Below are 56284 nucleotides of genomic sequence, written 5' to 3'. Positions count from 1 at the left end.
GCACGTGCACGTCCGCGAGCACGGAGGCATCGTCGACGGTCGCTGGCCGGGTTCGCACGGCGTCAGTCTGGCAAAGCGCCGGTGGCAACCCGCCACGACCGGGACGATCGGGACATCACGCCGTTTCCAGGTCGAGATAGAAGATCGACCCATGCGGTGCGCCCGGGAGATATCCGGCATCGCCCCCGTTCGCACGCGCGAGACCTCGGACGATGTAGAGCCCGAGCCCGGTTCCGGGCTTGCTGGCCGCGGTCCGGCGGGCCCGGCTGAATTGCGAGAAGAGCTGGTCCCGGAACCCTTCCGGCACGCCGTCCCCGGCGTCGCGGACCCCGACCCGGACCGTGTTTTCAGCCGTACGGGTGACCTCGACCGCGACCGCGCCGCCGCCGTACTTGGCCGCGTTGGTCAGATAATTGACCAGCATCTGCTGCAGGTGGCCCCGGTTGACGAGGACGGAGACGGACGCGTCGCCGTGCACCGGCACCGCGCCGGCCGCGGCCAGGTCGGTCGCGGCCGCGATCGCGGCGGCGAGCGGGACCGGTTCGCGGTCCGCGTGCAGCCGCCCGGCGTCCAGCGCCACCTGGGTCAGCACCTCGCGGACCAGCGTGTCCAGCCGGGTCGCCTGCCGCCCGATCAGCTGCAGCTCCACGGAGGGCTCGTCGGCCATCTCCACGGTCGCCAGGATGGACATCAGCGGCGTGGCGATCTCGTGGCCGAGCATGCCGATCAGGTCGAGCTTCAGCGCGTTCGCGGCCTCCACCTCGGACAGCGCGGCGGTGCGCTCGGCCAGCAGCCGGTTGATCTCCGCGTAGTCGTCGGCGTGCCGCAGCCCGCCGCTCAGGCTGTGCCCGAGCAGTTCCAGGTGCTGGGTGTCGCCCTCGTCGAACGCGCCGGTCCGGGAGCTGGTCAACTTCAGCACGCCGATCACGTGGTCCTCGGAGAGCAGCGGGGTGATCAGCATCGAGCCGATCCCGATGCGCCGGCACGCGTCCCGGTCCACCCGCTCGTCGTCGGCCGGGTCGTCGCAGCGCATGGTGGCCGCCTCGCGGACCGCGTGCCCGCTCAGCGACGTGTGGACGGACAGCCGCAGTCCGGCGAACGGCGTCATCGAGCCGGAGACCGCGGTGTAGACCATCTCGTCACCGTCGAGCATCTCCACGGCGGCGCCGTCCGCCTGCGGGAACATCTCCAGTGCCCGGTCCGCGACCAGCCGCAGCGTCGCGGTGCGGTCCGCGGCCGCCTCGATCACCTCGCGCTGCACCGCGATCGTCTGCCGCAGCCGCGCGGCCAGCAGCGCGTTGTGCGACTCGGCCGCGCGTTCCGCGGTGACGTCCCGGGCCGCGACGACCGCACCGGAGACCGCACCGGTCGCGTCGCGCAACTGCCGGGCGGCGCAGACCAGGCGCTGGTCGCCGACCACCACCTCCGCGTCCACCACGACCTCGCCGCGCAGCGCGCGGATCAGCGGCAGCTCGTCGTAGGACATCGGCCGGCCGTCCGGGTGGCACGGGCCGAGCCGGGCGAAGAGCTGCTCCATCGGTACGGTGGGCGCGACCTGCGCGTGCAGCTGCCGGGCCGCCGGGTTGACCGTGGTGATCACCGCGTCCGCGTCGCAGGCGACGACGCCGTCGGAGAGGCTGTCCAGCACCGTGGCGAGGAACATCCGTTCGCGGCGCAGCCGTTCCTCGGCCGCGACCCGGTCGCTGATGTCGTGCAGGAACGCGTGGAACCACCAGACGCCCTCGACCTGGTTCGGCCAGATGACCACCTCGACCGTGACCACGTGGCCATCACGGTGCAGCGCGGGCAGTGCGAGCCGTTCCCCGGCGACCCGGGCCTCGCCGGTGGCCATGTACCGCCGCATGCCGCCGGCGTGCGCGTCGCGCAGCGGCTCCGGGATGATCGTGTCGGCCAGCACCCGGCCGATCACCTCGGCCGCGTGCCAGCCGAGCAGGCGTTCCGCGGCCGGGTTCCAGGCGCGGATGCGGCCGTCGGAGTCCATCGAGACGAACGCCTCGGTGGTGGTCTCCAGCACCCGGCGCAGCCCGATCGCCTCGGCGATCTCGTCGGCGCGCACGAGGTCCGCGGAGAGCACGGACATGTCGGAGAGCACGGGCAGGTCGGCCAGCGCGGCCACCTCCGGGTCCGGCACCGGTGCCGATCGAGGCCGGGACACCACGGGCCTACCACCTCCCGTGCGCACAACGGGTCATGAGATTTTACGAAAAACACGACAAAGCAACGCTAACGCGCGGGAGGCGGTTCGCGGGTCGATTCGGGAAAAGCGGGTAAGCAACCCCCGGCCCGTGCGACCGGGCGTGAAACGTGTTTACTTTTTGGAGCTTCCCGAAAAACAACGGCACCGGAGGGTACGAACTCGATGTTCGCGTCATGGGGTTCACTCATGCACCGCCTGCGCTGGACCACGGTGATCGTGGTCGTGGCCGCCTCCATCGCCTCCGGCGTGTGGGGCCTCGGCGTCTTCGGTCAGCTCTCCGAGGGCGGCTACATCGATCCCGGCAGCGAGTCGGCGCAGGCCGCCGAGGTCGCCGAGGAGGCGCTCGGCGCGCAGGGCGGCGACGTGATCGTCATCTACACGCCGGACGGCGGGAACGTCGACGACCCGGCCGCGGCCCGAGCGATCACCGCGGATCTGGCGGCCCTGCCGGCCGACCGGGTCGAGTCCGCCACCTCCTACTGGCAGCTCGCGGCCGCCGCGCAGGCCGCCGCCGGGCAGCCGCAGGGCCAGCAGCCGGCCGACCCGCAGGCCGCCGCGCGGGCCGCCCAGGCCGCCGCGCAGGCCGCGCAGTTCGTCACGCCCGACAAGCGCAGCGCGATCGCGCTGGTCACGCTGGCCGGCGCGGACGAGACCGAGAAGCTGGAGAACTACCGCGAGATCAAGGACGACTTCACGGTCGACGGCGTCGAGACGAAGGTCGGCGGCGCGGCCGCGCTCCAGCACTCCACGTCCGAGCGTTCCAAGTCGGACCTGACGCTGGCCGAGGGCGTGTCGCTCCCGGTCGTACTCGTGCTGCTGGTCCTGATCTTCGGTTCGCTGGTCGCGGCCGCGCTGCCGGTGCTGGTCGGCGGCCTGGCCGTGCTCGGCGCGCTCGGCGTGCTGCACGTGATCGCGCTGACCACCGAGGTCAACTCGTTCGCGGTGAACGTGGCCAGCCTGCTCGGCCTGGGCATGGCGATCGACTACGGCCTGTTCATGGTGGGCCGGTTCCGGGAGGAGCTGGCCGCCGGGCGCAGCACCGCCGCCGCGGTGCGGAACACGGTGGCCACCGCCGGCCGGACCGTCGCGTTCTCCGCCACGCTGCTGATCATCGCGCTGGCCGGCCTGATGCTGTTCCCGCAGGGCTTCCTCAAGTCGCTGTCCTACGGCGGCATGTCCGCGGTGGCGCTGGCCGCGTTCACCTCGCTCACGCTGCTGCCGGCCATGCTCGGCCTGCTCGGCCCGCGCGTGGACAAGCTCGCGCTGCCGCGCCGCAAGAAGCAGATCGAGGGTGAGAAGCCGGTCGTCGGTACGGGATGGGAGCGCCTGGCCCGGTTCGTGATGAAGCGGCCGGTGCTGGTCGCGCTGCCGATCCTGGCGCTGCTGGTCTTCCTGGCCGTCCCGATCAAGGATGTGCGGTTCGGCGAGATCGACGAGCGCGTGCTGCCGTCCGGCGACCCGGCCCGCGAGGCCCTCGCGGAGCTGAAGGCGGAGTTCCCGGCGATGAGCGGCACCGGCGTCCAGGTCGTGCTCCGCGGCGCGGACGCGGCGGCCGCGCAGCCGTTCGCGGCCGAGGTGGCGAACGTGCCCGGCATCGGCGAGGCCACGGTCAGCGGTTCGCAGAACGGCGTCACCGAGATCACCGCGGCGCTGGAGTCCGAGGACGCGCTCGGCACGGCGTCCACCGACGCGGTCGAGCGGATCCGCGCGCTGGACGCACCGGCCGGCGCGGAGGTGCTGGTCGGCGGCTTCACCGCGCGGAACGTGGACAGCATCGACGCGACCTACGCGCAGCTGCCGCGGATGGTGCTGCTGCTGGCCGGCGCCACGCTGGTGCTGATGTTCCTGGCGTTCGGTTCGATGCTGCTGCCGGTCAAGGCGGTGGTGATGAGCGCGCTCAGCCTCACCGCCACGTTCGGCGTGCTGGTCTTCGTGTTCCAGGAGGGGCACGGCGCCGGCCTGCTCGACGTGACCCCGGCACCGCTGGAGATCGGCATCGTGGTGCTGATGGCCGCGGTGGTGTTCGGCCTCTCCACCGACTACGAGGTGTTCCTGCTGTCCCGGATGGTGGAGGCGCGCACCAGGGGCGCGTCCACGGCCGACGCGGTGGTCACCGGCATCGTCCGCACCGGCCGGGTGATCAGCGCGGCCGCGATCCTGCTGGTCGTGGTGACCGGCGCGTTCGCGCTCTCCTCGCTGACCATGATGCGGTTCATCGGCGTCGGCATGATCCTGGCGCTGGTGCTGGACGCGACCGTGGTCCGCATGCTGCTGGTCCCGGCCGTGATCCGGCTGATGGGTGACGCCGCCTGGTGGGCGCCGGGGCCGCTGCGCCGGCTGCAGGAGCGGGCCGGGCTGGCCGAGACGGACGAGATCGAGGAGGAGGGCGAGGGCGCCGGGCTGGTCCGGACGGGTGCCTGACGCCCCGCTCGCGGAGCGCCGCGACCACGAGGTCGGTCCGGCGGTCCCCGACCTCTTCGCGGAGAGCCGCCACCGCTGGGTGGTGGCTCTCCCGGAGACGCACGTAGCCGGGAATCCCGGCGTGGCCGACACCGCGGACGGCGAGATCCGCGTCCCGTGGGCCACCCCGCCGGACCCGGCCGTGCTGGCCGGCATCGCGCGGCTGGACCTGCGCCCGAGCGACGCGCAGCTGCGCAACGGCGTGCCGCCGCCCTACCTGGGCGCGCTGCCGCACCTCCGCACGCTGGCCGTGCCGGCGCCGCTGCTGGCCGCCGCGCTGACCGTGGTCACGCCGCCGATGCTCGTGATCACCCCCGGCCCGGCCACGCCCACCACCCGCGCGGGCGGCCGGGGAACCCACGCGCCGGTCGCGCTGCCGGACGGCGCGCGGGGCCTGCTGCACCTGGAGCCGCCGGCGCTGCCCGCGCTCGTCTCGGCCGCGCCGGGCCTGCGCTTCCTGTCCACGCAGTTGCGGCCGGGCGTGGACACGCTGATCGCGGGCCTGGCCGAGCTGCGGCACCTGGAACTGATCCGGCTCGCCGACCTGCCGCCGATCCCGGCGCCGATCGAGGCGCTCGCGCTCGGTGGGGTGCGGCGCGGCTTCCCGGCCGGCCGGCTGCGGACGCTGGAGACGGTGACCACGCTGCGGCTCAACGGCGTGCACACGGAGCTCGACTGCGCCGAGATCGCCGCGATGCCGGGGCTGCGGGAGCTGACCGTGCTCAGCAGCAAGCGCCTGACGAACGTGACCGCGCTGCTCGGCGCGCCCCGGCTGCGGTCGCTCACCATGGTCAACTGCGGGCGGGCGCTGCGCGGCCCGATGGACCGGTTCCGTGCGCACGGCTTCGACCGGCTGGATGTTGACTACGCGTGAGTAACCGCTCACAGCCGCTCACGGCGGCGCACCCGGGGCCGATGGTAGGCCGTGATCACCCAGTTCCGCCGGCTCCTGCTGGTCGGCGGTCCCCTGTTGATCGGCGTGTGGTTCCTGCTGCCCGCCGGTCTCGAGCGCAACGCGCTCTACGTCGGTGTCGGCGCGCTCAGCGTCGCCGCGAACGCGGTCGCGGCCCGGCACTGGCGCTCCTGGCCGTGGGCGCTGTTCGCGGCCGGCCAGGCCTGCGCCGTCGTCGGTGACCTGCTCTGGATCTACTACGAGAACATCGCGTTCATCGACCCGTTCCCGTCCCCCGCGGACGGCTTCTACCTGGCCGAGTACCCGCTGCTGACCGCGGCCCTGCTGCTGCTCTCCCGGCGGCACCGCACCGCGGACGACCACCTCGCCCGGCTGGACAGCACGATGCTGGTGGCCGGGCTGGCGCTGCCGTACTGGGTGCTGCTGATCGCGCCGGCGCTGCAGAGCGGCGACTCCACGCTCGGCACGCTGATCGCGCTCGGCTACCCGCTCGGCGACGTGCTGCTGCTCGGCGGCGTGGTCCGGCTGCTGGTCGTCTCCGGCGCCCGCAACCCCTCGTTCCGGCTGGTCACCGCGGCCGTGCTGACGCTGCTGATCGCGGACGTGACGTTCACGTTCGCGGAGGACACCACGCTGGGCACGATGGCGTTCCTCGCCTCCTACCTGCTCTGGGGCGTGGGCGCGCTGCTGCCGTCGGCCGGCACGATCGGCGACCCGGCGCCCCGTCCACAGGTGCTCACCCGCCTCCGGCTGGCCGCGCTCACCGGCGCGGTGCTGCTCTCCCCCGGCATCCTGATCGTGCAGTTGGTCGCCGGGCTGGAACCGAGCACGTGGGCGGTCGCGCTCACCTCCGCCGCGCTCTTCGTGCTGGTGGTGACGCGGATGGCGGGCATGGTCCGGCGGCTGGAGGAGCAGGCCGGACAGCTCGCGGACCAGGCCCGCCTCCTCGACGAGCTGGCGCGCACGGACTCGCTGACCGGGCTGCCGAACCGGCGCACGCTCGACGCCCAGCTGGTCCGGGACATGGCCGCGACCCGGGCCGGTCACCGCCCGCTCCCGGTGGCGATCCTCGACCTGGACCACTTCAAGCACTACAACGACACGCGCGGGCACCAGGCCGGCGACGACCTGCTGGCCGGGGCCGGGATGTCCTGGAGCCTGCTGCTGCGGGACGGTGACACCCTGGCGCGCTACGGCGGCGAGGAGTTCGTGCTGCTGATGCCGGGCCGCACCGAGGACGACGCGGCCCGGCTGCTGGACCGGCTGCGGATCGCCACGCCGGACCTCCAGTCGTTCTCCGCCGGACTGGCGCTCTGGGACGGCACGGAACCGCCGGACGAGCTGCTGCGCCGCGCGGACCGGGCGCTCTACGCGGCCAAGGAGGCGGGCCGGGGCCGGGTGGTGCGGGCGGCGGAGATCGGCGCATCCGGTTGAATGAGCGGGTGTCCCTCACCGATGTGACCCGCGAGCTGCTCGTCCGCTACCTCGACACGTGGGCGCCGGGCGCGCTGCACGGCGCGCGGCGGGCCACCTTCGCGCTGGTGTCGCGCGCACCGTCGAGCGTGCCCGCGGCGGAGGCGGCGCTGCGCGTGTTCGCGGAGTTCGCGGACCGGCTGCGCGGCCGGCAGCTGACCATGATCGTGGCGGCGCCGGACGCGGACGCGGTCCGGGAGCGGCTGGCGGCGGTGCAGGCGGAGCTGCGGACCCCGGCCGCGCTCACCGTCCACACGCTCCCGGACGCGGCGCTGCTGCCGGCCGGGCTGACGGCGGCGCGGGCCGCGGGCGCGCCGCTGCTGGTCGCGCTGGACGGCGACGCGGACGACGCGACGCTGCGCGCGGTCCGGGCCGGCAAGCCGGGCGAGCTGCTGACCGTCTCGGCGGACGGGCGCGACCTGCGGGACGCCGGGTTCGGTCTGGACGCGGCCGTGGAGCTGGTGGACGACGCCGGGCGGGCGGTGCTGGTCTGCCTGGGCACGCCGTCGGCGAAGAGCCTCGAGGCGTTCAAGAACGAGCTGTGGGCGGTGGACGAGTACGCCGGGGTCCGGCTGCGTGACCCGCACGACCCGGACCGGCGGCTGCTGGACATCTCGCTCACACCGAACCCGGCACCGCTGCGTCGCGAGCTGCTGGACCACCTGGCCGCGCAGGGCCCGCGCACGGTGACGGAGCTGAAGCACTTCACCATGACCGGTACGGTCTACCGCCCGGCGGACACGGTCCGCGCGCTCCACGGGCTGCTGGACTCCGCGGCCGTGACCCGCGATCCGGAGCACGGCCGGCTCGGCGGCGACGTGGTGATCGCCCGGTCCCGGACGGCCGTCGGGTGATCTCCGCCGGGCCGTCGCGCGGGTGCGCCGTACCCTCGCGGGAATTTGATCTTGGTGGTTGAATCCCGGCCCGCAAGATCGGACCATGCGTGGCCGGACCGATCGTGGTGTGGCAAGGTGTGACGGTGGCGCTTATCCCCGTGGGAGAAACCGGACCCCGCCTGCATCGCGCCGCCCGGCTCGAGGACGCGGTGCACGAGGTCGTCGAGCGGCGGCTGGTGAAGCGCGGCTGGGAGCCGAGCATCATCGCGTATGCGGGTTACGGCACGACCGAGTGGGTGCGGGTGATGGCGCGCGTGCTGCTCAGCCGTCCGGCACCGAAGACCGGCTGGCTGGCCCGGCGCGCCTCCTCCTCGAAGCCGAAGAGCGTGCGCGGCTGGCGCAGCTTCGCCACGGTGAGCCAGATGAACGCGCCGGTGACGATCACGGCCGGCGGGGTGCGGCACGAGGCGGTCGGCGACCGCGGCGGCTTCGTGGACGCGGTGGTCCCGGCGAGCCTGCAACCCGGCTGGCAGACCGTCACGATCCAGAGCGGCGACGGCGAGCCGGTCGAGGCGCCGGTGCAGATCATCGACCCGGCCGTCACGTTCGGCATCGTCTCCGACATCGACGACACGGTCATGGTGACCGCGCTGCCCCGGCCGATGCTGGCCGCGTGGAACACGTTCGTGCTGGACGAGCACGCCCGCGCGTCCGTGCCCGGCATGGCCGTGCTCTACGAGCGGCTGCGCACCGCGCACCCGGGCGCGCCGGTGTTCTACCTGTCCACCGGCGCGTGGAACGTGGCGCCCGCGCTCAACCGGTTCCTCCGCCGGCACCTCTACCCGGTCGGGCCGCTGCTGCTCACCGACTGGGGGCCGACCAAGGACCGCTGGTTCCGCAGCGGCCCGGAGCACAAGCGGCTGACGCTGGAGCGGCTGTCCCAGGAGTTCCCGCGCGTGCGCTGGCTGCTGATCGGCGACGACGGTCAGCACGACCAGGAGATCTACGCGGAGTTCGCGTCGAAGCACCCGGACAACGTGGCCGCGGTCGCGATCCGGCGGCTCTCTCCCGCGCAGGCGGTGCTGGCCGGCACGCTGCCGTCGCTGCCGGAGTCGGACACGTCGGTGGTGTCCGCCCGGTTCGGCCGCAAGTGGCTCGGCGCGCCGGACGGCGCCGGGCTGTCGCAGCTGCTCACCGAGGCTGACCTGCTGTAATTTCTCCCTTATGCACCATAAGGGGAGTCCGGCCGATGTGATCCCGCTGCAGTACCACGCGCAGATGCTGCTCGACGACCGGCGGATGGGCGCGTTCCGGACCGCCATCGGGCGCGTGGTCGGGCCGGGCATGCGCGTGCTGGAGCTGGGCGCCGGGACCGGGGTGCTGGCCCACTTCGCGGTCCGGGCCGGTGCGGCGTCGGTGATCGCGGTGGAGCGCGAGCTGAGCGTCTACCAGGCGGCGTCGCGGGCGCTGGCGGCGCACGGGGACGACGTGACGGTGGTGCACGCGGACGCGCGCGCGTTCACGCCGCCGCCGGTGGTGGACGTGGTCGTCTGCGAGATGCTGCACGTGGGGTTGCTGCGCGAGCGGCAGGTCGAGGTGATCGGCGCGTTCCTGGACTCCTACGCCGGTCCGCCGCCGGTGTTCCTGCCGTGCGCCACCATCCAGGCCGTGCAGCCGGTGTCCCAGGACTTCACGTTCTACGGGTACACCGTGGCGGCGCCGCTGTTCCAGGATCCGTCGGCCGCGCAGCCGCGGACCGTGGAGCTGGCCGCGCCCACGATCTTCCAGAGCTTCTTCTACGGCGCCGGCTCACTGCCGTCGATCTGCGCGGCCGACGTGCGGTTCACCGTCGCCCGGGACGGCGTCCTCAACGCGGTGCGGATGATCACGAAAAATCTGCTCACCGAGGAGCCGTCACCGGTGGAGTGGCTGATGAACTACCTGGTCGTGCCGCTGCCGGCGGCGACCACGGTCACCGCGGGCGACACCGTGCGTATCCGGTTCGCCTACCGTCCGGGTGACGAGATCCCCGAGTTGATGTCCACCCTGCACGCCGAGGTGCTGTCCCCCGCGCGGTCGGGCTAGGTTGGGGCCGGTAAGCATTCGTAACGCGAACGGAGCCGTTCCATGAGCAAGCCGCAGGTCGCCCCGCACGACGGACCGCCGCCGGCGGACCTGATCGTCGAGGACATCACCGTCGGCGACGGCGAAGAGGTCACGCCCGGCCGGCACGCCGTCGTGCACTACGTCGGCATCGCCCACTCCAACGGCCGGCAGTTCGACGCGTCGTGGGACCGGGGCGACACGTTCTCGTTCCCGGTCGGTGGCGGCCGGGTCATCGGCGGCTGGGACCGCGGTGTCGTGGGCATGAAGGTCGGCGGCCGGCGCCGGCTGGTCATCCCGCCGCACCTCGGTTACGGCGCGCAGGGCGCGGGCGGCGGTCTGATCGCCCCGAACGAGACGCTGATCTTCGTCGTCGACCTGGTCGACGTCAAGTAGGCACACCCGCACCATGATCGGGGCGTTCCGGCGACACCGGGACGCCCCGGTCATGAGGGCACCCGCTGCCCGCCGCTGACCACGCGGTCCATCGCGGCCGGCTCCAGCGGGCGCGCGAAGTGGTAGCCCTGACCGGTGACACAGCCGAGCAGCAGCAGCTCGCGGACCTGCGCCTCGGTCTCCACCCCCTCCGCGACCAGGCTCAGCCGCAGGATCTGGCTCAACCGGATCACCGCCTCGGTCACCGCGGACCCCGCCGGCTCGCCGTTCAGCTCGCCGACGAAGCTGCGGTCCAGCTTCAGCACGTCGACCGGCAGCCGGGTCAGGTAGCGCAGCGACGAGTAGCCGGTGCCGAAGTCGTCGATCGCGATCCGGATCCCGTGCGCGCGCAACAGTTCCAGCACCGAGATGTCGGTGCGCTCGGTGACCAGCGCGCTCTCGGTCAGCTCCAGCACCAGGTGACGCGGCGGCAGCCCGGCCCGGTCCAGCTCCGCGACCACGCGCTCGGCCAGCCCCGGCTCGCGCAACTGGTGCGCGCTGAGGTTCACGGTCACGTAGAACTCCGGCATCGTGGCCCGCCACGCCGCCGCGTGCGTGGCCGCCTCGCGCAGCACGAACATGCCGAGCTCACCGATCAGCCCGGTCTTCTCGGCCAGCGGCACGAACACGTCCGGGAAGACGTTCCGGCCCGGCCACCGGACCAGCGCCTCCGCGCCGACCATCCGGCCGTCCGCGAGGTTCACGATCGGCTGGTAGACCACGGCCATCCGGCCGCCGCGGATCGCGTTCGTCAGCTCGTCCGCGAGCAGGCCCTCGGCCAGGTCCTCCGCGGTCTGCGCGTACAGCTCCCAGCCGTGCGAGTGGCGGCGCTTCGCCGCGTACATCGCGGAGTCGGCGTGTGCCAGCACCTCGGCCGGGACCAGGCCGGGTTCGGTCAGCGCGATGCCGACGCTCATCCGGATGCCCTGCACCGCGTCGCCGATCCGCACCTCCCGCGCGCTCGCCAGGATGCGCTCCGCGACCATCACGGCCTCCTCCGGCGCGGTGATCCCGGAGAGGACCACGGCGAACTCGTCGCCGCCCAGCCGGGCCGCCAGGTCCGCCCTGCGCAGCGACCGCCGCAGCACGCCGGCCAGCTCGATCAGCACCTGGTCGCCGGTCTCGTGACCGTACCCGTCGTTGATCTGCTTGAAGCCGTCCAGGTCGCAGAGCAGCACGGCCGCGTCGCCGGCGTCCACGGCCTCGTCCAGCGCGTCGCGCAGCCGGACCCGGTTGGCCAGCCCGGTCAGGCTGTCCGTGGTCGCCAGGCGCTGGTTCTCGCGCAGCGACGACCACTGCCGCAGCGCGACCGCGCCGGTCATCACGATCACGCCGAGCACCAGCCCGGCCCAGGGGAACAGATCGCCGTGCCGCAGCGCGGCCACCAGCAGGCCGTAGCCCATGCCGAGCGCGAGGAAGGGCAGCTGAGCGGAGCCGGGTACGCCACGCGGCCACCGGGCCGGACCGGCGTCCCGGCCGAGGAGCCCGGCCCGGATCTGCTGTCCGGCCGCGAGCGCCATCAGGAACATGCCGGTCAGCATCCACCCGCCCAACCCGAGCTGCTGATGCTCGTTCTGGTACGGGTGCACGCCGTTGCGCACCGTCAGGTACGACATGTAGACATCGCACGCGAGATAGACCGTGAGCCCGGCGAGCAGCGTGGCCAGCGGATGCCGCAGGCTGCGCACCGCACCGCGCAGCAGCACCGCGCAGACGCCGAACACCACGAGCAGATCCTCCAGCGGGAAGATCAGCGTGGCCGAGGTCCAGGCGTCCAGGCGCACCGGCCGGCTCAGCGCCGGGCCGATGATGAAGTACCAGGTGAGCATGAAGCCGCCGCCGGCCACCGTGGCCATGTCCAGCGCGAACTTCAGCCGTTCCCGCCCGGTCATCGGCCGCGCCGGGAAGAGCAGCACCGCGGCGAACAGCGCCGGGCCCTGCGCGATCGTGCCGGCCACCGTGCCCCACCACAGCACGCCGGCCGCGCGCGACCCGCCGGTGACCGCGGCCGCCAGGCCGACACCGGCGGACAGCCAGAGCAGCCAGGACAGCAGGATCAGCAACCAGGGTCTTCGCCGGCCGCGGTCCACGTGCCGGTCCAGCGCGGCCCACGCGGTGAGCACGATGCCGACCGCCTGCATGCCGAGGAACGTGCCGGTGACCACCGGCCCGGCCGGCACGTCGGTCAGGGCGACCGTGAGCATGCCGGCCAGGCCGCCCAGGTAGGCCAGCACGGGCAGCAGGACCGGCCACATCGCTCGGCGCAGCACATTCCTCTCGATCGGCTGCGATCGTCCGGAACTTAGCCGACCGCGACGGGTTCCTTCCGGTCCGCGAGTTCGGCGCTCCCGGCGCTCCCCTCGGTCTCCTCGATCGCCTCGCCCGCCTCGGTCTCCGCGCTCTCCTCGCCGTCCTCGCCGTCCGCACCGCGCGGGCCGGTGAGGCCGTAGAGCAGCAGGCCGGTGAGCATGTCGACGATCTCCTCCTCGGTGGCCTTCGGCGCGAACTCGCCGGCGGTGAGCAGCGCGTAGCCGAACATCGACAGCATCGCGCCCATCGCGGCCGCGACCATCTCCGGCGAGCCGGGCAGCGGGTGGCCCTTCTCGGCCAGCGCCTCCAGGTGGGCGCGCAGCAGGTCGGTGTCCTCCAGCAGCGTCCGCCAGCCGCGGCCGGCCGCCAGGTTGTCGGTCATCGCGGACTGCATCAGCGCCACCGCCACCGGCAGGTGGTCGCGGAGCACGATCCAGGCGGTGCCGATGTGCGCGCGCAGCTGCGCCCGGTCGGTCAGGTCGTGCTCCTCCGGGTGCGCCTCCTCCGCGATCGTCGCGTCCGCGTGCGCGTTCATGTCCGCGACCAGCGCCTGGAGCAGCTCCTCCTTGCTGGCGAAGTGGTCGTAGAACGACCCGGTGGCCCGCCCGGCCGTGGTCGTGATGTCGGTGATCTTCGTGTTCAGGTATCCCTGCTCCGCGAAGAGCTGCCGCGCCGCCGCCTTCAACGCCGCCTCGGTCTCCGCCGCCTTGATCTGCCGCACGCCCACGGGCCCCGCTCCTTAGCCTCGGTCTTCCTGACCAGGATGAGACCAGCTACGGCGAACAGCAATTCGCCGAAGCGGCGTTTCCGCAGGTCAGCGCTCCAAGGTCGGCGCCTCGCCGCGCTGTCGGCGACGGGCGGCACCTCGGGCCGCCGCGGCCTCAGGCGAAGTGGACGGTGCCGAACTCGCCGCTGGAGCCACCGGCGGACCGGCGGTGCGCGCCGCCGGCGATCCGGCCGGGGAGCTGACGGCCGAGCGCCGTGCCGTCCAGCAACCGGGCCACCAGGTACGGGTCGTAGCCGGCGAAGTAGCCCAGCAGCCAGTCGCCGTACCCGGGAAGGTCGTAGTAGGGCTGCTGGCCGCCGGGCCCGATCACGGACCGGACGGCCGCGGACCGGCCCGCCGAGATGCGGGTGTAGTCGGCCTCGCACACCGGGATCCGGCGCGGCACGCCGCCGGACGGCGCCCACGTCACCTCGGCCGCGGCGGGCCCGTGCGCGGGATCGCACAGGCACGGCGGCGCGTCCACCGGCGCCGGGCGGCCGCTGCCGAGCGCGGCCGCGCGCACCAGGTGCCGCCCGGCCGAGGCGAGCGCGCCGGTCGCGGCGCGCAGGTGCTCGCGGCCTTCCGGCACGGTGCGCCACAGGTGCGCCTCCGTGGTGGCCTCGCGCAGCTTGTCCGCGACCCGGTCCAGCTCGGCCTTGACGCCGAGGTCGACCACGCCGGTCCGGGCCGCGCTGAGCCGCGCGTTCAGCGCGGTCACGTCGGCCTCGAGGATCGTGCCGAGCATGGCACCGGCGGCCACGTTCTCGTCGGCGAGCAGGCCGGCGCCCGCGTACTCCGGGGTCTCGGTCGTGGCGGCCACGGCCCGGGCCGCCGCCAGCAGCGCGCGCTCGCGTCGCACGGCCCGCAGGGTCACCAGTGAGATGACCATGAAGGCACATGAGGCGAGGGCGAGCACCAGGGCCACCCAGACGTACATCGGCACCCCTGAGTTCTACTGGTACCTGGATGATCCGACAGTCAGGTATCGGACTTTCGTACGAGCAATACCAGGGATCTGCACAAATGGGAATCCCATCCGGCCCGTAAATCCGTGGCCCGGCGACGGTACCGACCTGTACACATACCACCGTGATGGTCAAGTACCCCCGCACCCCGCACCTGGTGGGCTCGCGCCTCCAGCCGGGCGACGAGGACCTGTCGCAGACGCCGTTCGCGGCGCTGCGCGGGCGGCACCTGGTCGTCGAGGAGAAACTCGACGGTGCGAACGCGGCGATCAGCTTCACCGCGGACGGGTCGCTCCGGTTGCAGTCACGCGGGCACTACCTGACCGGCGGCCCGCGCGAGCGCCAGTTCGCGCCGCTGAAGTCCTGGGCGGCCACGGTCGCGCCGGTGCTGTGGCCGATCCTGACCGACCGGTTCGTGCTGTACGGCGAGTGGCTCTACGCCAAAGCACACCGTCTTCTACGACGCGCTCCCGCACTGGTTCTGCGAGTTCGACGTCCTGGACCGGGCCACCGGCGCGTTCCTGGACACCCCGTCCCGGCACGCGATGCTGGCCGGGACGCCGGTGGTCAGCGTGCCGGTGCTCCGGTCCGGCACGTTCCCCTCGCCGGCCGCGCTGACCGGCCTGATCGGACCCTCCACGGTACGGACCCCCGCCTGGCGCGACTCGCTGCGCGCGGCCGCCGCCGAGGCCGGTGTCGACGCCGGCCGGGTGCTGGCCGAGACCGACCCCGGCGACGACATGGAGGGCCTCTACGTCAAGGACGAGCGGGACGGCCGGGTGGCCGCCCGCTACAAGTGGGTGCGGGCCGGATTCGCGCAGGCCGTGCTGGACTCCGGCTCGCACTGGGCGGACCGGCCCATCGTGGCGAACCGGCTCGCCGACCCGGCGGTGATGCATGCGGTCTGACTGGACGGTGTTCGCCACGCTGTGCCCGGCCGGTCCGGCGTGGACGGTGCCGTGGCCGCGGATCGTCGCGGAGTTCGACTGGATCCGGCGCCTCGAGGGCGTGCCGCAGGACCCGGTGCACCACGGCGAGGGCGACGTGCTCACCCACACGTTCCTGGCCGTGACCGCGCTGGCCGCGCAGCCGGAGTGGCGGGCGCTGCCGGCGGACGAACGGGTGCGGCTGTTCGCGGCCGTGCTGCTGCACGACGTGGCCAAGCCGGACTGCACCCGGCGCTCCGACGACGGGCGGATCACCGCGCACGGTCACTCCCGGCGCGGCGACCTGGCCGCGCGCCGGATCCTGTGGGAGCTGGGCGCGCCACGGGACTGGCGGGAGCACGTGGCCGCGCTGGTCCGGCACCACCAGGTGCCGTTCTGGGCGCTGGAACGGCCGGACCTGGAGCAGATCGTGCTGCGGGCCGGCCTGGTGACGCGCAACCGCGACCTGGCGATGCTGGCCACCGCGGACATCACCGGCCGGATCTGCGGCGACCTGGACCAGGTGCTGGAGAACATCGCGCTGTTCCGCGAGTACTGCGCGGACCTCGGCGTGCTGGACACGCCGTGGCCGTTCGCGTCCGACCACGCGCGGTTCGCCTACTTCCGCACGCCCGGCCGTGACCCGCGATACGCCGCCCACGACGACACGCGCCTCACCATGACCGTCCTGTCCGGGCTGCCCGGCGTCGGCAAGGACACCTGGGTGACCGCGCACGCGCGGGACCGGCCGGTGGTCGGCCTGGACGCGATCCGCGCCCGGCTCGGCGTGTCCCCGTCGGACGGCCAGCGCGCGGTGGCCGCGGCCGCGCACGAGGAGGCCCGCGTGCACCTGCGCGCCCGGCGCGACTTCGTCTGGAACGCCACCAACGTCTCCCGCCAGCAGCGCGACCTGTGCATCGGTCTCGGCGCCGCCTACCACGCCCGGATCGAGATCGTCGCGCTGGAGGCACCGCGCGACGTGGTGCACCGCCGGAACGCCGGCCGGCCGGCCCCGGTCCCCGCGGCGGTCATCGACCGCCTGGTCGGCAAGTGGGAGGCACCGGACCCCACCGAGGCGCACTCGGTGATCACGGCCTGACCCCGTTCGCCCGGCCGGTCGAGAGCGGACACCGCGGCCCGGTAGGGGCCACGGCCCGGTCCGCCGGGCGCGGTGACCGTCGCGTGGACGGCCGCCGCGCCCGGCGGCGCGGTCGGTGCCGGATCAGCCCCGCGGCACCACCGGGACGTTCTCGGCGGCGCGCCGCTCGGCCGCGCCCGGGAGCCCGGTGGTGGCGATCGTCTGCGGCGCCGTGGGTGCCGTGACGGTGGCGCCGGTGGCGGGCAGCGTGAGCGTGCTGCGGCCGACGTCGACCGTGACCGTGGCGTTCCGGTCGTCGGTCACCGTGAACTGCGGGTCGGACTGGCCGATCACCAGGCCGAGCACGTGCCCGGCCGCGACCGTCACGTCATAGGTGTTCAGCGGCACGGTCACGTCGTACCACCGGCCCGGCTCCAGCGGCGTGGTGAAGCGCAGCGACCGGTGATGCGCCGCGTCCGCCCAGCCGCGGGTCAGCACCGCGTGGTCCGCGGTCACCGTCACCTCCGCCGTGTCCAGATAGCAGGCGTCGTCGGTCGCGGACGCCGCACCCCAGCAGGACTCGGTGGCCAGGTTGACCACGCCCTCGGAACGGAAGTGGTCGACGCGGGTGGCGGTGCCGTAGTCGACGAGCCGCGCGGACAGCGCCGTGGTCGGCTTGTCCACCTGGATCCGCAGCGTCACGGACGGCTCACCGGAGATCCGCAGCGGCGCGGTCAGCGGCGCCGACAGGAACGCCAGCCGGCCCGGCACGACCGTGGACGGGTTCGCCACCAGCGCGTCCTCCCGCAGCGACTCGTCCGTGAACGTCTTCGTCACGCCGCGTCCCTTGGCGCCGGCGCCGAGCGTGCCGTCGCCGAGCGGCAGCGCGCGCTCCCGGACGCCGCGGGCCGGCCAGTCGCGCTCGTCCTGCCACACGCCGGGTGCGGTCTCCAGCGTGGCGCGCGGCTCCCGGTCGATGCCGTTGCGCAGGCCCTGGAGCTCGTGGTCGAACCAGCGGTGCAGCGTGCGCACCCACTCGGCCCGGCGCACGTCGAACGGGTCCTCGTGGCCGGCCTGGAACAGCCACAGCTTGCGCTCGACACCGTGCTTCGCCAGCGCGTCCCACCACAGCCCGAACTGGCCGGTCGCGACGTTCTTGTCGTTGACGCCGTGCACGACGAACACGCTGGCCCGCACGGTGCGGGCGGCGGTGCGGTAGTCGCGCTCCGACCAGTAGGCGGTGAAGTCACCGGTGGTCTCGCCGCTGGCCGCCCGCATCGCGGCCAGCTCGTCCGCGCAGGCCTCGGCCGGCCGGCCGTTCACATAGGAGTGCAGGTAGCGCACGTACTCCCGGGTGCGCAGGATGCCGTGGTAGCGCTGGTAGTCGTACCAGCTGGAGATCGCGCCGATCGGGACGATCGTCTCCAGGCCGCGCACGCCGGTCGCGGCGACACCGTTCGCCACGGAACCGTCCCAGGACTTGCCGATCATGCCGACCTTGCCGGTGGTCCAGGACGCGGTGACCCGCGCACCGGCCGCGTCGAACGCCGTACCGCGGCCGTTCAGCCAGTCGATCACGGCCTTCGCGCCGGCCACCTCGGCCGGGCCGCCGACGTCGTCGCAGCCGGTGGAGCGCGCGGTGCCGGACAGGTCGACGCCGACGAACGCGTAACCGCGGGGTACGAAGTAGTTGTCGTAGTAGAGCGGCATCAGCGAGACCGTGCCGTCCGCCGCGTACTCCTTCAGCTCGGACTCGTTGCCGCGGCCGCAGCAGGCGTAGTAGGGCGACGCCTCCATCACCACGGGAATCCGGGTCCGTGCCTCACGTGGACGGACGATGTCGGCCGCGATCCGGTCCCGGGTCCCGTCGCCGTCGGAGTCGAGCGGCGACTCCACCCACACGGTCTCGCGAATCGCGGTCGCGTAGTCGTACACCGGGATCGTCTCGGTGCCGCGCACGTGCCGGGGGCCGCCGGCGGACGCGGGCGACACCGCGCCGAGCACGGCGGCGAGCGCCGCCACCAGGACCACCGCGGATCTGCGTAACATGCGTTCTCCCTGTTCGAGGGGTTGAGCTACGAGCATGTTAGTGCGTGTAAATACTCCGCTACGTAAATTCTTCGACCCGGTGGACCACGCGCTCCAGCAGCCCGTCGCGGTAGACGTCGCGCAGGCCGAGCGGCTTCAGGTGCACGTATCCGATGTGGCAGTCGCACGCCGCGTTCGGGCAGGACCGCGGCCGGAGCGCGGCCCGCCACGAACCGTCGTAGAGGTTCCCGATCGCCGCGGGTACGAAGTGGCAGCGCCGCACCGTCCCGTCGCCGAGCACGGAGATCGCGGTCTCGCCCGCGTGGCAGGGCAGGCCGCGGGACGGGTGCGGGCGCACGCTGTCGCCGAAGCGCGGGTCGAGCGCGGTCCACGCCGCCTCCTCGGCCGCGGGGTAGACGTGCCCGTCCGCCGCGTTCACCCAGAGGTAGACGCGCGGCGGCAGCAGCGCGCGCAGCGCCCGCGCCTCGTCGAGGTGCTCCGGCAGGCCGACGATCCCGACCGAGTAGCGGACACCGAGCGCGTCCAGCTCGCGGCACCGCGCCAGGAAGCGGTCGCGACGCACCTGCCGGGGGTGGTACGTGGTCCACAGTGCCGCGGTGTCCCGGTCCGCGTCCGCGAGCCAGCCGGTGCGGGCGGCCAGGTTGGTCTGGATCGCGACCCGGTCCACGTGCGGCAGGTGCGACAGCCGGATGATCGTCTCCCGGTACCAGCTCCGGGTCAGCCCCTCGCCCCACGGGGTGAACAGCACGGACAGCCGCCGGTCGGTGGTCGCGGCCACCCAGTCCGCGAACCGGTGCAGCGCGGCCCGGTCCGCGCGCAGCAGCGCCGGCGGGTCGACCCGCTTCGCGAACGGGCAGTACGGACAGTCGTAGTTGCAGCTGGCCAGCGGCCCACGGTAGAGCACGTAGAGCGGCGCATCCGCCTCCGGGGCCGGGCGCAGCGGCAGCAGCCGGCGGTCACCGGCCGGCCCGCTCACCGCAGCGCGAACCCGTCCATCGCCGCGCGCACCTCCCCGGACACCAGCCACGGCCCGATCGCGTCCGACCGGGCCAGCCCGGCCGCGGTCAGCCGGTCCCGGGACGGCTCCAGCCAGCCGCGCTCCACCAGCGCCGCCAGCTGCGGGAAGTCGTCCGTGTGCGCGGTGCCGAACCGCGCCCGGTAGTCCGCCGCCGGCACCCCCTCGGCCCGCAGCAGCGACTTCAGCAACCACCGCCGCCGCTGCTCGGACGCGTCGAGCCGGTAGCCGAACTCTGCGAACCGGAAGTCGTCGTCCGGCCGGGAGAGGTAGTCGTCCAGCACCGCGCGCACCTCGCCGACCGTGACCGCGTAGTCGAACGAGTAGTGCAGCGACGTCGTGTACGACCGGGCGCCGCACCCGAGCCCGACCATGCCGTCGTCCTGGCAGCAGTAGTCCGGCCCGTCGTCGGCCGGCACGTCCGCCCGCCGGAACTGGCGCATCGACAGCTGGACGTAGCCCGCACCGGTCAGCACCTCCACCGCCTGCCGGTAGAGCGCCATCCGCTGCCCGTCCCAGTCCGCCCGCGTCCGGGCCCGCCGGCCGAGCCCGGTCAGCGGCCGCACGTACAGCGGATACAGGTACAGCTCCTCCGGCCGCCAGGCCAGCGCCGCGTCCAGGCTCTGCCGCCAGGTCCGCGCGGTCTGCCCGTCGATGCCGTAGATCAGGTCGACGTTCAGCACCGGGATCGCCGCGGCCCGGATCGCACCGAGCGCGGCCTCCACCTCCGCGCGGCGCTGCGGCCGGCCGGCCGCCCGGGCCTCCGCGTCCAGGAAGCTCTGCACGCCGATGCTGACCCGCGTGGTCCCGTGCCCGGCCAGCACGGCCAGCCGGTCCGGCGTGGCGGTCGCGGGCGAGGTCTCCACCGAGAGCGGCACCCCGGCCCACCCGCCGACGATCTCGAACAGCTCGGTCAGCTCCGGCGCGGTCAGGTAGGTGGGTGTCCCGCCGCCGATCGCCAGGCGCGCGACCCGGGCGTCCGGCGCGAGCGCGTCCCGCACCGCCCGCGCCTGCGCACGCAGCCGCCCGAGATAGGCGGTCACCTGCTCCGCCGCCGGGTTGGACCGGGTGAACAGGTTGCAGAAGCCGCAGCGCATCTCGCAGAACGGCACGTGCACGTACCCGAAGAGCGCGTCCTGCCGCTCACCGGCCCACACGTCGGCCAGCGCCGGCCGCGGGTCGAGCCGCCGGTACGCGGTCTTGTGCGGGTACGCGTACAGATAGCCCTGGTACGGCGACTCGGTCACAGCGTGAACTCCCCGTACGGCACGGTCCACACGGCCTCGTGCGCGACCCGGTGCCCGACGTGGCCGTCCTCGCCGTACAGCGTGCCGTGGTCGGAGCAAATGATCACCTTGCACGGGCGCCCGCGCCCACCGGCCAGCGCGAAGACCCGTTCCAGTGCCCGGTCCGCGTACTCCAGCGCGGCCGCGTGGCTGTCCACCGTGTCGGCCGCCGCGCCCGGCAGATAGTGCCGGTTCGGCTGGTGCACGGCCGCCACGTTGACGAACGTGAACAGCGGCCGCGACACCGGCAGCCCGGCGATGATCTCGGCGAGCCGGTCCGCCTGCGCGTCCACGCAGCCGGGCGCGGTGACGCCGAACGACGGCTCCCAGTGCGCCTCCGCGAACAGGCCGGGCAGCACCCGGCCGAGCGGCGCACCCGGGTTGAAGAAGCCGACGCCGCCCAGGCAGACCGTGTGATACCCGGCGTCGGCGAGCGCGCCCGGCAGGTCGGCCGCGTCGAACACCCAGGTGTCCGGCCCGGTCGTCTCGCTGCCCGCGAACCGGGCCGCGAACGGCCGCTCGTGCCGCCCCGGCGTGACCGGCGTGGGCAGGAAACCGGCGAAGAACGCGTGATGCGCCGCGTAGGTGAAACTGGCCGGGGTGTGCCGCCGCTCCCAGCCGCCCGGCAGCCGGGCGGCCAGCACCGGGGTGCGCCCGCCGGCGTGCAGCCGCGCCGCGACGTCGAACCGCAACGTGTCCAGCGTGACCAGGAGCAGGTCGTGGCCCGGGATCAGCTCGCGCACAGCGCCGCCCGCACCTGCGCGGTGTAGGTGTCCTCGCCGCGGTGCAGCACACCGGGCAGCAGGTCGCCGAACGCGTTGACCTCGGCCACCGCGTGCCGCCGCCAGGCCGCGTGGATCATCAGATCGACACCGGCCATCAGCGTACGCGGGAACGCCGCACCCACCCGGGCGCACGTCTCCATCGCCGCGTCCCACACCCGCGCGCCGGCCCGCGCCCGGACCTCCGCCACGTCGCCGCGCGCGTTGCCGAGGTGCAGGTTCGTCAGCGGAGACCGGCTGGCCCGCACCACGACGTGCCGGGCCTCGCCGGCGATCACGACCACGCGCAGGTCGACCGTGCGCCCGCCCAGGCCGGCCTTGGGAAACCACCGCTCCACGTGCAGCCCGTCCCCGGCCAGCGTGTCGACGATCGCGGCGACGTCCGCCTCCCGGTCGTACCGCCGGAGGGTCAGGTTGTTGAAGAGGCGCCCGCCGGGGCCGCGCTCGACGCTGGTCACGGCCGCGACCCGGCCGGGCGCGGCGGTGAGCGCGAGCACGCCGGACGCGGACGAGCCGTGCGACGGCTTCACGAAGACCCGGGCCCAGCCGGCCGCCCGCATCGCCGCCCGCAGCTCGGCGTAGCCGGAGACGGCCGCCAGCGCCTCGGGCACCGGCACGCCGTGCTCCCGCAGCAGCGCGTGGCACCGCGGCTTGTCGCTCATGGTGAGGATGTCGTCCGGCGCGCTGAGCAGCGTGCCGCCGCCGGCCTCGACCCGGCGCAGCGCCGCGCCCAGCCCGGCGTGCGCGGCCGCCGTCCCGGTGATCTCGCCGTGCGCGGCCGCCCGGACCGCGCCGCGCAGCAGCCGGCCGACCTCGGCGTCCTCGCCCGGCGAGTCGACCCGCACGCGCTCGCCCGGCCCCGGGACCGGCCCGCCGGTGAGCACGTCGCGCCACGCGTAGACGCGCGGCGGTGGCAGCCCCGCGGCGGTGACCGCCGCGGCGAACGACGTGACCCGCCGGTTGGCCGGGTTGCCCAGCACGGCGAACCCGCTCACTCCGAGACCTCGACGTAGCGCCCCCAGTCGCCGCGCGGCTCCTGCCGGTCGGTGACGTCGACGCGCACGCCGGGCAGCGCGTCGAGCAGCCGCTGCGCCACCTGCGGGCTCATGAAGTGATGGTGCAGGTCCAGCTCCTCCAGGTGGGCCGGGGCGGCGCCGAGCAGCGACTCCGCGCCCTCGTCGCCGAGCGTGCCGAGCGACAGGTCGAGCACGCGCAGCCGGCCGAGCAGCGGGGACTCCACGACCGCGGCCGCGATCGCGTCCTGCATCTCGCTGTTGCGCAGGCCCAGCGCGGTCAGCCGGGGCCAGCGGGAGTCGGCCTCGGCGAGCACCGGCCGCAGATCCTCCAGGACGACGTCACCGCCGTAGGACTCGACGCCGAGCCACAGGTTCAGGCGCTCCAGCGCGGACAGCTCCAGCGCGAGCACCGACCGCAGCAGCCGGGCCGGGAGCCCGCCGGACTGGATCTCCAGATCGCGCAGCGCGGCGTGCCGCACGGCCTCGGTGATCTCCAGGCCCTCGGTGCCGCGCACGACCAGCCGCTCCAGCGCGGGATAGGCCGTCAGCAGCGGCGCGATGTCCTGATGCCGGATCCAGGAGATCTCGCACTCCTCGAACGTCAGATCACCGAGGAACAGCGACCGCAGCCGGGGCATGCGCGGGGCGAGCCGGACGAACAGGTCGATCGGCGGCGCCACCTCGTACGCACCGCCCCACTGGCCGATCACCAGCGCGACCGGCCCGCCGTCGCCGGCCCGCGACAGCATCGCCTCCATCGCGGCCTCGAACTCGGCCGGCGCGACGTCGTAGTCCTCGATCTCGACGCGCCAGGCCACCGCGCCCGGATCGTCCGGCGGCACGTCACCGGCGGACGGCACCACCGGCAACCCGGCGAACGTGGTCACGTGCGAGTTGATGGTCATAGCGCTCCAGCCGCCGGTCCGGTCCTGCGATCGAACGGACGGTAGCAGCGCCGGCCGACACTTTTCCGCCGGTTGCGCCGGATCGACCGGTTCTCAGGCGGGACGCAGTCCGAGCACCGGGCGCGGCGCGGCGAACCGGCGGCGCACGACCGGACGCCACGAGGCCACCCGGCCCAGCGCCGCGACCGACGCGCGGGTGCGCCGCCAGCGCGGGCGCGGCACCGCCACGCTCGCCCACACCACCTTGCCGTCCGGCGCCAGCAGCACGCCGCACCGCGACGCCGAGCGCGCCACCAGGTCCAGCCCCCGGCCCCGGATCGGCAGCCCCGGCTCGGGCTCGTTGCCGCCGAACCGCGGCAGCCGCGTCGACCGGTCCGCGACCGCGATCCGCAGCTGCCCGCGGTAGTGGCTGACCGTCACGTCGAGCGCGGTGCCGGCGTGCTGCACCGCGTTCGAGACCAGCTCGGACACGATCAGCTCACCCGCCGCCACGACGTCCACGCCGATCGCGCGACGCTCGCAGAACGACCGGACCAGCGCCCGCGCGGCCGACGCGCCGGACATCTCCGGATCCATCCGCACGTGCGCCCGCGCCGGGTGCCTGCGCCGGGCGGGGAGCGCGGTCAGCGCCGCCGTCAGCGTCGGGAACATCCGCACCCGGCCCTTCAGCACCCGGCGGACCGCCACGTTCGGCGCGGACACCACCATCGTTATCCCCGGCCGCCGCGCGTTGCAGAACAGCACGGCCGCGTTCAGCAGCGACGCGAGCCGCTTCGACCGCCCGGCCCGGGCACAGTCCACGATCACGAACGGCGGGTGGTGCGCGGTGCACCGCACCAGCGCCCGCCGCAGCCGCTCCGCCGACAGCAGGTCCGCCCGCTCCCCCAGCGCCACCACCAGCGCGCCACTCTCCACATGCGCCCGAACGCTGCCAACCACCGCGGCCCACCTCCCGACTACCAGGCTCAGCGGTCCTTCAGTGCCCCCGCACCGGCCTCCTTACTCTCGTCCGCTGTTATGAAACTTTCAGGTTTCGCCCACGCAGCTCACACAGCGACCGCACGATTGCCGAATGTCACCAACCGGCCCGACATATGCGATATACCGGGGCCGTAAGGCACGGCACGTTGTCAACCTTCCGGGGGCGGAGTACGTAAGGATGAAACGACGGACAACGGCTACACGGGTAGGTCGAGCTGATGAGTGAAACGGTCACGGGCACGTCGCAGTGGCAGGCGCTGCAGGCGCACGCGGAGAAGGTCCGCCAGTCGCATCTGCGCGACCTCTTCGCCGGCGACCCCGGTCGCGGGCAGCGGCTGACCGGCCAGGCGGCGGACCTCTACGTCGATTACAGCAAGAACCTCGTCACCGACGAGACGCTCGACCTGCTGCGTGATCTCGCGCGGCAGCAGGACCTGACAGGCAAGATCGCGGCGATGTTCCGCGGCGACCACATCAACACCTCCGAGGACCGGGCGGTGCTGCACACCGCGCTGCGGCTGCCGCGCGACGCGCAGCTGACCGTGGACGGCCAGGACGTGGTCGCGGACGTGCACGCCACGCTGGACCGGATGGCCGCCTTCGCGGAGAAGGTGCGCGGCGGCGAGTGGCGCGGCGCCACCGGTGAGAAGATCACCACGATCGTCAACATCGGCATCGGCGGCTCCGACCTCGGCCCGGTGATGGCGTACGAGGCGCTCGGCGACTACCGGGACGCCGGCATCACGGCCCGGTTCGTGTCCAACATCGACCCGACCGACCTGGCGGTGAAGACGCAGGACCTGGACCCGGCGTCCACGCTGTTCGTGGTGGTGTCGAAGACGTTCGGCACGCAGGAGACGCTGACCAACGCGCGCGAGGCCCGCACCTGGCTGCTCGGCAAGCTGGGCGTGGACGACAGCGCGGTCGCGAAGCACTTCGTCGCGGTGTCCACGAACGAGAAGCGGGTCGTCGACTTCGGCATCGACCCGGCCAACATGTTCGGCTTCTGGGACTGGGTGGGTGGGCGGTACTCGCTGCCGTCCGCGGTCGGCCTGTCCGTGATGATCGCGGTCGGCCCGGACCACTACCGGGACATGCTGGCCGGCTACCACGCGGTGGACGAGCACTTCCGGACCGCGCCGCTGGAGCAGAACGTCCCGGCGACGCTGGGTCTGCTCAACGTCTGGTACAACAACTTCCTCGGCGTCCAGACGCACGCGGTCCTGCCGTACTCGCAGTACCTGCACCGGTTCGCCGCCTACCTCCAGCAGCTGACCATGGAGTCCCTCGGCAAGTCGGTCACCAGGGACGGCACCGAGGTCGGCTTCCAGACCGGTGAGATCTTCTGGGGCGAGCCGGGCACGAACGGCCAGCACGCGTTCTACCAGCTGATCCACCAGGGCACGAAGATGATCCCGGCGGACTTCATCGGCTTCAGCGTGCCGAACCACGACACCGCCGAGATGCACGACCTGTTCATGTCGAACTTCCTGGCCCAGACCGCGGCGCTGGCGTTCGGCCGGACCCGGGAGCAGGTCGAGGCGGAGGGCGTGGACCCGGCCGTGGTGCCGCACAAGATCATGCCGGGGAACCACCCGACCACCACGATCCTCGGCGAGAAGCTGACGCCGTCGACGCTCGGTCAGCTGGTCGCGCTCTACGAGCACATCGTGTTCACCGAGGGCGCGATCTGGGACATCAACCCGTTCGACCAGTGGGGCGTCGAGCTCGGCAAGGTGATGGCCAACCAGCTCGCGCCGTTGCTGACCCAGGAGACGACGCCGGCCGGCGACCAGGACTCGTCGACGAACGCGCTGATCGCCCGCTACCGCGCCCAGCGCGGCCGGGCATAACCGACATCCACGATCCGGCGGGGGTACGCCGTACCCCCGCCGGGTCCGGTCAGACCCGGCGGGTGCGCCGGATGACCACGATCGCGAACGCCACCGCCACCGCGCCGCCGGCCGCGTAGAGCAGCGGGTGCTCGACCCGCACCAGCCCCGGCTGCGCCTCCGCCACGCCCGGCCCCATGCCCAGCCAGGGCAGCGCGACCAGCAGCGCCAGCGCCCCCAGCCCGAGCAGCGCGAAGCCGGCGAGTTTCGCGGCGCGGCGCCGACCGTGCCGCACCGGTCCGGCGACGGGCACGACGAGCCCGGGAGCCGTACGAGGGTCGCGGGTGGCGTGCTGCGGAACGGTCATGATCGGCCTCCGGTCATTCGACGCTTGACGCTAGAACGACCGGCGCCGGGATCCGGTTCACATATATTTCCGGCCGGTGTCCGGCAGCCGCCGGCCGCGCTCACGTGCTGTGCCGGCGAACCACCAATAGAGTTACGGCTATGGCCCGGTCGCCCCGCAGGATGTCGCTCGCCGCCGCGCTGGCGGTGGAGGTGGCGTTGCTGGCCGGCGCGCTGACCGTGGCCGGTGCGGCCGGCGCCCGGCACGACGGCGACCGCGAGCCGATCGCGCGCGCCCCCGCGACTGTCGTGATCCCGACAGGACCGGGCCGGTACGTCTTCGACTGCGGCACGAACGCCGAGGCGCACCGCAACACCGCGAACGTCGTGGTCACCCCGGGCGTCCCGGGCCCGGAGCACCACGTGCACGACTACGTCGGCAATCGCTCGACCGACGTCGACTCCACCGACGCCACCCTGCTGCGCGGCACCACGACCTGCACGAACGGCGACCTGTCCACCTTTTACTGGCCGGTGCTGCGGGCCGGCGGCGAGCACTCCGAGATCCTCCGGCCCACGTCGGTGCGGATGGCGTACCTGGCCGCCGCGACCGGCCCGGTGGTGGCGGCGCCGCGCGGGCTGCGCGCGATGACCGGCGACGCGCGGGCCGCGACCACCGGCACGTCCGGCATCCGCGCCTGGACCTGCGAGGGCGCGGAGGACCGGCGGACCGACCGCTATCCCCGCTGCCCGGCCGGCCGGGAGGTGCGGCGCGTCCTCGAGTTCCCGAGCTGCTGGGACGGCGTGCGGACGGACAGCGCCGGGCACCGCCGGCACCTGGGCTTCCCGGGGGCGGACGGCGCCTGCCCGCCCGGCACGTTCGCCGTCCCCCGGTTGCGGGTCACGGTCGGCTACCGTGTGTCCGGCGATTTCACCGTGGACGCGTTCCCGGAACAGCACCGCAGCCCGCGCACCGACCACGGCATCATGATCAATCTGGCTCCCGAGCCGCTGATGGCCGAGATCGTCGCGTGCCTGAACGAGAACCGTTCCTGCCCCGCCACCGCCCCGGCCACCCACCCCCGGCCGGACTGAAGTCCGCTTTTCCTGTGAACCGTTCCCGGAGGACCGTCGTAGCTCGCGGTGGTGCGGGCCGACGGGTCCTCACCACCACCGACACCTTCTAAGGGGCGACGCGATGGCGATTCTACGGCCGCGCAAACGCCGGACGTCGAGCGACGAGGCGTTGATCAGGTCGTTGTACGAGGAGCACGGCGGTGCCCTGATCGCCTACGCCACGCGATTGACCGGGGACCGGACCGCCGCGGAGGACGTGCTCCAGGAGACGCTGTTGCGCGCCTGGCGGCACGCACACGAATTGTCCGAGTCGACCGGCTCCATCCGGGGCTGGCTCTTCACGGTCGCCCGCAACATCATCACGGACCGCGCGCGGGCCCGGTCGGTCCGGCCGACCGAGGTGGCCGAGTCGCCGGTGACCGTGCCGGTCTCCCGCGACCACTCCGACCAGGTCGTCGACTCGATCGTCGCGCTGGACGCGCTGGAGACGCTCTCCGAGGAGCACCGCAGCGTGCTCGTGGAGATCTACTTCCGGGGACGGACCGTCACCGAGACGGCGGAACATCTGGGAATCCCTCCCGGTACCGTGAAGTCCCGATCACACAACGCCATGAAGTCGCTCCGCGAGCACGTCATAGGCAGAAGAGCACAGGCGCCCGGCACGTCCGTCGCGCGAGTGGCGGAGGTGACCCGATGAGTGCCGAGGTCGAGCACAGCCAGCTGATCGGAGCGTACGTCTTGAACACGCTCGAACCCGCTGAGCGCAGCGAAGTGGACGCCCACGTGGCGACGTGCGACACGTGCCGGGCCGAGCTCGCGGAGCTCGAGGCGATGAAGGAGGCGCTCGGCGAGGTCCCGCCGGAGGCGCTGCTGCACGGTCCGCCGGACGCGGACCTGGTGCTCGCGCGCACGCTCCGGCAGATCCGCGCGGAGGCGTCCAGCGGCGTCCGCTGGCAGCGCGGACTGATGTCCGGGGCCGCCGTGCTGGTCCTGGTCGCGGCCGTGAGCGGCGGCGTCCTGCTCGGCCGCGGCACCGGCGACCCGGGCGTGACGTCACCGCCGGCCGCGCAGAGCGCACCGGCCGGCACGCGCGTGCAGTCCGGCGTCGACCCGGCCACGAACGTGCGGATGACCGCCACGGTCACGCCCGCGGCCGGCTGGGTCCGGGTGAACGCGGCCGTCGCCGGCATCCCGCCGGGCGAGGACTGCCGGCTGATCGTGGTCTCCGCGGACGGCAACCGGCAGATCGCGGGCGGCTGGATCGTCTCCGAGGCGGCCGAGACCGGCGGCACGAACCTGGACGGCAGCGCCTCGATCGACCCGGCCCGGGTGACCGCGATCGAGGTCGTCAACACGGCCGGCCGCACGTTCATCAGCCTGCCGATCTGACCGGCCCGATCCGACCGGCCCGATCCGACCGGCCCGATCCGACCGGCCCGATCCGACCGGCTAGATCCGACCGGCCCGATCCGACCGGCTAGATCCGACCGTGACCGGGTGCCGGGCGCGTCGTCACCGCGACGTGCCCGGCGCCCGGGTCACCGGCGGGCGGCGCGGGAGCCGATGTCCGGGGGCAGCGGGCAGTCGCCGCAGGTGCCGGCGCCGAGGCGGTAGTAGAGACAGCAACTGCGCCGGGTGTACGCGTCGCGCGGGCCGACGACGCCGGCCGAGTCGAGCGGCACGGTGGCGAGCACCGCGTCCCGGATCCGGCGGCAGTCCGCGGGCGGCGCGACGCGGGACAGCTGGCGCATGGTGCCCACGATCCCGGACGCGACGTTCCCCCACAGGAGTCCGTGCGCGGCCGGGGCCACCACCCGTACCCTCGCAATGATCGTCGAGAGGTGCGCGACCAGCGCGGCGCCGCAGGCGGCCTCGAGACCCGCACCGCGGGTTCCGGCGGGCGCGTCGAGCGACAGCCGGAAGCCGGCGCCGGGCGCGTAGGCGCAGCTCACGGCGGTCAGGTCGAGCAGGATGCCGGCGCGGGTGAGCAGCGCCAGCACCGGGCCGACCAGGCGGGCGGAGTAGCCGAGGACGGTCAGCGACGCCGCGACCCGGGGCTCGTCCGTGCGTGCCCACGCGCCCACCGCCGCGACCGCGTCCTCGATCGGCAGCGCGCCCGGCAGCGGCCCGAGACCGATGCCGAAGAACGGGTTGCCGGCGGAGACGCGGGCCACCTCGGCCCCGATCTCGTCCGCCCCGAGCACGCCGGAACCCTAGCAAGGCACACGGGTGGGGTCGAAGCCCTCAGGTCGGCGTCACCGCGCGCGATGGTGCGATCACAGTCGAAGCGCTTCGCGGGGGTTCAGCACATGGGTACAGGGCAGCGGTCGGTGCGCCGCGCCGCCCTCGGCGATCCACTTCTCGTCGGCCTGATCGTGTTCTCCGTCCTCGGGACGCTGTGGTACGCGGTCCCGCTCGCGGACCTGGACGGGGCACTGCGGCTGTTCTGGCCGGCGCAGGTCGTGCTGGACCTGACCATCTGCCTCACCTCGTGGCAGATCTGGCGGATGGCCGGCGCGGAGCCCGCCACCCGCCGGTTCTGGCGGTCGATGGCACACGCCACCGCGCTCTTCGTGGTCGGCGACTCCTACCAGGCCTTCCTCGCGGCCGGCGCGACCACCCCGGCCGAGGCGATCACCGGCGGCGCGGTGCAGCTGGCGTTCCTGGCCGCGGGCGTCTGCCTGCCGCTGTGGACCATGATCACCCACCCGATCGGCGCGGTGACCCGCGGCGAACGGCTCCGGTTCTGGCTCGACGCGATCATCATCCTGGCCGCGGTCGGCGCGTTCATCTGGGTCTACTCGGTGAGCGCCGCGAACGACGGCGGGCTGCCCCGGCTGGTGCTGACCGTGGCCGGCGCGGCCGGCATGCTCATCTGCGCGCTCGGCGTGCTCAAGCTCGCGCTCGGCGGGAACCCGCCGTTCACCCGGTCCGCGGCCGCGGTCGGCATCGTCGGCGTCACCATGACCGGCGCCGGCATCGCGGTCGGCGGCGCGCTCACCGACGCCGGCCACTACCAGCTGGCGATGGCGGCCAGCTTCGTGCCGTGCGTGCTGATGGCGTTCGCGCCGAAGGTCCAGGAACTCGGCATGCGGTACGGCGGTGCCGCGGCCGGCGCCGTGCGGCGCGAGGGACGGGTGAGCCTGCTGCCGTACGTCGCGGTCGCCGCCACGTACGCGCTGCTGGTCTCCGTGCTGTGGAGCGCCGAGCTGTCGCCGCGCGCCTGGGGCATCGTGGCCGGCGCCATCCTGATCAGCACGCTCGTCGTCGCCCGGCAACTCGCCGCGCTCGCCGAGAACCACGCGCTGCTGCAGCGGATCGCGCAGCAGGAGGCCCGGTTCCGCGCGCTGGTTCAGCACGCCTGCGACATCACCGTGGTGGCGGACGCGACCGCGGTGATCACCTACGCCAGCCCGGCGGTGCAGCGCGTGCTCGGCATCTCCCCCGAGGCGCTGACCGGTCTCCCGCTCAACGCGCTCCTCCACCCGGACGACCTCGGCACGCTCGCGCTCCCGACCGGCCGGGACGAGGTGCAGACCACCCAGCTGCGGGTACGGCACGCGGACGGCACCTGGCGCTGGCTGGAGGTGACCCGCACGAACCGGCTGCACGACGAGAACGTACGCGGCTACATCTGCAACGCCCGGGACGTCACGGACGCGCGCGCGTTCCAGGACCAGCTGCGCTTCGACGCCACCCACGACGCGCTCACCGGCCTCGCCAACCGCCTGCTCTTCCACCGCAAGCTGCGCGGCCCGGCCCAGCCCGGCGACCCGGACGGGCTGGTCGGCGTGCTGGCGATCGACCTGGACGGCTTCAAGGCGATCAACGACACGCTCGGCCACCACGTCGGCGACGAGGTGCTGGCGCTGGTCGCGGAGCGGCTCCGCCGGTGCGTGCGCCCGTACGACACGGTCGCCCGGCTCGGCGGCGACGAGTTCGCGGTCATCCTGTCCCCGACGACCGAGGCGTTCGCGGACGCCACTGCGGACCGGATCCGCGCGGCCGTCACGCAGCCCGCCGTGATCGACGGGCACCACCTGCAGATCCGGGCCAGCGTGGGCGTGGCGATCGGCACCCGTACCAGCACGGACGGCCTGCTGCGCACCGCCGACGCCGCGATGTACGACGCGAAGCGCCGGGGCAAGAGCGCGCTGGCCGCCAGCTGATCAGCGGCTACCGTTCCCGGCTGCCCGCGCTCAGGAGACCTCCGCCGGCCGGCTGGAGGCGTCGTACGCGTCCTTCGCGGCGACCACGGCCGGCTGGACGTGCTCCGGGCGGACGCCGTACACGTTCAGCGGCGGGTGCAGGTGCCGGACCAGCGCGGCCTCGATCTCCTCCGCGTCCTCGTCCTCGGCCCAGGTCAGGCGCAGGTGCCGGTGCATCCACGCGGTCAGCCGCGCCTCGTCCTCGGGAATCAGGACGACGCGGTCGGTCCAGGTCGTCCGGTATCCGTCGGACAGCAGCAGGCCCGCCAGCGTGCGCCGCAGCGTCGAGCTGCCCGACCGCCGCAGGTGGTTGCGCAGGATCCGGCCGCGCAGGTTGCCCGCGCGGCCGACGTACAGCAGCCGCAGTGCCGGGTCGTGCTCGTTCGGCGGGCCCGGCAGGTGCGGGAAGACCGTCGGGGCGGCCCACCACGCGTAGACGCCGCTGCCCCGCCCGAGGCGCTTTCCGGCGACGCCGGGGTCGAGCGGCGGGCCGGACAGCAGCCGCACGGCGTCCGCCATCCAGTCCTGGTCGGCCGGCAGATCGTCGGCACGCATTCGCGGAGTAGTCATCGCGCCCATGCTAGGCCCTGTATCGAAGTGGGGGTCGGAGCGAGGCGCGGTCCAGGTGTCGTCCGGGGGCGCGGCACGGGAGGCGGCCGGCGGTGGAAGTAGTGTGCGACGACGTGGGTATCGCAGCGAACGTCGTGGTCGGGTTGGTCGTCGTCATTCATCTCTACATCGTGGTGCTGGAGATGGTGCTGTGGGCGCGGCCCCGTGGGCGGGCGGTCTTCGGGACCACGCCCGAGTTCGCGGAGGCCTCGAAGACGCTCGCGGCGAACCAGGGGCTGTACAACGGATTCCTCGCGGCCGGGCTGATCTGGGCGCTGCTGGCCGACGACGGCACCGCGTACCAGGCGAAGCTGTTCTTCCTGGGTTGTGTGCTGGTCGCCGGGCTCTACGGCGCCGCCACGGTCAGCCGGCGCATCCTGTTCGTGCAGGCGGTCCCGGCCGCGCTGGGCCTGGTCCTGGTGCTGCTGGCCGGCTGATGGTCGCCACCGGGCTGCTCGCGCACCTGCGCCGGGCGCGGGACCACGCCGACCGGCACTTCGACGAGCCGCTCGACCTGGACACGCTCGCGCGGGTGGCCGGCGTGTCCAAGTACCACTTCACCCGCACGTTCCAGGAGATCTACGGGCAGACGCCGATCCGGTACGTGACCCGCCGGCGGATCGAGCGCGCGCAGGATCTGCTCCGCACGGCGAACCTGACCGTGACCGAGGTCTGCATGCTGGTCGGCTTCGCCAGCCTCGGTTCGTTCTCGTCCCGGTTCCACGCGCTGGTCGGCGAGAGCCCGGCCGCCTACCAGCGCCGGTGGGCCGCGCGCGGGGCGCCGCACGTGCCGGGCTGCTACCTGTTCATGGCCGGCGTGCTGGCGAGCAACCTGGGAGAAGCCACGGTCCGGCCGGCACCCGTACCGTCGCAGCATGATCTCGAACATCTCGCTGGTCACGGTGTACTGCCTGGACCAGGACGCGGCCCGTGACTTCTACGTCGAACACCTCGGGTTCACGCCGGCCGTGGACGTGCCGATGGGACCGGACTTCCGCTGGGTGACGATCGTGCACCCGAACCAGCCCGAGCTGGAGGTCACGCTGATGACGCCCGGCCCGCCGCTGGACGACGACGCGGCCGCGTTCGTGCGGCGGCAACTGGAGGCCGGCAAGATGGGCGGGCTCGGCCTGCGCGTCGAGGACTGCCGGGCCGCCTACGAGAAGCTGCGCGCGGCCGGCGTCACGTTCCTCCAGGAGCCGTCCGACCGGCCGTACGGCGTGGAGGCGGTGCTGCGCGACAACACCGGCAACTGGCTGGTGCTGGTCGAGCCGCGCGAGTTCGCCCCGGCCGACCTGGCGTGATCACACCCGGGGCACGGCGGCGCGTTCCGCACCGGTAACGTCCCCCGCCGTGACTCCTGCTCGCCGTCTTCTCCGGCCCGCCGACATCGCGCTCGTCGCGGTTCTCGCCGGGGTGGTCCTGCGTCTCTGGCACTACGCGCAGGACGCCTCGCTCTGGCTCGACGAGGCGATGATCGCGATAAACGTCCGCGAGTCCGGGTTCGGCGAGCTGACCGGCGAACTGATGTACAACCAGAGCGCGCCGCTCGCCTGGCTGTGGCTGGTCCGGATCGCCCGGGTGCTGTTCGGCGACGGCGAGCGCGCGCTCCGGCTGGTCCCGCTGCTGCTCGGCATCGCCGGCCTGATCGTCGCCTGGCTGGTCGCCCGCCGCTGGCTCGGCCCGGCCGGCGCGGTCACGCTGGTCGGCCTCTACGCGATCTCCCCGGCGCTGATCCGCTACTCGGCCGAGCTGAAGCAGTACTCGGCCGACGCCACGCTGGTGCTGATGATGGCCGGCGTGGCGCTGTGGGCGCTGGAGCGGTCCGCCGCCGTCCCGTCCCGGCGCTGGCTGCCGATCGCGCTGTTCTGGCTGGCCGCGCTGGTCTCGTCGTGGCTGAGCATGTCCGCGATCCTGGCCGCGCCCGGCTTCGCGCTGGTCCTGGTGGTCGCGATCTGGCGCCGGGACGGTTTCGCCGCCGCGTTCCGGGCCGCCGCGTGGGGCTTCGGGTGGCTGGCGTCGTTCGGCGTGCACTGGGTGGCCGGGCTGGCCGCGACCACGGGTGAGCCGCACCTGAAGCCGTTCTGGACCGAGCGCGGCGCCCTCCCACCGGAGCACCCGAGCGCCGGCCAGCTGCTGGAGTGGGCCGCGGCCCGCCCGGAGGCCCTCGCGATCGAGCCGCTGCACGTACCGGCCGGTGTCGTGTCGGTCCTGTTCTACCTCGCCCTGCTGGCCGGGCTGGGGCTGGCGCTGTGGCGTCGCCCGGCGGCCGGCTGGCTGCTGGCCGCACCGCTGGTCTCCGCGCTGATCTACGGCGCGGTCCGGGCGGTGCCGATGGGCAGCCGGCTGGCGCTGTGGCTCGCCCCGATCATGCTGACGCTGGTCGCGATCGCGGCCGACGCGGCGGTCCGCGCCGCGGTCTCGCCGTTCCCGCGGGCCGCGGCATGGTGGCGTCCGGCGGTCCCCACCGGCACCGGGCCCGGGGAGCGCGCGGCGGGCGACGACGCCGGTGCGGCGCATCCGCCGGCGGGTGCTCCCGCGGCCGGGACCGCCGCGCCCGGCGCGCGGCGGGTGCCGGCCGCCGTCGGTGCGGTCGCGGTGCTGCTCCTGGTCACGATGACCGGGCTGGTGGCCGCGCCGCAGATCGCGCACGCCGGGCGCCCGGTGACCGAGACGCTGACGACGGACGACCGCGGCGGCGTCGAGTGGATCAGTCAGCGGAAGCGCGACGGCGACCTGGTCCTGGTCACCATCTCGTCCGCGCCCTCGATCGTCTGGTACGCGAAGCCGCGGCTGCTGCGGCCGGGACACTACGTGCGCGCGTCCGGCGCGGCGGACTGCGACCCGGCCAAGCTCGACGCGGCGGTCGCCGGGTACCAGCGGCTCCTCGTCTACCAGGGCATCCGCACCGAGCCGAGGACGCCGGCCGCGCTGCTGGCGCAGATCGACCGGCTGGGCACCGTGACCGAGGAGATCGATCTCGGCGAGAGCCACGCCTGGGTGGTGACGCTCCGCCCCACGCCGGGGCCGCCGGACCCGGCGAACTGCATGACGCTGGTGACGCTGTACTGAGCGCGGCGGCCGGTGCGCGGCGGTGCGACCCCGCCGCGTGCCGGGCCCCGGTCAGAACGTCACCAGCGGATCGCCCACCAGGTCCGCGACAAAGTTGACGAAGAAGAAGCCGAAGAACAGCACGTTCGCCACCAGCAGCACGTAGTGCCACGGCCGGGGCCGGGCCGGCCGGGGCAGCCGGCTGTTGAGGTACATCAGCAGGAACGGGTAGATCAGCGCGCCGAGGTTCGACATGTTCGCCGACCACTGCACCAGGTTCACCGGCAGCGCCAGGTGCAGCACGACCGCGATGACGACCAGCAGCGTGAGCATGAACGGGTAGTAGAACCGCCGCGGGTCCCCCTCCACCAGCCTCCGCAGCCGGGGGCTGGTCGCGTGCGCCGCGTCCGTGGCGACGCGCACCATCCCCTCGAAGATGCCCAGCTGCGTGCTGAACAGGATCAGCACGCCCACGGCCAGCGCCACGTAGAACGCGCCGCGGCCGTACGACTCGTCGAGCGCGGCCGCCACGAACGTCGGCACGTTCGCGGCGGTCGGCCGCTCCCCGGCCAGCTGCACGGCGTACGCCATCAGGATCGTCGGCAGCAGCATGCCGAGCATCGCGCCGACGAAGAAGACGCCCCACATGTCCAGCAGCAGCAACCGGTACCAGCGGCGCCACCGGCCGCGGTTCAGGTCGTCGTCCGGGAACGTGACGCCCACGTCGCGCAGTCCGCCGCCGCCACCGCGCAGGCCGGAGATGAACCCGGTGTGGTAGCCCATCCCGTAGCCCTTGTCGCGGTAGTGACCCATCACGTACCAGTTCAGGCCGCTGACCAGCGCGGTGAAGCCGGCCAGGCCGCCGAGCTGGGTCGCGGTGATGCCGGCCGGCGGCGCGGCCGGCGTGACCAGGCCGCGGATGCCCTCCCACCAGATCTCCCACGGGACCACGAGCAGGTCGACGATCAGCAGCGCGACCAGGATCGAGCCGACCATGACCCAGTTCGCCAGCTCCAGCGTGCGGCTGATCCGGCGGGCGGACGCGGTCAGCAGGAACACCAGCACCAGCAGCGCGATCGCCCACAGCCGCGGCTCCTCCGCGCCGGCCGGCGGCGGCTCGCCGTGCACCAGCGCGTAGACGCCCTGACCGGCGGAGGCGGCCCAGCCACCGGCGATGAACGCGAAGATGACGACGAACACGGAGAGCGGGACCCACAGCCACACCCCCGGCGGTACGCGGCCCCACGCGACCACCGGGGCCTCGCCGGTCGCCATGACCGTGCGGGCGCACTCGACGTTGTAGAACGTCTGCAGCACCGCGGAGACCAGGATGACCCAACCGACGCCGACGAAGCCGAACTGGCCGACCGCCTGCGGGCCGAGCAGCCACTCGCCGCTGCCGATCGAGATGCCGAGCGCGATCAGGCTCGGGCCGATCGCGAACTTGACCACCTGCCACGGGCCGAGCCGGGGCACGCCGAACACCTGCTCCGGTTCGGGCAGGTCACGGACGCCGAGCGGTGGCCGGCTGACGCCGAGCGGGTAGTCGCCCATGGAAGCCTCCCGAGCCGAGGGGTATCCACTGTGCTCGATTCGCAACCTTGATCGCAACGAGCGAGTACCGTGACGGTCATGGATGCGCTCGCGGCCGTCACGAAGCACGCCCGCGCGTTGCTGCCGGAGCGGGCGGTGATCACGGACCGGGCCCGGCTGCGGACGTACGACTGCGACGGCCTGACCCATCACCGGGTCGTGCCCGGGCTGGTCGTCCTGCCGGAGACCGCGGAGCAGGTCGCCTCCGTCGTGGCCGCGTGCGCCCGGCACCGGGTGCCGTTCGTCGCCCGCGGCTCGGGCACCGGGCTGTCCGGCGGCGCGCTGCCGCACGCGGCGGGTGTCCTGATCGTCACGTCCCGGCTGCGGCGGATCCTCGCGGTGCGGCCGGCGGACGAGCGTGCGGTCGTCGAACCCGGGGTGATCAACCTGGACGTGACCCGCGCCGCGGCGCCGTACGGGTACCACTACGCGCCGGACCCGTCGAGCCGGCAGATCTGCTCGATCGGCGGCAACGTCGCGGAGAACTCCGGCGGCGCGCACTGCCTGAAGTACGGGTTCACGGCCGGGCACGTGGTCGCGGCCGACCTGGTCACCCCGGACGGTGACCTGGTCACGCTGGGCGGCGAGGCGCCGGACGCGCCCGGTTACGACCTGCTCGGCACCGTGGTCGGCGCGGAGGGCACGCTCGGCGTGGTCACCTCCGTGACCGTGCGGCTGACCCGCGACCCGGAGGCGGTGACCACGCTGCTGGCCGCGTTCCCGGGCACCGACGACGCGGGCGCGGCCACCTCGGCGATCATCGCGGCCGGGATCGTGCCGGCCGCGATCGAGATGATGGACGCGCTCGCGATCGAGGCCGCCGAGGCCGCGGTGGCCTGCGGTTACCCGCCCGGCGCCGGGGCCGTGCTGATCATCGAGCTGGACGGGCCGGCCGCGGACGTGCATGCGGAACTGGCCACGGTCACCCGGCTCTGCGCGTCCGCGACCGAGCTGCGGATCGCGGCCGACGCCGCCGAGCGCGAGCTGATCTGGACGGGCCGCCGGTCCGCGTTCGCCGCGGTCGGCCGGATCAGCCCGGACTACATCGTGCAGGACGGTGTGATCCCGCGGACCGCGCTGCCCGAGGTGCTGCGCGCGATCACCACGCTCGCCGCGGACACCGGCGTCCGCGTCGCGAACGTGTTCCACGCCGGCGACGGCAACCTGCACCCGCTCGTGCTGTTCGACGCGGCCGTCCCCGGCCAGGAGGACCGCGCGGAGGACGTCAGCGGCGCGATCCTCGACCTGTGCGTCACCCACGGCGGTTCGATCACCGGCGAGCACGGCGTCGGCGTCGACAAGGCGAAATATCTGCCGCGCATGTTCACCGACGCCGACCTGGACACGATGCAGCTGGTCCGGTGCGCGTTCGACCCGGCCGGCATCGCGAACCCCGGCAAGATCTTCCCGACCCCGCGCCTCTGCGGCGAGATCCCCCGCACGCACCACGCCGCCACCGAGCCGCCCGCCGCCGCGGAGATCTTCTGATGCGGCCCGCACCACCGAGCAGACCCCGCGGCGGTACGGCGCACCCGCGCGGCCGTCCGGCGGAGCTCGCCGGCGCCGCCGTCCCGGGTCGCGGCCGCCCGGTCCGTGGCGCCGCCGCGCCGCAGCACCCGCCGGGCTCCGGTCGCCCCGCCGCGTCGCGGAGCCGGCGATGACCCGGGACGTCCTGCCGGCGCTGGGCGACGTCTGCGCGCACGCCGGCCCGGCCGACGAGGTGGCCGGGGTCCGCGCCCGCTACCTGGCGCGGCCGGGCGACCCCGCGCAGGTCGCGGACGTGCTGCGGGCCGCGGCCGCGCACGATCTCGCCGTGGTCGCCCGGGGCGGCGGGACCCGGCTGCACTGGGGGCTGCCGCCGGCGCGCGCCGACCTGATCCTCGACCTCTCCGCGATGGACCGGATCGTCGATCACGCCGCCGGTGACCTGGTGCTGGTGGCGGAGGCCGGTGTCCGTCTGGCCGACGTGCAGCGGCACCTCGCCGCGGCCGGTCAACGGCTGGCCGTGGACGGGCAGCCGCCGGGCGCGACGCTCGGCGGCACGGTCGCGCTCGGCCACTCCGGCCCGTCCCGTCTGCTGGCCGGCCCGGTCAAGGACCAGATCATCGGCATCTCCGTGGTCCGCCCGGACGGCACGCCCGCGTCCGCCGGCGGCCGGGTGGTGAAGAACGTCGCCGGGTACGACCTGGGCCGCCTGATGTGCGGCTCCTACGGCACCCTCGCGGTCCTCACCCGGCTGATCTTCCGCCTCCGCCCGCTCCCCGCCGCCCGCGCGTTCGTCGTCGCCCCGGTCCTCGGCCCGTCCCTGGTCGCGCCGCTGGTCGAGGCGGTCGGCACCGCGCAGCTCACCCCGTCCGCGATCGAGCTCGACCTTCCGGCCCCACCGCACGACGACACGGCCGGCCCGGCCACCGGCGCGGTCGTGGTGCTGGTCGAGGGCGTGCCCGCCGCCGTGGCCGCACGCGCCGCGGCCGCGCGCGAGCTGCTGCGGGCGGCCGGCGCGGCGGAGGTGCACGTGCGCGCGGACGCGCCACCCCGCTGGGGCGCGCCACCCGTCACGGACGGCGGCCCGCTGCTGCGGCTGACGTTCGTCCGCTCCGGCCTGCCCGCCGTGCTCTCCGCCGCCCGCGACGCCGGCGCCGCCGTCGCCGGCTCGGCCGCCGCCGGCGTGCTCACCGCCGCGCTCCCGCCCGGCCCGCCGGGCGGCACCGCGGCCCCGCCCGCACGCGTCGCGGCGGCGTTGACCGCGTTACGCGCGGTGTGCGCCCGGTACGGCGGCACCGCGATCGTGCTGGCCGCGCCCGCACCGGTCCGCGACGCGGTCGACGTGTGGGGCCCGGTGCCCGCGCTCGACCTGATGCGCCGGGTGAAGGACCGGTTCGATCCCGGCCGGCGCCTCTCCCCCGGCCGTTTCGTCGGCGGTCTCTGACATGCGACGTCGCCGTCCGGCGCACCGGGACGTCGGGTGCGCCGCGCCCGAGCACGGCCGGACGGCGTACCGCACCACCGGGACCCGCGGCGCGGTGGTCGGTGAGCGGGGTTACCGGGACGCTGGGAGGCGCGGATGAGTGAGGTGCGACGGCCGGATCGGGGGCTGGTCGGGGACTGCGTGCACTGCGGGTTCTGCCTGCCGGCGTGCCCGACCTACGAGTTGTGGGGCGAGGAGATGGACTCGCCGCGCGGGCGGATCCACCTGATCGACCAGCTCATCGACGGCGCGCCGGCCGATGACGTGCTGACCGGGCACCTGGACGCCTGCCTGGGCTGCCTGGCGTGCGTGCCGGCCTGCCCGTCCGGCGTGCGCTACGACCTGCTGATCGGGGCGGCCCGCGCACAGGTCGAGGACGAGTACCGGCGCCCGCCGGCCGACCGGCTGCTGCGCGGCCTGATCTTCGCGTTGTTCCCCCGGCCCGGGCGCCTCCGGCTGCTGCGGGGGCCACTGGCCGCGTACCGTCTGCTGGGTCTGGAAAGGCTGATGGCACGCGACGCGCCGCTGGGACGGTTGACGCCGCGACTGGCGATGCTGGCCCGCCTGGCGCCGAACCGGCGCGACTCCCGCACCCGCCGGTCGCCGGTCCCGCGCGAAGCCGGTCAGGTGCCGGTCCCGCACGAAGCCGGTCAGGTGCCGGCCGCGCAGGTGCCGGCCGCGCGCGAAGCCGGTCAGGTGGCGCTGCCGCGCGTGGCCGGGCGGGGCCCGGGGCGGTGGGGGCGGGAACGGGTGCCGCGGCGCACGCCCGCGCGGGGCACGGTCCGGGCGCGGGTCGGCATGCTGACCGGCTGCGTGCAGCGCGAGTTCTTCCCCGGGGTGAACGCGGCGACCGCGCGCGTGCTGGCCGCCGAGGGCGTCGAGGTGATCGTGCCGGGCCGGCAGGGCTGCTGTGGCGCGCTGTCCCTGCACACCGGGCGGGACCAGGAGGCGCGGCGGTTCGCCCGGCGGACGGTGGACGCGTTCCGGGACGTCGACGTGGTGGTGGCGAACGCGGCCGGCTGCGGGTCCGCGCTGAAGGAGTACCGCGAGCTGCTGGGCGAGGAGCCGCCGTTCCGGGTGGTGGACGTGGCGGAGCTGCTGGACGAGCTGGGCCCGGTGGCGGAACGGCATCCGCTGCCGATCACGGTCGCCTATCACGACGCCTGCCACCTGGCGAACGCGCAGGGGATCAGGACGGCGCCGCGGCGGCTGCTGAGCCAGGTCCCGGGCCTGACGCTGCGGGAGATCGGGGACGGCGGGATGTGCTGCGGGAGCGCGGGGATCTACAACATCCTGCACCCGGAGCCGGCGATGGAGCTGGGCGACCGCAAGGCGGACGCGATCGCGCGGACCGGCGCGGACGTGCTGGTCACCGCGAACCCGGGCTGCCTGCTGCAGATCGCGGACGCGTTCGCCCGGCGGGACGCTCCGGCACCGCGGCTCGCGCACACCGTGGAGATCCTGGACGAGTCGATCAACGGGCGATGAGCGCGGAGATCCCGTCGATGATCCGGTCGAGGCCGAACTCGAGCGCGTGCACCGGGTCGATCATCGCGTTGTGCTCCTGCCCGGCCGCGGTGCCGACCCGGCCGCCGAGCGGGAACCGGGCCTCGCCGCCGCTCATCACCCGCTCCAGGATCGGGCCGGTGCTCTGCCACCACTCCGCGTCGGTCTGGCCACTGTGCTCCTGGGCGCGGCGCAGGGAGTGGCGGGTGCGCCAGACGCCCTCGACGTAGACCAGGACCATGGTCAGCGTGGAGTCCATCTCCACGTCGGTGAGCCCGATGCCGTCCAGCGGGGCCAGCTCCAGCTCGTACTTGCGCAGCACGTTCGGCCCGAGTTCGCCGCGGCCGTCCGTCGCCGCGAGCAGCCACGGGTGACGTTCGTGGAGCGCCCAGTTCTCCCGCGCGATCATCCGGAGGCCGGCCCGCCAGTCCCCGGCGGCGGACGGCGCGGCCGTCGCGTACAGCGTCCCGAGCACGGTGTCGGCCATCAGAGCGGTCAGCTCCGCCTTGCCCGGCACGTGCGTGTAGAGCGACATGGTGCCGACGCCGAGGTGGTCGGCGACGCGGCGCATCACGGCCGCCTCCAGGCCCTCCGCGTCCGCGATCTCGATGGCGGCGGACACGATCGTGCGGACGCTGAGCCCGCTGCGCCCCTCGTGGCGGTGCGCGCCCCAGAGCAGCGCGAGCGTGCGGGCGGGGTCGGGGGCGCGGCGGGTCACGACACACATTCTCCAAGATCGTGGGTGCGGAGCCAAACGTACTACGTACGGTACATGCTACGGTGGCGCGGTGACTGACTACGGGAACATCGAGGTGCGGGGCGCCCGGGAGAACAATCTGCGGGACGTCGATGTCGACATCCCCAAGCGCATGATCACGGTCTTCACCGGCGTCTCCGGGTCCGGCAAGTCGTCGCTGGTGTTCGACACGATCGCGGCCGAGTCGCAGCGGCTGATCAACGAGACCTATCCGGCGTTCGTGCAGAGCCTGATGACCGGTTACGGCCAGCCGGACGCGGACTCGCTGCACAACCTGTCCGCCGCGATCGTGGTCGACCAGAAACGGATGGGCGGCAACTCGCGCTCCACCGTCGGCACCGCCACGGATGCGTACACCATGTTGCGCCTGCTCTTCGCGCGTCTCGGCACACCGCCGGTGCCGCATCCGATCGCGCTGTCGTTCAACGACCCGGCCGGCATGTGCCCGGCCTGCGAGGGGCTCGGTGACGTCTCCACGCTGGACGTGGATCAGCTGGTCGACCGGGACAGGTCGCTCAACGGGGGCGCGCTGCTGCTGCCGCAGTTCGCGGTCGGGCAGTGGTACTGGAGCATCTTCGCGCAGTCCGGCTTCTTCGACCCGGACAAGCGGCTGCGCGACTACACCGCGGAGGAGTGGGAGAAGCTGCTGCACCTGCCGGAGGCGAAGATCAAGCAGCGGATGCCGGGCGGCGGCACGATGAACGCGACCTACGAGGGGCTGCTGCCGAAGTTCCGCCGGCTCTTCCTGAGCAAGGACCTCGACTCGATGCAGCCGGCCGCGCGCGCGATCGTCGAGCGCGTCGCGACCAGGTCCGCGTGCCCGGACTGCGGCGGCACCCGGCTCAACGAGGCGGCCCGCGCCTGCCGGATCGGCGAGCGGAACATCGCGGAGTGCGCCGCGATGGAGGTCACCGACCTGGCCGAGTTCGTCCGGAAGGCGGACGACGGCACGGTCACGCCGCTGGTCACCGCGCTCGCCGACCGGCTCGACAACCTCGCGCACATCGGGCTCGGCTACCTGAGCCTGGACCGGCGCTCGGCCACGCTCTCCGGCGGCGAGTCGCAGCGCGTGAAGATGGTCCGGCACCTGGGGTCGAGCCTGACCGACATCACCTACGTGTTCGACGAGCCGTCCGTGGGCCTGCACCCACACGACATCCACCGGCTCAACGAGCTGCTGGTCCGGCTGCGCGACAAGGGCAACACGGTGCTGGTCGTGGAGCACAAGGCCGCGGTGATCGAGATCGCCGACCACGTGGTCGACATGGGGCCGGACGCGGGCAGCGGCGGCGGCACCGTGGTCTACCAGGGATCCCTCGCCGGCCTCCGGTCGTCCGGCACCGCCACCGGGCTGGCCCTCGCCCGGAGACCGACGGCGAAGGACACGCCCCGCACGGGTACGGGCCGGCTGCGCATCGAGAACGCCCGCACGCACAACCTCAAGGGCGTCACGGTGGAGCTGCCCACCGGCGCGCTGACCGTGGTGACCGGCGTGGCCGGGTCCGGCAAGAGCTCGCTGATCCGCGGCTCGCTCCCCCGGCTGTACCCGGACGCGGTCCTGTTGGACCAGAGCGCGATCAAGGGCTCGCGGCGGTCGACGCCGGCCACCTACACCGGCGTGCTCGACCCGCTGCGCAAGGCCTTCGCGAAGGCGAACGGCGTGAACGCGGCGCTGTTCAGCGCGAACTCGGCCGGTGCCTGCCCACGCTGCGGCGGGGCCGGCCTGATCTACACGGATCTCGCGTTCATGGACCAGGTCGCCACGGTCTGCGAGGAGTGCGAGGGCCGGCGCTTCATCCCGTCCGTGCTGGAGTACACGCTGCGCGGGAAGAACATCGCCGAGGTGCTCGCCATGCCGGTCGCGGAGGCGGCCGAGTTCGTCACGGAGAAGGCCGCGGCACCGGTCCTGGCCGCGATGCTGGACACCGGCCTCGGCTACCTGACGCTCGGCCAGTCGCTGGACACGCTCTCCGGCGGCGAACGACAGCGGCTCCGGCTCGCCATCGCGCTGGCCTCCGGAGCCGGCACCACGCGGCTGTACGTGCTGGACGAGCCGACCACCGGCCTGCACCTGCGGGACGTCGCCCAGCTCAACGACCTGCTCGACCGGCTGGCCGACGCCGGCAACACGGTCGTCGTGATCGAGCACCACCTGGACGTGATCGCCCGCGCGGACTGGATCGTCGACCTCGGTCCGGGCGCCGGTCACGAGGGCGGCGAGCTGGTCTTCGCCGGCCCACCCGCGCGGCTGATGGAGGAACCCCGCTCGGTCACCGGTGACTTCCTCCGCCGTCATCTGGCCGGCTGAGCGACGGCCGTGCACCGGGCCCGCACCGCCGGCCGGCCGGGGTCAGCCGGCGGTGTAGCGCTGCGCGAGGCGGGTGGCCGCCGCGCGCAGCTCCGGCGGGCCCTCGATCTCCAGCGGTACGTCGAACATGCCCATCCCCGCGGCCAGCCCGACCCAGGACCAGGAGCTCATGGTCAGCCGGCAGCGGTCCGCGCCGAGCGGCTCGACCAGGTCGGTGTGCCGCACCCAGGGCGTGACGTACTCCGCGGGCGCGTGCAGCACGGCCGTGCCCCGGCAGGCCGTCACGGTCGACTCGGCGGAGAAGCGCTCCCCGATGTAGGTGGCGACGTCCGGCGCGGGCAGCTCACGCGGCGTGAACCGGGGCCCGTTCGGGGTGCGCGGCGTCATCCGGTCCACCCGGTAGGTGCGCCAGTCGCCCCGGTCGGTGTCCCAGCCGACCAGGTACCAGCGGCCACCCCACATCACCACGTGGTGCGGCTCGCAGCGGCGCACCACGTCCCGGTAGTCGAAGCGCAGCACCTCCCGGGCCCGGACCGCGGCACCGACCGTGAGCAGCACCTCCGCGTCCACCCGCGGCCGGTCCTCGGTGCGGCGCACGGACGTGACCTGCAGCGCGTCCACCCGGTGCCGGAGCCGGGCCGGCATCACCTGGCGGACCGTGGCGAGCGCGCGCAGCGCCGCCTCCTCGATGCCGTCCACGCTGGTGGTGGCCGTCTGCAGCGCGACCGCGACCGCGACGGCCTGATCGGCGTCGAACAGCAGCGGCGGCAGCTCCGCACCGGCGCCCAGCCGGTAGCCGCCGTCCGGGCCCTTCGTGGCCCGCACCGGGTAGCCCAGCTCGCGCAGCCGGTCCACGTCCCGGCGCACCGTGCGCGGGCTGACGCCGAGCCGTTCGGCGAGCGTGCCGCCCGGCCAGTCGCGGCGGGCCTGCAGCAGGGACAGCAGTTTCAGCAGGCGTCCCGAGGTCTCCAGCATGCACCCACGATCGCACGCATCCAGGACAGGTTCTGTCCGCTACCGGGGCCAAGCTGTTCCACGACGAAGGGAGCACGATGATCAGGACACGGAACCTCACGAAGGACTTCGGACCGGTGCACGCGGTCCGCGGCATCACGCTGGACGTCGCGCCGGGCGAACTGTGCGCGGTGCTCGGCCCGAACGGCGCCGGCAAGACCACCACGATGCGCATGCTGACCACGCTGATCGCGCCGACGTCCGGCACCGCGGAGGTGGCCGGTCACGACGTGCGGCGCTCGCCCGGCGAGGTGCGGCGCCGCATCGGGTACGTCGGGCAGGGCAACGGCGCCGGCCACCAGCACCGCGTGCTCGACGAACTGCACAGCCAGGCCGCGATCTACGGGCTGGGGCGCGGCGCCGCCCGTACCCGCGTGGGGTCGTTGGTCGAGGCTCTGGACCTGGGCGATCTGGTCGGGCGGAAGGTGTCGGAGCTGTCCGGCGGTCAGCGGCGCCGGCTGGACGTGGCGATGGGGCTGGTGCACACGCCGAAGCTGCTGTTCCTGGACGAGCCGTCGACCGGGCTGGACCCGCAGAACCGGGCGAACCTCTGGGAACACATCCTGCGGCTGCGCGCGGAGCACGACATGACGATCGTGCTGACCACGCACTACCTGGACGAGGCCGACTCGATGGCCGAGCGGGTGGTGATCGTCGACCACGGCGAGGTGATCGCGGACGACACCGCGACGGCGCTGAAGACCCGGCTGGCCGGTGACCGGGTGTCGTTCACCTGCGCGGCCCCGTCCGACCTCGCCGCGCTGGTGTCGCAGCTGCCCGGCGCGTCGGACGTGTCGATCGCCGGGGACACCGTGGCGGCCCGGGTCGCGGACGGACCGGCCGCCGTCGCCGGGGTGCTGCGCGCCGCGTTCGAGAAGGGCCTGACCGTCGCGGGCGCGCAGACGTTCCGGCCCACGCTCGACGACGTCTTCCTGTCCCTGACCGGCCGCAGCCTGCGCGAGGAGAACGCCTCATGACCACGCTGGTACGCGACACCCGGATCGTCTTCACCCGCGAGCTGAAACCGATGCTCCGGGACCCGTTCTCCGTGGTCTTCGGCCTGGTCCAGCCGCTGGTGTTCCTGGCGCTGTTCGGCCCGTTGCTGGCCGGTTCGGCCGGCGCGGCCGGCCCGGTCACCGCCGGCGGCTCCGTCTGGCAGTGGTTCGTGCCGTCGATCCTGCTGATGACCGCGCTGTTCGGCACGTCCGCGGTCGGGTCGAACCTGCTCTTCGAGTTCCAGACCGGCGCGCACGAGCGGATGATGGTCACCCCGCTGTGCCGGTCGTCGCTGCTGATCGGCCGGTCCCTGAAGGAGATGGTGCCGCTCGCCGGCCAGTCCGTGCTGATCGTGGCCGTGATGGTCCCGTTCGGCTTCACGCTGCACCCGGCCGGCGCGCTGCTCGGCCTGCTGCTGCTGGCCGTGTTCGGCGTCGGCCTGGGCTCGCTCAGCTACGCGCTGGCCATCGCGGTCCGCACGAACGAGTGGATGTTCTGGCTGGTCCAGCAGACGCTGCTGTACCCGCTGATGATCCTCTCCGGGATGCTGCTGCCGCTGGAGAGCGGCCCGGCCTGGATGCGGGTGGCGGCCGCGGCGAATCCGCTGGCCTATCTGGTCGACGCGGAACGGGCGCTGTTCGCCGGCCGGGTCGCGAGCACGGACGCGCTGTGGGGCGCGGTCGCCGCGGGCGTGACCGCCGCGGTCGGGCTGACCGTCGGCATCCGGGCGATGCTGCGCTCCGCGGACTGACGGATCCGCAACCGCCCGGTGGTGCAGGAGCCGGCCCGACGGCCGCCGGCCGCGCAGCCACCGGCCTTCGCGGCCGGCCTCGGCGGTGCCGGGCGGGTCAGAGCCAGCCGCGGCGGTGTGCGATCCGGACCGCCTCGACCCGGGAGCGCGCGTCCAGCTTCGACATGACGGTGGACAGGTAGTTGCGGACCGTCCCGTGCGAGAGGAACAGCTCGGCGGCGATCGCCCGGCTGCTGAGCCCCCGGTCCACCAGGCGCAGGATCTCCTGTTCGCGCGCGGAGAGCACGTTGGGTCCGCTGCGCAGGGCGTCCGCGGCGAGCTGCGGGTCGATGACGATCGTCCCGGCCGCGACGTTCTTGATCGCGTCGATCAGCCGTGCCCCGGTGGTCGCCTTGACGAGATATCCGGAGGCGCCGGCGGTCAGCGCCCGGTGCAGGTGCCCGCTGCCCGGCAGCGCGGTCAGCAGGATGACCCGGCACTCCGGGTGGGCGTCGGTCACCAGCCGCGCCGCCTCGATCCCGGTGGCACCGGGCATGTCCACGTCGAGCAGTGCCACGTCCGGACGGTGTCTCTGCACCGCCGGCAGCACCTGGTCACCGCGCCCGACCCGGGCCACGACCGTGAACGCGGGCTCGGTGCTCAACAGCGCCTCGAACGCCTCCGCGACGAGCTCGACGTCCTCGGCGATCAGCAGCCGCAGCGGTCGCTCGCTCATGCGCCGGCCATCTCCCGGCCGGTCGCCGCCGGTGCCGTCCCGCCGTCCGGGATCCGCACGACGACCCGGAACCGGCCGCCGGGGATCGCCTCGGCCGTGAGCGCTCCGCGCAGCGCCGCGACCCGCGTGCGGAGGTCGTCGAGCCCGGTGTGGGCGCTCTCGCCGGCCGACGGGACGACCCCGTTGTTGACGACGGTGACGACGACGGTCCCGGATTCGCGCACGACGCCGATCCGGCACCAGGTGGGCCGCCCGTGCTTGAGCGTGTTCGTCACCGCCTCCCGGACCACCGCGGCCAGGATCTGGTCGACGGCATGGTCGTCCACCGGGACGGCGTCGATCTCCGCCCGCACACCGACCAGTTCGAACAGCTCGCGGGCGCTGGCCAGCTCGTCGCCGAGGCTGATCAGCGCCGGACCGCTGGTCAGCGCCCGGAGTCTGGCCTGGCCGTCGATGACCAGCGACTGCAGCGCGGTGAGCTGGCCACGGCAACGCTCCAGATCGGAGTCGAGCAGCCGCAGCGCGGCCTCGTTGCGCAGCGAGACCGCGACGAGCGTGCGGCCGAGCAGGTCGTGCAGCTCACGCGAGATGCGCGTGCGCTCCTCGTCCACCCGGGCACGGGCCATCTCCTCCCGGGTCCGGCGCAACTCGTCGAGCACGATGCGCAGCCGGGTCACGACATGGAGCCCGAAGCCGCAGACCAGCACCGTCACGGCGATGATGGCCAAGGCCTGGGCGCGGGTGCCGTCGGACTTCACGAGCAGCAGGAGCAGGTCCACCGCGCAGATCAGCACCACGACCAGCAACCCTCGCCGGCCGGTCGCGACGAGCAGCGCCGCGGCCAGCGCCGGCGCCGGCATCGTCCAGGCGCTGCCCAGACCGAGCACCAGCAGCGACGCCACCACCTGGGTCCAGACGAGCACCTGGATCCGCCGGCCGCGGACGCCCCGGAGGAACAGCGTCTCCAGCCGCAGGTAGCACCCGGCGGTCACGAAGCTCAACACGACGCACACCACCGCGACCGGCGGGGTCACGAGTTCGTTCCCCTGCTGGCGCTGGCCGAAGACCTGCCCGACGCTCAGCACGAGCATGAGCATGAGCAGCAGCCACACGCTCACGATGGCCGCGACCTCACCGGGCGCCGTCGACCGGCTCCAGCGGAACATCCGGCGCCTCCCCCAAGATCGCGGACCGTGCGCGGGCCACGATAGCCGGTGGGCACACGTCGATGACAGTTGTCATGCCGGAGCGCTGACGCCTGACCCTGATGCCGGCCGGGCGCCGGTTCCTACAGTGATCAACAGATCGACCGACCGCCGCGCCGCCGGCCCGGAGGCGAACCGAAACGGAGCAGACATGTCCACAGTCATCAACACGAAGAGCCCGGTCTTCTGGGTCGTGGTCTTCGCCGGCGCGATCCTCCCCACGCTCGGCCTGCACGGCATCGCCCAGGTGGCCGCGACGCTGTTCGTCGTCGCCTTCGTCGTCACCGGCTTCGTCCTCGCCCGCCGGCCGAAGCGCACCGCCGCGGCCGAGCGGCGCTGACCCGGCGGGCCGGGGCGGACGACCGACCGCCACGGCGGGCCCGCCGGCCCGCGGCACACCCGGGGACCGGACACGAAACGGCCGCGGAGCGTGCAGACTCCGCGGCCGTTCGTTCCTTCCTGATGCCCGGCCGGCCCGCGGCCGGCAGTCGGGGTGCCGGCCGTCCCACGGCCGGGCATTCCAGGTGCCGGCCGGCTCAGCAGCGGGTCGGTGCCGTTCTGCCGAGCCGGGGCGTCGTGGGCCGGTCCGGCAGGGGTTGGCGCCGGCCTGCCGGACCGGAGCGTGCTCAGGCCCGCTCGGCCGGGGCGGCCTCGACGGCCGGGGCGGCGGTGACCGCGGTCGCGCCGGCCGTGACCGGGATGCGCCGGGCCTCGCGGCCCGCGTAGGCACCGGTCACCCGGACGCTGAGCACGCCCGCGTCGTAGGTGGCGGAGACCGCCTCGGAGGTGGTGTGCTGCGGGAGGCCGAAGCTGCGGCGGAAGGTGCCGTAGCGGACCTCGCGGAGGCTGCGGCCGTCGCGCTGCTCGGCGCGCTCGTCGCGGCGCTCGCCACGGACCGTCAGGCGGCCGCCGTCGACCTCGACCGTCACGTCGTTGTCGACGTCCACGCCCGGCAGCTCCAGCCGGACCACCGCGTCGTCACCGTCCCGGAACACCTCGGCGGCCGGCGTGAAACCGGCCGGGCGGGTCGTGGTGACCGGGCCGAAAGCGTTGCGCACCAGCGCGTCGAAGTCCGCGAACGGGTCGCGCCGGGTCCAGATCGTGTTGCTCATGTCCATCTCCCCATGTTGTCGCTTCCGATGGAGATAACTTGAGTCGGTCGCGCTCAATTCCGGGGCGGGATGTGTGCCGGGCCACTCGTCTGGCACGATCTCCGGATGAGACGGCTGACCTACTACATCGCGACCACCATCGACGGGTTCATCTGCGGGCCGGGCGGGGAGTTCGACTTCTTCCCGATGACCGCGGACGTGCTGGCGGCGATCAACGCGGAGTGGCCGGAGACGGTGCCGAGCCACCTGCGCGGGCCGGCGGGCCTGGCGGACGCGCCGAACCGGCACTTCGACACCGTGCTGATGGGCCGCGGTTCCTACGAGCCGGGCCTGGCCGCGGGCGTCACCAGCCCGTACGCGCATCTGCGCCAGATCGTCTTCTCCCGCACGCTGACCGTCGAGGACCCGGCGGTCGAGGTCGTCTCCGGCGAGGACCCGGTCGAGGTGGTGCGGCGGCTGAAGCGGGAGGACGGGCTGGGCATCTGGCTGTGCGGCGGCGCCGACCTGGCCGGGCAGCTGCTGCCGGAGATCGACGAACTGATCGTGAAGCGGTACCCGGTGGTGGCGGGCGCGGGCAAGCCGATGTTCGGCACCGGTTTCGGCCCGGTGCCGTTCACGCTGGCCGAGAGCCGCACGTTCGAGTCCGGCACGGTGGTCGGCTTCTACCAGCGGTAGACCGCGCACATCAGCGGTAGGCCGCGTACCCGGTCAGCGCCTCGCCGATGACCAGCGTGTGGATCTCCGAGGTGCCCTCGTAGGTGAGCACCGACTCGAGGTTGTTGGCGTGCCGCAGCGGCGAGTACTCGAGAGTGATGCCGCTGCCGCCGAGGATGGTCCGGCACTCCCGGGCGATCGCCAGCGCCTCCCGCACGTTGTTCAGCTTGCCGGCGCTGACCTGGTGCGGCTGCAGCCGGCCGCCGTCCTTGAGCCGGCCCAGGTGGATCGCGAGCAGCGCGGCCGTGCCGAGCGTGACGCCCATGTCCGCGAGCTTCTGCTGGGTGAGCTGGAACGCCGCGATCGGCCTGCCGAACTGCACCCGCTCGCGCGCGTAGTCCAGCGCCACGGTCAGGCAGTCGCGGGCCGCGCCGACCGCGCCGAAGCAGATGCCGAACCGGGCCTCGTTCAGGCAGCTCAGCGGCGCACGCAGGCCGCGCGCCTCGGGCAGCTGGGCGTCGGCCGGCAGCCGCACGTCCACCAGCGACAGCTCCGCCGTGACCGACGCGCGCAGCGACAGCTTCCCCTTGATCGTGCGGGCGGTGAAGCCGGGCGTGCCGGCCGGCACCAGGAAGCCGCGGATGCCGTCCTCGGTCGCGGCCCAGATCGTGGCCACGTCCGCGATGCTGCCGTTCGTGATCCACATCTTGGTGCCGTTGAGGACCCAGTCGTCGCCGTCGCGGACCGCGCGGGTGCGCATGTGCGCCGGGTCGCTGCCGAAGTCGGGTTCGGTGAGCCCGAAGCAGCCGACCGCCTCGCCCGCGGCCATCCGGGGCAGCCAGTGCTGTTTCTGCTCCGCCGACCCGAACCGGTGGATCGAGTACATGGCCAGCGAGCCCTGCACGGAGACGAAGCTGCGCAGGCCGGAGTCGGCCGCCTCCAGCTCGAGGCAGGCCAGGCCGTACGCGGTGGCGGACGTGCCGGCGCACCCGAACCCGTCCAGGTGCATGCCGAGCAGCCCGAGGCGGCCCAGCTCCGGCGCGAGCTCGCGCGGGAACGTGCCGGCCTCGAACCACTCGGCCAGGTGCGGGCGGACCCGGTCCGCGAGGAACCGGGCCACGGTCGCCTGGATCTGGCGTTCCTCGTCGGTCAGCAGGCCGGCGACGTCCAGCAGGTCCAGCGGGTCCCGCATGTGCTCAGCCCTCTTCGATCGCGACGATCTCGACCTTGTCCGGGTAGAACGCGATGTGGCCGGCGATCGCGGCGACCGCGTCGTACGGCTCCGGGTAGTGCCAGACCGCGTCCGCCAGGTCGCCGTTCTCGGTGCGGATCGTGTAGTACGACGCCTGACCCTTGTACGGGCAGGTGGTGTGCGTGTCCGTCGGGACCAGCACGGACTCGTCCGCGTCGGCCAGCGGCACGTAGTAGACGACCGGGTAGGACGCCTCCTTCAGTGCCAGCGCCGCGTGCGTGTCCGCGATGATCTTCTCGCCCGCGCGCACCACGACGCGCGCCTTCGCCGGTTCCACCGTGATCGGGTGGTCCGGCCCGGGGATCTTCATCTCGGGGCCTCCCTCTTCGTGTGTCGCCCGCCAGCCTATCGGTCGCGGTAGAGGTCGCGGAGGAGTGCGATCTCCGCACCGTGGTGGATCACCTCACGGTGGATGTGCAGCACCAGCGTGGCCATCGGCGCGTCCGGGAAGGCCTCCGGTGGGCCGCACGGCCGGGCCAGCGCCGCGTCGTCCAGTGCCCGGACGCCCGCGATCCACGCCGCGTAGCCCGCGTCGAGCTGGGTGAGCGCGCCGTTCGCCGAACCCGCGTAGTCGTGCGAACCGTAGTCGACGGCCGGGCCACCGAAGTGGGTCGCGACCCGCAGCCCGAACACGCCGACGATCACGTGCCCGAGCCGCCACGCGATCGTGGTCACCGGCGGCGGCTCCGGCTGCGGGAACGCGAAGTCGATGGTGAACTCGCCGCTGCCCGCGGCGATCGGCGCCGCACCGGTGCCGCGCCGGCGCACGCTCCAGCAGCCGTCGACCGGCTCCCAGAAGTACTCCTCGTCGGTCAGGCCGGCGAGCCGCGGCCGCAGCTGGTTCTCCCAGTGCCAGGCCAGTTGCCCGGCCAGCTCATGACTCCACCGCACGCTCGTCATGACCCCCAACCTCCCACAGGGGTACGGGTGTGCGCGCCCCGACGCGCGTACGGGGCCCGCCGGACCACGACGGGACCGGCAGGGAGGAGCCCCCGGCGACGACCGGTGCCCGCGGGAGCACCGGTGGGTGCCCACGCCGGAAGCGGAAAATGGGGTTACCGGTTCTGGTCCTGGAATTCCGCCGCGAACGCGGTGGCCAGGCCGGCGACCCGGGGGCCGGCGGTCGTGACGACGTTGTGCGCGGCGCCGGGGAGCGTGACCGTGCGGCAGCCGGCCACGGCGGCGAGACGCGCCGTCCAGGCGTCCGGGGCGATCGGGTCGCGCCGGCCGCGCAGCACCAGGACCGGCGCGGTGACCAGCGGCAGGCGGTCCTCCATCCGGTGCCGGACCGCGGTGCGCAGCGTGCCGATGATCCGGCGCGGCCCGGCCGCGAGCGCGCCCGCGGTCACCACCGGGAGCTGGCGCGGGTCCTCGATCGGCAGGTCACGTAGCAGCCGCAGCACGTGCCGCACCACACCGGCCGCCGGATCCGCGGTCGGCCCGGCCAGCACCAGCGCCGACACCAGGTCCGGCCGGGCGATCGCCAGCTCGACCGCGACCTGACAGCCGTAGGAACCGCCGAGCAGCCGGGCGCCACGCATGCCCTCGGCGTCCATCCAGGCCGCCAGCACCGCCGCGTGCTCGCGCGGCCCGAGCACCCGGCGCGGAGCCGCGGACCGGCCGAATCCGGGCAGGTCGGGCGCGTGCACCGGGCCGGGGAGCGCGCGTGCGGTCGGCATCAGGTATCGGTGCGAGACGGCCAGCCCGTGCAGCAGCACCCAGGGAGTGCCGGAGCCCGCGCGGGAACGCACGTGCAGACGCCGGCCGGACACCGTGACGTACCGGCTGTTGAAGGTCATGATCGATTATCCCCCGCGAGCGCACGCATCAACCGCGCTCGACGATGATCGGATGCGAGGATGGCACCATGACGACACGCCTGGCGAAGGTGGACATGTCGGCCCGGCTGTCGAAGCGCGAGGGCCTGGAACGGCTGCAGGCCGCGCAACAGCGCCTGCTCCGGCTGCGCCTGATGCTCGGCGGCCAGCTCGGCGACCAGAAGATCGGCCCGCCGCTGTGCGTGGTCTTCGAGGGCTGGGACGCCTCCGGCAAGGGCGGCGCCATCAAGCGGCTGGTCGCCCCGCTGGACCCACGGCACGTGCGCGTCTCCCAGTTCGCCGCGCCGACCTACGACGAGAAGCGGCACCATTTCCTGCAACGTTTCTGGAAGGTGCTGCCCGGCTGGGGCGGGATGGCCGTGCTGGACCGCTCCTGGTACGGCCGGGTGCTCGTCGAACGCGTCGAGGGCTTCGCGACCGAGGAGCAGTGGAGCCGCGCCTTCAAGGAGATCGCCGAGTTCGAGCGGACGCTCACCGCCGAGGGCATGATCCTGATCAAGTTCTGGATGCACGTCTCCCCGGAGGAGCAGCTGCGCCGCTTCCACGACCGCGCGGACGACCCGCTGCGCACGTGGAAGCTGACCGACGAGGACTGGCGCAACCGCGACCGCCGCGCCGACTACGAGACGGCGATCGAGGAGATGCTGCGGCGCACGGACCGCAAGCGCGCCCGCTGGCACGTGATCGCCGGCGACAACAAGTCGTACGCGCGGGTCGCGGTCGTCGAGGAGGTCTGCCGCACGGTCGAGAAGCAGCTGACCGCCCGCGGCTACGACCTGCGCGACGCGGACTGACCCACCGGCCCGACAGCTCGACGCGACTACGGCACCCGCACCGTTCCGGCCCGTCCCGGCGTGGCCGGCACCGGCCGGAGTGTGACGCCGGTCAGCCGGCCAGCTCCGCGATCCGCGCCCATGCCGGGCTCGCGGCCGTGGTGGTGACCGCGGCGAGCGCGGCCGTGTCCAGGTCGGGTGGCGCGTCGTCCGGGGGCCGGCGGGCTGACCAGTCGCGGGTGCGGGCGGCGAGCGCGGGGAGTCGCGGGTCGTCCGGGGACCAGTCGAACGCGGCGTCGTGGTCGAGGTACAGCGCACGGAACTCCGGGTCGGCCAGCGCGGCCAGTTTGCCGGTCAGCCAGGCGGCCGCGGCGTACGGCGCCAGCATGATCCAGAGGTCGCGCTCCAGCAGCACCGTGCGTTCGCTGACGCCGATCTCGCGGAGCCGGTCCAGGTAGGAGGCCACGTCGTCCGGCACGTACAGGCGGTCACCGCCGCGGAGCCGGGCGAGCCGCCGGCGGGTGCGCGCGATCTGGTCGGCGCGGCGGCGCAGCCCGTCGTCGATCTCCTCGATCGCGGCGGCGAGCCGGTCCGGGTCCGCGTCGAGCAGGCCGCGGATCCGGGCCAGCGGCACCCCGGCCTCGGCCAACGTCCTGATCTTGACGAGCTGGACCGCGTGCTCCGCGCCGTACCGACGATATCCGGAGGCGTCCCGTGGCGGTTCCGGCAGCAGGCCGCGGTCGTGGTAGACGCGGACCGCCTTGATCGTCACTCCGGCGTAGCCGGCGAGCCGGCCGATCGTCCACGTGGCACCCATCCGTCGCATGGTGTCAGACCCGCCGCATCATCCGGCCGCCGGCGGACCGGTACGCCGCGTCGCCGTGGTAGGACACGAGGTAGGAGGGCGGGAGTCCGTCCAACGGCAGGCCGGCCGGTGCGAACAGGTCCTCCCCCACCGGTACGTAGCGCTGCGGCGGCCCGGCGACCGCGCCCCCGGCGAACGCCGTGAAGATCCGTTCCTGGGACGCGTCGGCCGGCTCGTACGTGACGGTCTCCTCCAGTTCGCCGTCGATCGCGCGCACGTCCACCCGGAGCTGGTGCGACCGGTACGTCCCGGCGTACCGCGCGAGATCGTCTCCGGGCCGCGGCGTGAACGACGGCTTCGGCGCGGGGACCAGCAGGTCCAGCATCTCGTCGAGTACG

At 73.8% G+C, this 56284-nt stretch carries 54 protein-coding genes and 1 pseudogene (2 of these 55 running past the window's edge); 28 read left to right on the top strand and 27 right to left on the bottom strand.

What is annotated here, in order from left to right:
* Both J2S44_RS34515 and J2S44_RS34510 read right to left on the bottom strand, forming a co-directional pair.
* Positions 1 to 58, bottom strand: partial view of a GNAT family N-acetyltransferase gene (locus J2S44_RS34515; protein WP_310422758.1) — the 5' portion only. 473 nt of this gene lie to the left of the window's left edge; only the first 58 of its 531 coding nucleotides appear in the window; the start codon lies at positions 56 to 58; the stop codon falls past the left edge of the window.
* 57 nt (positions 59 to 115) lie between these two features.
* Positions 116 to 2176, bottom strand: coding sequence for a sensor histidine kinase (locus J2S44_RS34510; protein ID WP_310422755.1), 2061 nt, complete (start codon positions 2174 to 2176; stop codon positions 116 to 118).
* Between the two features lie 228 nt (positions 2177 to 2404).
* Between J2S44_RS34510 and J2S44_RS34505 the strand changes: the two genes are divergently transcribed.
* The 7 genes from J2S44_RS34505 to J2S44_RS34475 all read left to right on the top strand — a co-directional run bounded on the left by J2S44_RS34505 (position 2405) and on the right by J2S44_RS34475 (position 10399).
* Entirely contained in the window at positions 2405 to 4639 is a 2235-nt protein-coding gene (locus tag J2S44_RS34505; protein WP_310422754.1) for an MMPL family transporter, read from the top strand.
* Positions 4632 to 5552 (top strand): leucine-rich repeat domain-containing protein, encoded by a 921-nt coding sequence (locus J2S44_RS34500; RefSeq protein WP_310422751.1) that lies wholly within the window; start codon positions 4632 to 4634, stop codon positions 5550 to 5552. Before J2S44_RS34505 ends, J2S44_RS34500 begins: the two co-directional genes overlap by 8 nt.
* A gap of 51 nt (positions 5553 to 5603) precedes the next feature.
* Entirely contained in the window at positions 5604 to 7025 is a 1422-nt protein-coding gene (locus J2S44_RS34495; RefSeq protein WP_310422748.1) for a GGDEF domain-containing protein, read from the top strand.
* 8 nt (positions 7026 to 7033) lie between these two features.
* The gene (locus tag J2S44_RS34490) at positions 7034 to 7918 is read left to right on the top strand and encodes a hypothetical protein (protein ID WP_310422745.1); all 885 of its coding nucleotides are present in this window, start codon (positions 7034 to 7036) and stop codon (positions 7916 to 7918) included.
* Between the two features lie 125 nt (positions 7919 to 8043).
* Positions 8044 to 9114 (top strand): App1 family protein phosphatidate phosphatase, encoded by a 1071-nt coding sequence (locus J2S44_RS34485; RefSeq protein WP_310422742.1) that lies wholly within the window; start codon positions 8044 to 8046, stop codon positions 9112 to 9114.
* 37 nt (positions 9115 to 9151) lie between these two features.
* Positions 9152 to 9985, top strand: a complete 834-nt coding sequence (locus tag J2S44_RS34480; RefSeq protein ID WP_310422739.1) for a methyltransferase domain-containing protein — start codon at positions 9152 to 9154, stop codon at positions 9983 to 9985.
* Between the two features lie 42 nt (positions 9986 to 10027).
* A complete protein-coding gene (locus J2S44_RS34475; protein ID WP_310422736.1) occupies positions 10028 to 10399 on the top strand; it encodes an FKBP-type peptidyl-prolyl cis-trans isomerase in 372 nt (123 codons plus the stop codon).
* Between the two features lie 50 nt (positions 10400 to 10449).
* Here J2S44_RS34475 and J2S44_RS34470 read toward each other — a convergent pair whose 3' ends face one another.
* From J2S44_RS34470 to J2S44_RS34460, 3 genes are all read right to left on the bottom strand, one after another.
* Positions 10450 to 12708: a putative bifunctional diguanylate cyclase/phosphodiesterase gene (locus tag J2S44_RS34470; protein ID WP_310422734.1), complete on the bottom strand. Its 2259-nt coding sequence runs from the start codon at positions 12706 to 12708 to the stop codon at positions 10450 to 10452.
* A 32-nt stretch (positions 12709 to 12740) separates the two neighbouring features.
* Positions 12741 to 13475 (bottom strand): TetR/AcrR family transcriptional regulator, encoded by a 735-nt coding sequence (locus tag J2S44_RS34465; protein WP_310422731.1) that lies wholly within the window; start codon positions 13473 to 13475, stop codon positions 12741 to 12743.
* 154 nt (positions 13476 to 13629) lie between these two features.
* Positions 13630 to 14451, bottom strand: coding sequence for a hypothetical protein (locus tag J2S44_RS34460; protein ID WP_310422728.1), 822 nt, complete (start codon positions 14449 to 14451; stop codon positions 13630 to 13632).
* A 155-nt stretch (positions 14452 to 14606) separates the two neighbouring features.
* Here J2S44_RS34460 and J2S44_RS34455 point away from each other — a divergent pair.
* The 3 genes and pseudogenes from J2S44_RS34455 to J2S44_RS34445 all read left to right on the top strand — a co-directional run.
* A pseudogene (locus J2S44_RS34455) lies at positions 14607 to 14867 on the top strand (RNA ligase family protein); the annotation flags it as partial.
* Between the two features lie 109 nt (positions 14868 to 14976).
* Complete coding sequence (locus J2S44_RS34450; RefSeq protein WP_310430066.1) at positions 14977 to 15387, top strand: hypothetical protein; 411 nt, start codon at positions 14977 to 14979, stop codon at positions 15385 to 15387.
* The gene (locus tag J2S44_RS34445; protein WP_310422725.1) at positions 15377 to 16504 is read left to right on the top strand and encodes an AAA family ATPase; all 1128 of its coding nucleotides are present in this window, start codon (positions 15377 to 15379) and stop codon (positions 16502 to 16504) included. The genes J2S44_RS34450 and J2S44_RS34445 overlap by 11 nt, the downstream gene beginning before the upstream one ends.
* Before the next feature lie 123 nt (positions 16505 to 16627).
* Here J2S44_RS34445 and J2S44_RS34440 read toward each other — a convergent pair whose 3' ends face one another.
* From J2S44_RS34440 to J2S44_RS34410, 7 genes are all read right to left on the bottom strand, one after another.
* Complete coding sequence (locus tag J2S44_RS34440; protein ID WP_310422722.1) at positions 16628 to 18532, bottom strand: Xaa-Pro dipeptidyl-peptidase; 1905 nt, start codon at positions 18530 to 18532, stop codon at positions 16628 to 16630.
* A gap of 58 nt (positions 18533 to 18590) precedes the next feature.
* Entirely contained in the window at positions 18591 to 19508 is a 918-nt protein-coding gene (locus tag J2S44_RS34435) for an STM4011 family radical SAM protein (protein ID WP_310422720.1), read from the bottom strand.
* The gene (locus J2S44_RS34430; RefSeq protein WP_310422716.1) at positions 19505 to 20794 is read right to left on the bottom strand and encodes an STM4012 family radical SAM protein; all 1290 of its coding nucleotides are present in this window, start codon (positions 20792 to 20794) and stop codon (positions 19505 to 19507) included. Before J2S44_RS34430 ends, J2S44_RS34435 begins: the two co-directional genes overlap by 4 nt.
* Entirely contained in the window at positions 20791 to 21576 is a 786-nt protein-coding gene (locus tag J2S44_RS34425; protein WP_310422713.1) for an STM4013/SEN3800 family hydrolase, read from the bottom strand. The genes J2S44_RS34430 and J2S44_RS34425 overlap by 4 nt, the downstream gene beginning before the upstream one ends.
* Positions 21564 to 22610 carry an STM4014 family protein gene (locus J2S44_RS34420; protein ID WP_310422710.1) on the bottom strand — a complete coding sequence of 349 codons (1047 nt, stop codon included), beginning with the start codon at positions 22608 to 22610 and terminating at the stop codon, positions 21564 to 21566. The genes J2S44_RS34425 and J2S44_RS34420 overlap by 13 nt, the downstream gene beginning before the upstream one ends.
* Positions 22607 to 23536, bottom strand: a complete 930-nt coding sequence (locus J2S44_RS34415; RefSeq protein ID WP_310422707.1) for an STM4015 family protein — start codon at positions 23534 to 23536, stop codon at positions 22607 to 22609. The genes J2S44_RS34420 and J2S44_RS34415 overlap by 4 nt, the downstream gene beginning before the upstream one ends.
* Positions 23537 to 23629: 93 nt before the next feature.
* Complete coding sequence (locus tag J2S44_RS34410) at positions 23630 to 24475, bottom strand: ATP-binding protein (RefSeq protein WP_310422704.1); 846 nt, start codon at positions 24473 to 24475, stop codon at positions 23630 to 23632.
* Between the two features lie 260 nt (positions 24476 to 24735).
* Here J2S44_RS34410 and pgi point away from each other — a divergent pair, with 260 nt between their 5' ends.
* Positions 24736 to 26370, top strand: coding sequence for a glucose-6-phosphate isomerase (gene pgi, locus J2S44_RS34405; RefSeq protein WP_310422701.1), 1635 nt, complete (start codon positions 24736 to 24738; stop codon positions 26368 to 26370).
* A 49-nt stretch (positions 26371 to 26419) separates the two neighbouring features.
* Here pgi and J2S44_RS34400 read toward each other — a convergent pair whose 3' ends face one another.
* Positions 26420 to 26716, bottom strand: coding sequence for a hypothetical protein (locus J2S44_RS34400; protein WP_310422698.1), 297 nt, complete (start codon positions 26714 to 26716; stop codon positions 26420 to 26422).
* Positions 26717 to 26856: 140 nt separating this feature from the next.
* Here J2S44_RS34400 and J2S44_RS34395 point away from each other — a divergent pair, with 140 nt between their 5' ends.
* The 3 genes from J2S44_RS34395 (at position 26857) to J2S44_RS34385 (ending at position 29160) form a co-directional block, all read left to right on the top strand.
* Complete coding sequence (locus tag J2S44_RS34395; protein ID WP_310422695.1) at positions 26857 to 27789, top strand: DUF1996 domain-containing protein; 933 nt, start codon at positions 26857 to 26859, stop codon at positions 27787 to 27789.
* Positions 27790 to 27892: 103 nt separating this feature from the next.
* Positions 27893 to 28468 carry a sigma-70 family RNA polymerase sigma factor gene (locus tag J2S44_RS34390; protein WP_310422692.1) on the top strand — a complete coding sequence of 192 codons (576 nt, stop codon included), beginning with the start codon at positions 27893 to 27895 and terminating at the stop codon, positions 28466 to 28468.
* On the top strand, positions 28465 to 29160 hold the full coding sequence (locus J2S44_RS34385) for an anti-sigma factor family protein (protein WP_310422690.1): 696 nt from the start codon (positions 28465 to 28467) through the stop codon (positions 29158 to 29160). Before J2S44_RS34390 ends, J2S44_RS34385 begins: the two co-directional genes overlap by 4 nt.
* Before the next feature lie 149 nt (positions 29161 to 29309).
* Here the strand turns inward: J2S44_RS34385 and J2S44_RS34380 are convergent, their stop codons facing one another.
* Positions 29310 to 29975 (bottom strand): (2Fe-2S)-binding protein, encoded by a 666-nt coding sequence (locus tag J2S44_RS34380; RefSeq protein WP_310422687.1) that lies wholly within the window; start codon positions 29973 to 29975, stop codon positions 29310 to 29312.
* 105 nt (positions 29976 to 30080) lie between these two features.
* On the opposite strand from J2S44_RS34380, the gene J2S44_RS34375 reads away from it, so the two are divergent.
* Positions 30081 to 31940 (top strand): diguanylate cyclase domain-containing protein, encoded by a 1860-nt coding sequence (locus tag J2S44_RS34375; RefSeq protein WP_310422684.1) that lies wholly within the window; start codon positions 30081 to 30083, stop codon positions 31938 to 31940.
* 30 nt (positions 31941 to 31970) lie between these two features.
* Here the strand turns inward: J2S44_RS34375 and J2S44_RS34370 are convergent, their stop codons facing one another.
* Complete coding sequence (locus tag J2S44_RS34370) at positions 31971 to 32549, bottom strand: GIY-YIG nuclease family protein (RefSeq protein ID WP_310422681.1); 579 nt, start codon at positions 32547 to 32549, stop codon at positions 31971 to 31973.
* Between the two features lie 113 nt (positions 32550 to 32662).
* Here J2S44_RS34370 and J2S44_RS34365 point away from each other — a divergent pair, with 113 nt between their 5' ends.
* From J2S44_RS34365 to J2S44_RS34350, 4 genes are read left to right on the top strand one after another with little or no spacing between them, the layout of a single operon-like run.
* Entirely contained in the window at positions 32663 to 33025 is a 363-nt protein-coding gene (locus tag J2S44_RS34365) for a DUF1304 domain-containing protein (protein ID WP_310422678.1), read from the top strand.
* A complete protein-coding gene (locus J2S44_RS34360) occupies positions 33025 to 33522 on the top strand; it encodes a helix-turn-helix domain-containing protein (RefSeq protein WP_310422676.1) in 498 nt (165 codons plus the stop codon). Before J2S44_RS34365 ends, J2S44_RS34360 begins: the two co-directional genes overlap by 1 nt.
* Positions 33464 to 33892 (top strand): VOC family protein, encoded by a 429-nt coding sequence (locus tag J2S44_RS34355; protein ID WP_310422671.1) that lies wholly within the window; start codon positions 33464 to 33466, stop codon positions 33890 to 33892. Before J2S44_RS34360 ends, J2S44_RS34355 begins: the two co-directional genes overlap by 59 nt.
* Positions 33893 to 33941: 49 nt before the next feature.
* Positions 33942 to 35660 carry a glycosyltransferase family 39 protein gene (locus J2S44_RS34350; RefSeq protein ID WP_310422669.1) on the top strand — a complete coding sequence of 573 codons (1719 nt, stop codon included), beginning with the start codon at positions 33942 to 33944 and terminating at the stop codon, positions 35658 to 35660.
* Between the two features lie 51 nt (positions 35661 to 35711).
* Here the strand turns inward: J2S44_RS34350 and J2S44_RS34345 are convergent, their stop codons facing one another.
* Complete coding sequence (locus J2S44_RS34345; protein WP_310422666.1) at positions 35712 to 37193, bottom strand: Nramp family divalent metal transporter; 1482 nt, start codon at positions 37191 to 37193, stop codon at positions 35712 to 35714.
* Between the two features lie 78 nt (positions 37194 to 37271).
* On the opposite strand from J2S44_RS34345, the gene J2S44_RS34340 reads away from it, so the two are divergent.
* The 3 genes from J2S44_RS34340 to J2S44_RS34330 all read left to right on the top strand — a co-directional run bounded on the left by J2S44_RS34340 (position 37272) and on the right by J2S44_RS34330 (position 41688).
* On the top strand, positions 37272 to 38720 hold the full coding sequence (locus J2S44_RS34340; RefSeq protein ID WP_310422661.1) for an FAD-linked oxidase C-terminal domain-containing protein: 1449 nt from the start codon (positions 37272 to 37274) through the stop codon (positions 38718 to 38720).
* A gap of 169 nt (positions 38721 to 38889) precedes the next feature.
* Complete coding sequence (locus tag J2S44_RS34335; protein WP_310422658.1) at positions 38890 to 40161, top strand: FAD-binding oxidoreductase; 1272 nt, start codon at positions 38890 to 38892, stop codon at positions 40159 to 40161.
* 135 nt (positions 40162 to 40296) lie between these two features.
* Positions 40297 to 41688: a (Fe-S)-binding protein gene (locus tag J2S44_RS34330; RefSeq protein ID WP_310422654.1), complete on the top strand. Its 1392-nt coding sequence runs from the start codon at positions 40297 to 40299 to the stop codon at positions 41686 to 41688.
* Here the strand turns inward: J2S44_RS34330 and J2S44_RS34325 are convergent.
* Positions 41675 to 42424: a TetR/AcrR family transcriptional regulator gene (locus tag J2S44_RS34325; protein WP_374727936.1), complete on the bottom strand. Its 750-nt coding sequence runs from the start codon at positions 42422 to 42424 to the stop codon at positions 41675 to 41677. The genes J2S44_RS34330 and J2S44_RS34325 overlap by 14 nt on opposite strands.
* A gap of 70 nt (positions 42425 to 42494) precedes the next feature.
* Between J2S44_RS34325 and J2S44_RS34320 the strand changes: the two genes are divergently transcribed.
* On the top strand, positions 42495 to 44771 hold the full coding sequence (locus J2S44_RS34320) for an ATP-binding cassette domain-containing protein (protein WP_310422648.1): 2277 nt from the start codon (positions 42495 to 42497) through the stop codon (positions 44769 to 44771).
* 42 nt (positions 44772 to 44813) lie between these two features.
* Here J2S44_RS34320 and J2S44_RS34315 read toward each other — a convergent pair whose 3' ends face one another.
* A complete protein-coding gene (locus J2S44_RS34315; RefSeq protein ID WP_310422645.1) occupies positions 44814 to 45746 on the bottom strand; it encodes a helix-turn-helix transcriptional regulator in 933 nt (310 codons plus the stop codon).
* Between the two features lie 77 nt (positions 45747 to 45823).
* Between J2S44_RS34315 and J2S44_RS34310 the strand changes: the two genes are divergently transcribed.
* Together J2S44_RS34310 and J2S44_RS34305 are read left to right on the top strand one after the other, a co-directional pair.
* A complete protein-coding gene (locus J2S44_RS34310; protein WP_310422643.1) occupies positions 45824 to 46762 on the top strand; it encodes an ATP-binding cassette domain-containing protein in 939 nt (312 codons plus the stop codon).
* On the top strand, positions 46759 to 47532 hold the full coding sequence (locus J2S44_RS34305; RefSeq protein ID WP_310422638.1) for an ABC transporter permease: 774 nt from the start codon (positions 46759 to 46761) through the stop codon (positions 47530 to 47532). The genes J2S44_RS34310 and J2S44_RS34305 overlap by 4 nt, the downstream gene beginning before the upstream one ends.
* A 97-nt stretch (positions 47533 to 47629) precedes the next feature.
* On the opposite strand, the gene J2S44_RS34300 is transcribed toward J2S44_RS34305, so the two are convergent.
* Positions 47630 to 48247 carry a response regulator gene (locus tag J2S44_RS34300; RefSeq protein WP_310422635.1) on the bottom strand — a complete coding sequence of 206 codons (618 nt, stop codon included), beginning with the start codon at positions 48245 to 48247 and terminating at the stop codon, positions 47630 to 47632.
* The gene (locus J2S44_RS34295) at positions 48244 to 49413 is read right to left on the bottom strand and encodes a sensor histidine kinase (RefSeq protein ID WP_310422632.1); all 1170 of its coding nucleotides are present in this window, start codon (positions 49411 to 49413) and stop codon (positions 48244 to 48246) included. The genes J2S44_RS34300 and J2S44_RS34295 overlap by 4 nt, the downstream gene beginning before the upstream one ends.
* Before the next feature lie 190 nt (positions 49414 to 49603).
* On the opposite strand from J2S44_RS34295, the gene J2S44_RS34290 reads away from it, so the two are divergent.
* A complete protein-coding gene (locus tag J2S44_RS34290; protein ID WP_310422630.1) occupies positions 49604 to 49792 on the top strand; it encodes a hypothetical protein in 189 nt (62 codons plus the stop codon).
* Positions 49793 to 50078: 286 nt separating this feature from the next.
* On the opposite strand, the gene J2S44_RS34285 is transcribed toward J2S44_RS34290, so the two are convergent.
* On the bottom strand, positions 50079 to 50564 hold the full coding sequence (locus J2S44_RS34285) for an Hsp20/alpha crystallin family protein (RefSeq protein ID WP_310422627.1): 486 nt from the start codon (positions 50562 to 50564) through the stop codon (positions 50079 to 50081).
* 105 nt (positions 50565 to 50669) lie between these two features.
* Between J2S44_RS34285 and J2S44_RS34280 the strand changes: the two genes are divergently transcribed.
* A complete protein-coding gene (locus J2S44_RS34280) occupies positions 50670 to 51239 on the top strand; it encodes a dihydrofolate reductase family protein (protein ID WP_310422624.1) in 570 nt (189 codons plus the stop codon).
* Positions 51240 to 51249: 10 nt separating this feature from the next.
* On the opposite strand, the gene J2S44_RS34275 is transcribed toward J2S44_RS34280, so the two are convergent.
* The 4 genes from J2S44_RS34275 to J2S44_RS34260 form a co-directional block, all read right to left on the bottom strand.
* Positions 51250 to 52410: an acyl-CoA dehydrogenase family protein gene (locus tag J2S44_RS34275; protein ID WP_310422621.1), complete on the bottom strand. Its 1161-nt coding sequence runs from the start codon at positions 52408 to 52410 to the stop codon at positions 51250 to 51252.
* 4 nt (positions 52411 to 52414) lie between these two features.
* The gene (locus tag J2S44_RS34270; protein ID WP_310422616.1) at positions 52415 to 52780 is read right to left on the bottom strand and encodes a DUF427 domain-containing protein; all 366 of its coding nucleotides are present in this window, start codon (positions 52778 to 52780) and stop codon (positions 52415 to 52417) included.
* Between the two features lie 35 nt (positions 52781 to 52815).
* Positions 52816 to 53361 (bottom strand): DinB family protein, encoded by a 546-nt coding sequence (locus J2S44_RS34265; protein WP_445343978.1) that lies wholly within the window; start codon positions 53359 to 53361, stop codon positions 52816 to 52818.
* Between the two features lie 164 nt (positions 53362 to 53525).
* Positions 53526 to 54269: an alpha/beta fold hydrolase gene (locus J2S44_RS34260; protein WP_310422611.1), complete on the bottom strand. Its 744-nt coding sequence runs from the start codon at positions 54267 to 54269 to the stop codon at positions 53526 to 53528.
* 68 nt (positions 54270 to 54337) lie between these two features.
* Here J2S44_RS34260 and J2S44_RS34255 point away from each other — a divergent pair, with 68 nt between their 5' ends.
* On the top strand, positions 54338 to 55102 hold the full coding sequence (locus J2S44_RS34255; protein ID WP_310422608.1) for a polyphosphate kinase 2 family protein: 765 nt from the start codon (positions 54338 to 54340) through the stop codon (positions 55100 to 55102).
* Between the two features lie 91 nt (positions 55103 to 55193).
* Here J2S44_RS34255 and J2S44_RS34250 read toward each other — a convergent pair whose 3' ends face one another.
* On the bottom strand, positions 55194 to 55898 hold the full coding sequence (locus tag J2S44_RS34250) for a MerR family transcriptional regulator (RefSeq protein WP_310422605.1): 705 nt from the start codon (positions 55896 to 55898) through the stop codon (positions 55194 to 55196).
* Positions 55899 to 55911: 13 nt separating this feature from the next.
* Positions 55912 to 56284: the end of a serine hydrolase domain-containing protein gene (locus J2S44_RS34245; RefSeq protein WP_310422602.1), read on the bottom strand. The gene runs 968 nt beyond the window's last position; 373 of the gene's 1341 nt are visible here — the last part of the coding sequence; the start codon falls outside the window, past its right edge; the stop codon is at positions 55912 to 55914.

The sequence above is a fragment of the Catenuloplanes niger genome (assembly GCF_031458255.1).
In the GTDB taxonomy this organism is placed as follows: domain Bacteria; phylum Actinomycetota; class Actinomycetes; order Mycobacteriales; family Micromonosporaceae; genus Catenuloplanes; species Catenuloplanes niger.
The sequence above is the reverse complement of the archived record's forward strand: the minus strand, read 5'-3'. Positions and strand labels throughout refer to the sequence as shown.

Excerpts from the sequence above, each read along its gene's own strand:
- J2S44_RS34315 (WP_310422645.1), bottom strand. The coding sequence starts at position 45,746 with ATGCTGGAGACCTCGGGACGCCTGCTGAAACTGCTGTCCCTGCTGCAG.
- J2S44_RS34280 (WP_310422624.1), top strand. The coding sequence starts at position 50,670 with ATGAGACGGCTGACCTACTACATCGCGACCACCATCGACGGGTTCATC.
- J2S44_RS34270 (WP_310422616.1), bottom strand. The coding sequence starts at position 52,780 with ATGAAGATCCCCGGGCCGGACCACCCGATCACGGTGGAACCGGCGAAG.
- J2S44_RS34505 (WP_310422754.1), top strand. The coding sequence starts at position 2,405 with ATGCACCGCCTGCGCTGGACCACGGTGATCGTGGTCGTGGCCGCCTCC.
- J2S44_RS34310 (WP_310422643.1), top strand. The coding sequence starts at position 45,824 with ATGATCAGGACACGGAACCTCACGAAGGACTTCGGACCGGTGCACGCG.
- J2S44_RS34345 (WP_310422666.1), bottom strand. The coding sequence starts at position 37,193 with ATGGGCGACTACCCGCTCGGCGTCAGCCGGCCACCGCTCGGCGTCCGT.
- J2S44_RS34370 (WP_310422681.1), bottom strand. The coding sequence starts at position 32,549 with ATGACTACTCCGCGAATGCGTGCCGACGATCTGCCGGCCGACCAGGAC.
- J2S44_RS34330 (WP_310422654.1), top strand. The coding sequence starts at position 40,297 with ATGAGTGAGGTGCGACGGCCGGATCGGGGGCTGGTCGGGGACTGCGTG.
- J2S44_RS34475 (WP_310422736.1), top strand. The coding sequence starts at position 10,028 with ATGAGCAAGCCGCAGGTCGCCCCGCACGACGGACCGCCGCCGGCGGAC.
- pgi (WP_310422701.1), top strand. The coding sequence starts at position 24,736 with ATGAGTGAAACGGTCACGGGCACGTCGCAGTGGCAGGCGCTGCAGGCG.
- J2S44_RS34395 (WP_310422695.1), top strand. The coding sequence starts at position 26,857 with ATGGCCCGGTCGCCCCGCAGGATGTCGCTCGCCGCCGCGCTGGCGGTG.
- J2S44_RS34440 (WP_310422722.1), bottom strand. The coding sequence starts at position 18,532 with ATGTTACGCAGATCCGCGGTGGTCCTGGTGGCGGCGCTCGCCGCCGTG.
- J2S44_RS34400 (WP_310422698.1), bottom strand. The coding sequence starts at position 26,716 with ATGACCGTTCCGCAGCACGCCACCCGCGACCCTCGTACGGCTCCCGGG.
- J2S44_RS34285 (WP_310422627.1), bottom strand. The coding sequence starts at position 50,564 with ATGAGCAACACGATCTGGACCCGGCGCGACCCGTTCGCGGACTTCGAC.
- J2S44_RS34250 (WP_310422605.1), bottom strand. The coding sequence starts at position 55,898 with ATGGGTGCCACGTGGACGATCGGCCGGCTCGCCGGCTACGCCGGAGTG.
- J2S44_RS34295 (WP_310422632.1), bottom strand. The coding sequence starts at position 49,413 with ATGTTCCGCTGGAGCCGGTCGACGGCGCCCGGTGAGGTCGCGGCCATC.
- J2S44_RS34255 (WP_310422608.1), top strand. The coding sequence starts at position 54,338 with ATGACGACACGCCTGGCGAAGGTGGACATGTCGGCCCGGCTGTCGAAG.
- J2S44_RS34335 (WP_310422658.1), top strand. The coding sequence starts at position 38,890 with ATGACCCGGGACGTCCTGCCGGCGCTGGGCGACGTCTGCGCGCACGCC.
- J2S44_RS34360 (WP_310422676.1), top strand. The coding sequence starts at position 33,025 with ATGGTCGCCACCGGGCTGCTCGCGCACCTGCGCCGGGCGCGGGACCAC.
- J2S44_RS34260 (WP_310422611.1), bottom strand. The coding sequence starts at position 54,269 with ATGACCTTCAACAGCCGGTACGTCACGGTGTCCGGCCGGCGTCTGCAC.
- J2S44_RS34445 (WP_310422725.1), top strand. The coding sequence starts at position 15,377 with ATGCGGTCTGACTGGACGGTGTTCGCCACGCTGTGCCCGGCCGGTCCG.
- J2S44_RS34355 (WP_310422671.1), top strand. The coding sequence starts at position 33,464 with ATGATCTCGAACATCTCGCTGGTCACGGTGTACTGCCTGGACCAGGAC.
- J2S44_RS34340 (WP_310422661.1), top strand. The coding sequence starts at position 37,272 with ATGGATGCGCTCGCGGCCGTCACGAAGCACGCCCGCGCGTTGCTGCCG.
- J2S44_RS34385 (WP_310422690.1), top strand. The coding sequence starts at position 28,465 with ATGAGTGCCGAGGTCGAGCACAGCCAGCTGATCGGAGCGTACGTCTTG.
- J2S44_RS34375 (WP_310422684.1), top strand. The coding sequence starts at position 30,081 with ATGGGTACAGGGCAGCGGTCGGTGCGCCGCGCCGCCCTCGGCGATCCA.
- J2S44_RS34275 (WP_310422621.1), bottom strand. The coding sequence starts at position 52,410 with ATGCGGGACCCGCTGGACCTGCTGGACGTCGCCGGCCTGCTGACCGAC.
- J2S44_RS34460 (WP_310422728.1), bottom strand. The coding sequence starts at position 14,451 with ATGTACGTCTGGGTGGCCCTGGTGCTCGCCCTCGCCTCATGTGCCTTC.
- J2S44_RS34305 (WP_310422638.1), top strand. The coding sequence starts at position 46,759 with ATGACCACGCTGGTACGCGACACCCGGATCGTCTTCACCCGCGAGCTG.
- J2S44_RS34290 (WP_310422630.1), top strand. The coding sequence starts at position 49,604 with ATGTCCACAGTCATCAACACGAAGAGCCCGGTCTTCTGGGTCGTGGTC.
- J2S44_RS34390 (WP_310422692.1), top strand. The coding sequence starts at position 27,893 with ATGGCGATTCTACGGCCGCGCAAACGCCGGACGTCGAGCGACGAGGCG.
- J2S44_RS34415 (WP_310422707.1), bottom strand. The coding sequence starts at position 23,536 with ATGACCATCAACTCGCACGTGACCACGTTCGCCGGGTTGCCGGTGGTG.
- J2S44_RS34300 (WP_310422635.1), bottom strand. The coding sequence starts at position 48,247 with ATGAGCGAGCGACCGCTGCGGCTGCTGATCGCCGAGGACGTCGAGCTC.